Genomic DNA, 56,069 nt, shown 5'->3' on the forward strand with positions numbered 1-56,069 from the left:
TTTAATATAAGGTAGAGGTAATTTTGCTGTTTCAGTAAATTGTTTTATTTTATTAGAATTGTGATTTTTGTTAGATATCAAATTACTGCTAGCAGTTTCCAGTCCATTTGATTCCAAATTTGTTTGTTCAATATTTTCAAAAGTTTTTAATAATTCAAGTTTAATTTGTTCTTGATTTTCTTCATGTACTTCATCAATTAAAGATATCTGTTCTTGATTTTCTTCATGTACTTCATCAATTAAAGATATCTGTTCTTGATTTTCTTCATGTACTTCATCAATTAAAGATATCTGTTCTTGATTTTCTTCATGTACTTCATCAATTAAAGATATCTGTTCTTGATTTTCTTCTTGAGGCTGATTTTCTTTTTGTAGTGAACTATGGATTAATAAATCATTTAGTGAATCAATCCCAAATCTATGTACCCACTTAAGAACAAGATTATCTTTAAGCAAAGAATTATTTTCTAGAGAGGCTTGTTTAAAAACTTCTATTAAATGATTTTTTAAAAGCATAAAATTTCTAATTTAACTTTCTATTTAACAGAGGCCTTATAATAATCAAGGATAAAACTGTTAAAGAAAATAAAATTGAGATACAACTCTTACAAGTTAAATCACCATATGGGGCATGTAAAGCCACTAATTCTAAATCCATAGTTTGTGTATAGGCAGTCCTAATTGGTTCAATAGCAAAAGTTAATGGATTTAATGAGGCTAACCATCCTAGCCAATTTGGCATAAAAGAGATTGGAGCTAAAGCAGTACTCGCAAAGAGAAGGGGTAAATTTATTACGAATATAAGAGCGATTAATTCAATATGTCCCGGTAAAACAAACGCTAAACATAAACTTATTGATGTCACAAAAAGAACTAATAAAATTAGTGTTGTAAACACAATTCCTAAACCATATAAGTTGGGCCATCCATAACCCAAAATGTATGAAACAACCATTATTACAATACTCTGAACAAAGCTTAAGATTGTTATGTAAAAAAAAGAAGATAAAACTATGGATAATCTACTGGTTAAAGGAGCCACAAGTAATCTATTAAGAAATCCAAACTCTCTATCAAACATCAAAGGAAGACCAGAGTTTAGGGCTCCGCTAAAAGCAGTAAAAACAATAAGTCCTGCTCCTAAAAAATTCCCATAAGAATCAACTCCTGGTAAAAAACCTTCAGGAGCTTTTGAGAATAATGCGCCAAATAAGAAAAGCCAAATTATGGGTTGTAGTATTCCTGCCAAAAGAGTTGATGGTCTTCTTTTTAGTTGGATAAATAATCTTTTTGTTAAGGCAAATGTTTCTTGATATAAAAAAAATAAATTATACTGTTTTAATTCCATAATTAGCAGCAATTAGTATTCATTATAGTTAGATAACTAAAAGTTTTTTTATCGCATGGATTGCTTTGATTCTTTTTTTAGGTCTCTTTTCCCTGCCATAGAAATTTCAGCATCCATTAAAGTTTTCCCGGTTGCCTGAAGATATACATCATCCAAGCTTGGCTGACTTTGGGTAAGTGAAAAAATTTCAAACTTTGAGAAAGCCAATTCCACTTTTAGCTTCGTAAGTAAATCTTTTTTCTTATCTGCTACAAAATTTATCGAGAAACCTTGAGCTTCATTTATGATAATCTGACTAATTCCATCTATTGAAGATAAAATTTGACATATGTTTTTTGCTTCTTCCTGATTACTAAATTCTCTTACTTTCAAAGTTACTCTATCTCCGCCTAATTTATTTTTGAGCTCTACAGGAGTCCCTTGTGCTATGACTCTTCCATCATCAATTATCACTAATCTATCTGCCAATTTATCTATTTCATCAAGATAGTGACTGCTTAAAATAATGGTCATTCCATTATTTCTCAAATCTTTCAAAAGTTTCCATATAATATTTCTACTTTCAATATCTAAACCAACTGTAGGTTCATCCAAAATTAATACTTGGGGCAAATGTAAAAGTCCAGCCGCCAGATCTATTCTTCTTTTCATTCCCCCTGAATAAGTTCCGCACTTACGATCAATCCAATCGTTCATATCTAATTGATCTATTAATTTCTTTATCCTTTCAAATTTTTTGTTTTTGTTAATGTGATATAAATCTGATTGAAAATCCAAAAGTTCTCGTCCAGTTAATATTTTATCAAGTGCAATGTCTTGGGCAACATAACCAATTAATTCTCTAATTTTCCTCGAATTATTTATCAGATTAATATTATTTATAAAAACTTCTCCATTATCAGGCTCTATTAAAGTAGCGAGTATTTTTATTAGTGTTGATTTGCCAGCACCATTTGGTCCTAGTATTCCAAATAATGTGCCAGCTTCAATTTCCATCGATAAATTTTTTAAAGCATTAATATCTGAATAAGATTTTGAGAGCCCTTTAACTTTTATATAATTCATCAAACTTTCAATTTACTTAAAAAACATTTTACATCTAATTTAATTACTAAGTAGGGATACTATAGATAAGAATATTTGAATAGATTGCTGCTCAAATTCTACAGATAGTTGGGTTCTGGAAATTAATAACAAAAGACAGATGCCAAACATATAGAGAATAGACCACCTAAAAAGAGACTTTGCTCTTGAAAGATCATCAGGAGATTTCCTTAATTCATTTATTAATTGCAAAAGTCTTCCATTAAACGGCATTAACATAATTCCGTATAAGAGACCCCCTTCAGGTAAAGCGAAGACTCCCATAATACTCATAAAAACAGTTGCCCATCCGTAACGAGAAATCGCTTTAGCAGTAAAAACAGATCCTTTAACAGAAGGGAGCATTGGAATGCCAACAGATGCGTAATCATCCTTCAACAAAATTGCAAGTGCCCAAAAATGAGCTGGGGTCCATAACATTACCAATCCAAACAACCACCAACCACTAAGACCTACATGCCCTGTGGCAGCAGATGCTCCGACTAAGGGTGGTATAGCACCAGCAACTCCTCCAAAAACAATGTTTTTTGTTGTACGAGGTTTCAAAATAACTGTATATAAAATTACGTAGCTAAATAAACCAAGAAGAGTTAAACCCGCAGCCAAATAATTTACACCACTTACTAAAAGCATCGAAGCTGCCAAAGTACATGATACGGCAGCTAAAAATACAGTCTCAGATGATAACTTACCTGCTGGCAAGGCTCTTTTGCTAGTTCTTGTCATCCTTTTATCTAATTCCATTTCCCACAAGCAATTAAGAGCTCCTGCTGCTGCTGCTGCCAAAGCGCCTCCTCCTAAAGTACAGATAAGTTTCGGCGAAGACAAAGGCCATTCTTCTGTTAAAGCCATTCCTCCCAAAGTTGTTGCCAATAAAAGTGGGATTAATCTAGGTTTTGCTACTTCAAGCCAAGGTGGCAATGTTAATCTTTTTCTTGAAGGTACAACTTCATCTCTAATTGGAGATTTATAGTTCAAGTTATCTAAGTTACTACTGTTCATGAATTGATACCAACCATTTGAGAATTTAGGGAGTGGTCTAGGCTTTTTTTGGTAAAAGGATTTCTAAAAATTAATGTTGTTAATATCGCAATAAATAAAGAGGCGTTAAGTTGATGACCGATAATAAAAATAGGTTCATTCAGATTTGTTTTAAGACTTAAAACACCCAAAGCAATTTGAGAAAACAAGAGAAAAATAAGTGTTGAGAGATATTTCCAATTTTCATTAAGCAAACTTCTCTTAAAAATTGCAGTAGCAATAATCAAGAGAATTGAAAAAGCAATTGGGAAAGCAAATAATTTATGAATATTTAGAATTAGACATTGTTTATTAAAAGATAAGCAAATATGTGATGACCAGGTTGATGAGAGCCTTACTCCAATAAAAGATTGAATTAGAGTAAGTAAAAGAGGAACAAACAATAATATTCTCCACCAAATTAATGGCTCTTCTATTTGGTCATTTTCTAAATTTTGATTTATTGAAATTGTTGTAATTAGAAGTAGAAAAGCTATTAAAAGATGGCCAGTAACAGTATATGAATCAAGAAGGTTTATTACTGTTAAAGCTCCAAAAGATCCTTGAACAATAATTAGAAAAAGTAATAATGAATAAGTTTTAGGTAACCAATTTGGAATTTCATTTCTCCAAATAATTGAAAGGGCAAATTTAAAAAGAATTAATATTCCAACTAGAAAAGCATCTAGACGATGAAACCACTCTAGAAATACTCTTAGGCTCATATGATTAAAAGGCAAAAAAGATCCATAACATAATGGCCAATCTGGACAGGCAAGGCCCGCCTCCATGACTCTCGTAGCACCTCCAATTACGATTAGTGCGATGAGTGCGAGTACACTATGACTTCCCAACCTTTTAAAAATTGTCAGATATTTTGATTTATATAATTGGTTATTAATCAAATGGATAAAACCTATTATTTTGCATAATAAATTAGATTTAAAAACCAAACATTAATTAAAAATTAATATGTTTAATTTAAAAATAATTTACTAATTTAATCTTTTTTCCCTGACAATTAACTCTAAAAAGTTATTAATAATACGCCTTTTATTTCATAAATCTTAAGAAGTTGTGAATTTAAATGTTTTTCTTTTAACAAAGGATGCAGGATTAAAAAAATTGAATATCTTGAGGATATAAATACAAATTTTAAGGAATCAATTGTTAAATAAAAACGTTTATTTAATACTAATTATTTCACTCGTTTTTGCTTTATCTTTTTGGATTGGTTTAAATGTAAATTTGCTCCCAGCTGAAGCAAGTATTAATGCACCAATCTACGATGAACTTTTTAAAATTCTTTTCATCATTGGATTAATTATTTTTATAGGAATGACAATAGCTGTTATTTACAGCTTATTCAAGTTTAGGAAAAGAAATGATCAGATAGGCGATGGCATAGCTTTAGAGGGAAATTTAAGCTTAGAAATTGTGTGGACAATTATACCTTCAATAATTGTTTTATTTATAGGGCTATATAGCTACAACATTTACGATCGAATGGGAGGGATGAAAGAACTAAATCATAACCACGAAATGATGAGTTCTAACACTGAAAAAATATGGGCTGGAATAAGTCAAACTTCTGATAGTGAAATAGCAATAAATAATTTATCAATTGAAGTTTCAGCTATGCAATTTGCATTTCTATTCAATTATCCCAAGGGCAATTTCATTTCAGGAGAACTACACGTTCCTGTTAATCAAAAAGTATCAATGAAAATGGAATCCAAAGATGTAATACATGCTTTTTGGGTACCAGAGTTCAGAATTAAACAGGATATTATTCCTGGACAACCAACTATTCTAAATTTCACTCCTACAAAAGCAGGAAAATATCCGATAATTTGCGCTGAATTATGTGGCCCATATCATGGAGGAATGAGAGCCTCCATAATTGTTGAAGAAGAATCTGATTACAACGAATGGTTTAACAAAAATAAAAAACCAGAGTTAAATTTATGACAATATCAATTGATCCGCAAAAAACTAGTAATGAAAGTCTTCAACCTAAAGGATGGCTTAGATACTTTAGTTTTAGCCTTGATCATAAAGTAATTGGGATACAATACTTAGTCTGCGGTTTTCTTTTCTATTTAATAGGAGGAACCTTGGCGAGCGCTATAAGAATTGAACTAGCTAGTCCAATGTCAGATTTTATGCCAAGAGATGTTTATAACCAAGTTTTAACCCTGCATGGAACAATAATGATATTCCTTTGGATAGTGCCTGTAGTAAACGGTGCTTTTGGAAATTATTTAATTCCATTTTATGTAGGCGCGAGAGATATGGCATTCCCACGATTAAATGCCGTGGCTTTTTGGTTAATTCCTCCTTCAGGTTTGATGTTGGTAGCTAGCTATTTTGTTGAGGGTGCTGCTCAGGCTGGATGGACGGCTTATCCTCCTTTGAGCATAACTACTCCTCAATCGGGACAAATTATTTGGATTCTTAGCGTTCTATTACTTGGAGGCAGTTCTATATTTGGTGGAATAAACTTTATCGCAACCATTATCAAATTAAGAAGGCCAGGATTAAAACTTATGCAATTGCCAATGTATTGTTGGGCAATGCTTGGTACTAGTCTATTAGTTGTATTGTCAACTCCTGTTTTAGCAGGCACTTTAATTCTACTTAGCTTCGATATCATCGCTCATACAGGTTTTTTCAATCCTGTTTTAGGTGGCAATGTCGTAGTTTATCAGCATTTATTTTGGTTTTATTCTCATCCAGCTGTATACATTATGGTACTTCCTGCTTTTGGGTTAGTAAGTGAAATACTTCCAGTACATGCTAGAAAACCACTTTTTGGATATACAACAATGGTTTTTTCAATAATGGGGATAGTTGTTTTAGGTTTAGTTGTTTGGGCTCATCACATGTTTACTAGTGGAACACCCCCTTGGATGAGATTGTTCTTTACTATCGCAACAGCATTTATTGCTGTTCCCACAGGGATAAAATTTTTTAATTGGGTTGCAACATTATGGGGAGGTAAAATTTCAATTAATAGTGCAATGTTATTCTCTTGCGGATTTATTATAAATTTTGTTTTTGGAGGTATTACAGGAGTTGCTTTAGCACAGGTCCCTTTTGATATTCACGTGCATGATACCTATTTCGTTGTAGCCCATTTTCATTACATAGTTTATGGCGGTACTGTTTTTATTATTTTCTCATCGATATATCATTGGTTCCCCAAAGTAACTGGAAAAATGCTAAATGAAAAATTAGGAATTTTACATTTTTTCATTACTTTTATTGGATTTAACTTGTGCTTTGCTCCTCAACATTGGCTCGGTTTAAATGGAATGCCGAGAAGAGTCGCTGAATATGATCCTCAATTCCAGTTGGTTAATCAAATTAGTAGCCTTGGGGCTCTTTTGATGGCTATAAGCACAATTCCTTTTTTAATTAATGTTTTCCTTAGTGTGAGAAATGGGAAAGATGCTGGAGATAATCCTTGGAATGCTCTTACACCTGAATGGTTAACATCTTCTCCACCTCCAGTTGAAAATTGGGAAGGAGAAGCTCCATTAGTTGAAGAACCTTATGGTTATGGTAAAGAAATTTCTGAACAAAAATAAAAACATATGACAACTCTAGATAGCTCAAAAGAAATTCAGAAAAATAATTCTGAAGTCAATGAAACTCATGAAGACTTCAGAATGTTTGGTCTTATAACTTTCCTAATTGCGGACGGAATGACTTTTGCTGGATTCTTTGCTGCTTATTTAACTTATAAAGCAGTAAATCCATTACCTGATGGTGCTATTTACGAATTAGAACTGCCAATACCTACACTTAATACAATTTTATTACTTGTTAGTAGTGCAACTTTCCATAGAGCAGGCAAAGCACTTTTAAAAGATAAAAACTCTGATTCCCAAAAATGGTTGTTTTTTACTGCTTTTCTTGGAATTATATTTTTAATATGTCAATTATTTGAATATTTTCATTTACCTTTTGGATTAACCGATAATTTATTTGCAAGTACTTTTTATGCTCTTACTGGTTTTCATGGATTACATGTCACTTTAGGCACTTTAATGATTTTAATTATTGCTTGGCAATCGAGAATCAATGGTGGAAGATTAACTAGTCAAAATATGTTCCCATTGGAAGCTGTTGAATTGTACTGGCATTTTGTAGATGGAATATGGGTTATTTTATTTATTATTTTGTATCTTTTATAAAAACTAAATTTAATAAAATAAATATATTTTTTATTAATTTATATTGCCACAGTTCTCCTTTTTAGTAAGAATATATAGTTAGAAATTTGTTAGATAATGCTAGAAGGGAAAGAACTTCTTGAAAAAGCAAAATTATTAAGTAAAAAATCTGAAGATGAGATAGCGAAAGGTTGTGGTTACGTAGGTCCTAGCGGAAGAATCTTAAGAAAAAGTTTTTACAAGGCCCTTATCGAAGCTAAAGGTTACAAAATAGGAAATGGTCGTCAGGGGAGAAATGGTAATAGAGCTTCAAGAGGCAGGCAGACAGAATTCAAAACTAAAGTTCATGGCAATGGGAACCTATTAATTGGTCATGCCTACACCAAAAAATTAGGTCTAGAACCTGGTCAGGAATTTAAAATCGATCTTAAAAAAGAGTCAAAAACAATTTATCTGATTCCATTAAATTAAAAAAATATATTTTACCAACCGTTTTCTTTAAGCCACTCCGAAGAAATATAATTTGAAGATAAATCTTGATTATTATTTTTATTAAATAAAAGTAATTTCTCTACGTATTTAATTAATGCATCTGCCTCAAGGTTTACTCTGTCACCAACATTTAATTTATTCAGATTTGTATTATGCCAAGTATGAGGAATTATCGCAATAGTAAATATTTCTCCTTCCTGCTCATATTTTGCGATCGTAAGACTTATACCATTTACACAAATACTCCCTTTATTAACTACATATTTTGAAAAATTATTATTTTTCCACTTTATTGTTAAGAGCCAAGATTTCTCTAATTTTTCTATATTCTCAACTGTTCCAAGCCCATCAACATGTCCGCTGACTATATGCCCTCCTAAACGGTCAGACACCCTAAGAGCGGGCTCCAAATTAACAATCTGATTCAGGTTTAACTTTACTCCTAAAGTTGTTTTTTTTAATGTCTCCTCACTAACATCAACAGTAAATTTATTTTGAAAAATCTCTTTAACTGTCAAACAAATTCCATCAACAGCTATGCTGTCGCCAATTGCCATATCAAATAAATTATCTAGAACTTCAATTTCTAAAATGTTTTTTTCTTGTTTTAGTTTTCCAATTGATTGAATTATTCCTGTGAACATAGATTTAAGAAAAAATATTTTTGCAAAATTTTATATTTACTTTAATTAATTTTAAATGATTTTCAACTATAAATAAATTAAAGAATAAATAAAAAGAAATTGATCATATTTAGATGATTATTAATTCACAAAAAAGATCATTTGGTAGAGGGGAGAAAGTGAGCTTATTCACTTTAGGAACAATGCGAGCAACTGAAAGTATCGAAAAAATGTATAGCATAATAAAAAATGCATATTATGTAGGAATTAACCATTTAGAAACAGCACCATCTTATGGTGATGCTGAATCACTTATTGGGAATTCAATCAAAAAACTAGCAATAGAAGAGAATATAAAAGAAAAAAATTGGGTGATTACTTCCAAAGTTTTACCAAAGGGTGATTTTGACTTTTTAAAAAATAATTTTAAAAAGTCTCTTAAGAATTTAAATCGCGAGAAAATTAATAATCTTGCAATTCATGGACTCAACTTAAAACAACATCTAGATTGGGTTCTTGATGGAGAGGGTAAGAAATTCATATCATGGATACTTGAAAGTGAACTAGTTGATCAAGTTGGTTTTAGTTCTCACGGAAGTTATTCACTAATTAAAGATGCAATTAACTGTGAAGTTTTTACTTTTTGTAGTCTTCATTTACATTATTTAGATCAATCTAAGATTGCTTTAGCAGAGAAAGCTATTAAAAAAGGTATGGGAGTTTTAGCAATATCACCTGCTGATAAAGGCGGTAGATTATATTCTCCAAGCGATATTTTATTAGAGGCCTCTAAGCCTTTTCATCCATTAGAATTAGCGTATCGATTTCTGCTGGCAAAAGGCATTACAACATTGTCCTTGGGGGCCGCAAACATAAAAGATTTTGAGTTTGCGTATAAACTCAGAAACTCATTCGAGAAGCTTACAAAACTTGAAAAATGCGCCCTGGATAAAATTGAGGAAGTTGCCAATGAAAGATTAAATTCAACCAAATGTGAACAATGTAGATCTTGTCTTCCATGTCCGAATGAAGTACCTATTCCAGAAATACTTCGTTTAAGAAATATATCTATTGGTTATGGCCAGTTAGAATTTTCTAAAGAAAGGTACAATTTAATAGGAAAAGCTGGCCACTGGTGGGAAGAAAAAAATTCCTCATTTTGTCAAGAATGTAATATATGTGTTCCTAAATGTCCTAATAAATTAGATATACCAAATTTATTAAAGGAAACTCATAACTTATTAATTGAAAATCCTACAAAAAGATTATGGGGATAAGGACTCACTCCAAAAATTTTTAAGAATAATTTTTTGTTCATTTGTTAGTACAGGGAAAGACCAACTATTTTCCCAACATTTCTCAGAGGGACCTGAGATCGGGAACATTTCAGATTTATATTTACTTTGCAAGTAATCACTATTGAATGGTAGATACCAACCCTCGCTTACTAATTTATCTACAATTGATTTATTTTCTAAAGATTTAATCCATTTAATTAATATTATATTATTTAGATTTGATCGACTAAGAAGAAAATGCCACATCAAAGGTACGCCTTGGCTTGGAAAAACTAAAGAAAGCCTTGGATCTATTTTTAAATATTTTGAGCAAAGACTATAAGGAACTATTGCGACACTAGCATCAGAATTAATCAACCAATTGAGCATATTTTTATCATCAAATAGCATTGCTTGGCTTTTGAGTTTTTTTAAAGAATTAGATGAATTAATTTTTTGAGCAATTGACAATATTATTCTGGGACTTTGTGGAAAAATAATTTTCCCAGTTAATTTTTTAGAAAGAAGAAAATCCCAAGAAGTTCTGGCTGAATTTATTAATTCTTTATTATTTTTAATGATAATTGTATAGGGTACTACGCCAATAGGAAATAATTTACTTCTCTGATTTTGATTAAAACTTGCCAAAAAATCTATCGATCTCTTATCCAAATTTTCAGACAGTATAAATTCATTTATTTTTTCAAATTCTGCAAAATCTATACTAGAAATCCATCCATCATTTATTAAAGTAAAGTCAGAATTGAAAATTGTGTTTCTATTTTTTTGTAGCCGAATATTTTCAAAATTGATTTTTTCCTGCTTCCAATCTTTTGGAATCGTATCTTTAAAAGATTCTGGATAAAAAGAATTTTGTAATGCAATTTTTACTTTATTAGGAAAATTACTGCAAGAGTTTAAGAGAAATAAAAGCGAAAGCTTACCACAATTCAAAAATTCTCTTCTGGTTGCAAATTTTGAAAACATTCAGCAATCCTTCTCTAAAGAAATTTGACCTAGGCCCTTCATCATTTCCAGATTTTGTTGACACAATGAAACTATTTCTTCATTTTTAAATCCATCTAAGAAAGCAAGCAATGATATTCCCCCAGCACCTACACCTTCTTTTACATGACCTAATTCATAATCCCTCAATTCTTTACATTTTGAAGATTTGAAATTTAAAGGACTTGCTAAACCTAATATTTTGACATCATATTTTTCATTAATTAGATTTACTAAATCATTTAGAGAATTATCTTTCACAAGCCACCCAGTTGTTGCAATAAAAACATCTTCAATAAATTCATCTTTATTTTTTTCATCTAAAAATTCTAATACAAGCAAAATGACCGCCAACATCTGACTTCCACCAGACAATATTACAGGTTGTTTTGCTAACCTGGCACCAGTTAATAGTCCCATAGAGAAAGCTTGGAAAGGATCACCTACCGCCGCGACAACATCAAAAGAGTCGAAATCAGCCTTAAAATTTGCATTATAAAGTCCTCTTTTAACAACTTGTCTTCTTAGTTCTCTTGGAGCTTTAAATAAACTACTTCCTACTAAATTTGCCACCTGCAAACCAAAAGCTTCCATTACTGCCTGAGCAGTTGTGGTACCCCCAGGTACAGATTCAGAAATTAAAACTGGTTGTTTTAAGGATTTTCCTATCGAAAGTCCTTTTTCATAGAGATTTAAAACTCTCTCTTTAGTCATCGATTTACCAGTAGTAAGACAATTTGATGGGCCCAAATTCCTATCTTCTACAACCAAATGATTAAAATAAGGTTTTGCTCCAATTCCCAGAGGAACAATAACTGGATAAATATTTATAAGCTTTGAACAAACATGACTGATTAGGGCAGGAGTTACTCCTGCATTGAGAAGGGGCAATTTATATTTATGATCTTTTGAAGCACCCTCAAGCAAAAATTCGGCATCTGCGAGCGCAGTTATTCTTCTTGATTTTGCATTAATACCTGCTGCCGAAATTCCTGGAATTTGAGATGTATTAGTACCTGCAATTATGAGAAATATTTTTAAATTATTAATATTCTTTTTCAGTATTTCTATCTTATTAAGTTTTCTTTTTTTATTGGATTCATTACCAAAAAAATTTATCCCTAATTCTTTACTATACATTCTTACTTTTTTTAATTTTTAAAATCAACTAAGCTATTTAATAATCTTGGAGGATCTGGGATGGTTAATTTAAATCTAGGAAACAGAGAATAAGCAACTACATGTACAGTTAAAACATAAACTATTTCTTGAAAAATTATTAATAAAATCGCACCTAATTGTATACTCAAAATTGAGGGATATAAAGGTAAATTAAATAATCCAATGAACTTGTCTATTAGACCATAACTCGCTCTAGTAATTAATACCCAAAGATTATCTCCAACCAGAGTAGATAATGCTATTACTCTTAGTAAAAAGCCGAGGGTTCCAATAAGAACTCCCACAGTTAAACTTAGTTTCCAACTCTTTTCTTTAAACCAACACCACCCTAACCAAAAAGCCAAGATCCCATAAGGGAATAAAAATAAAGTTCCTCTGACAGGACCCATAATTATAAATAAAAGTAGAAATTGTATTAAAAGTCCTTCCAATGCAATTTTAGTTCCTCTTCTCAAGTGCAACAAGATCATTGGGAGGGGTAAAATCAACCTTAATAAAGCTCCCCCAATTGGCAAATAATATAATGCAACCCATAATAAAGACGAGAGAGATGCTAAATAAGAGGTCTCGACAATATTTAATGCTTCAGTTTTCGTTGTTATTCTCATTTTTTGTTGAATATTTTTAATTAATTTTTATTCATACTTTTATTTTCTGAATCTAAGATACGTTCAATCTTTTCTATTTCAAAATTTACCTCAGAATTACTTAATATGGAACTTAACTCTTCCGTGGGATCTTTTGGATCTACATCTTTTAAAATTAATATTATTTTGTAAGTTTGAAGCTCAATTTTTCTTTTTTTTGAAAGATTATTAATTTTTTTATTTTTTTTATCATCAAATTTTTTTTTCTCTTTTTCTAAATTTATATCTTTTTTATTTTCTGGAACATTTTTTGGCTTTTCTACTTCTTTAATTTTTTTATTTTTTTTATTATCAAATTTTTTGTTCTCTTTTTCTAAATTTATATTTTTTTTATTATCAAATTTTTTGTTCTCTTTTTCTAAATTTATATCTTTTTTATTTAATAAATTATTTTGTAAATCTTTATTTTTGTTTGTTTTTTCTAAATCATTAAAACTACTTTCAAGAAAATTTCCAATCCTTCCTCCAGAGCATGATTGCAAGAAAATTAAAAAAATTAATAAAAAAAATTCTTTTTTTTTAAAAATCATATTTTTTCTAACTTTTCTTTTTCCTTTTAGTTTTTTTATTGCTAATTTTTGTTTTTTTTAAAATTGAGCCTTTTTTATCTTTTAGTTTTTCTTCTAAAAGAGATACTGCGTCATCTATCGTAATTTTTTCAATGTCAGTATCTTTGGAAATCGAAACATTAGTTTTACCACATTTTAAATAGACGCCATATCTTCCATTTAATATTTGAATTTTTTCTTTAAATTCTTTCGGTTTTCCAAAGTCTTTAAGTACCTCTTGACCTCCTCTACCCATTTTTGGCATCGCAAGAATTTCTAATGCTCGTTCTATATCAACTGTAAAAACATCATCCTCTTTCTTTAGGGATCTATTTTCAGATTCATTTTCATTTTTAATCCACTTGATATAAGGGCCAAATCTTCCTCTATCAGCCTCAACAACTCCTCCTTCAGGATGAACTCCTAACAATCTAGGCAAACTTAAAAGTACAAGAGCCTCATCTAGAGTTAGATCATCAGTTTTCAACTCTTTGGGTAATGAAGCTCTTCTTGGTTTAGCTTTATCTTGATCATTATTTCCCAATTGTACATAAGGTCCGTAAGGGCCAAATCTTAAAAAGACTTTTTCCCCAGTTTTTGGATCAGTTCCAAGATCCGATGGGCCACTTAAGATTTGATCAACTTGCTTTATGTCTAAATCTCCAGGAGTAATGTCCATTGGAAGATTACCTTTCGCCTGAATTTCATTACCAGATTCATCAATTTTTGTACCCTCTAGCCAAGGTCCGTTAGAGCCTATTCTGACAACGCAAGGAAGGTCTTCGAAATCAACTTGTCTATAAGCTTTACCATCAATATCACCCTCTGTTTTCTGAACCTTTACCTCCAAACCATTTTTACCTTTATAGAAAGTTTCGAGGTATGGTAGCCACTCAAGATTGCCTGAAGATATTTCATCCAATGAAGACTCCATTTTTGCAGTAAAAGTAGTATCAACCAGATCAGGAAAATGTTCTTCTAATAGAGCGGTAACAGCAAAAGCTGTAAACGTTGGAGCCAAAGTATTTGAAGATATATTTGCATAACCTCTATCCACAATTGTCCCAATAATGCTTGCATACGTAGAAGGTCTTCCAATCCCTTCCTTTTCAAGAACTTTTACTAAAGCAGCCTCTGTATATCTTGCCGGCGGTTTGGTTTCATGAAAAGTAGATTCTCTATGCGTAACTTCAAGACTTGTTCCAGTTGTTAGGTTTGGGAGAATAATTTCTTGTTGTTCAAGGGATGAACTTGGGTCATCACTTCCCTCGACATAAGCTCTGAAGAATCCTGCGAAATCAATACTTTTCCCGCTCGATTTAAATAATCCATCCCCCACGCTAATTTCAGCATTAATCATTGTTAACCTAGCTTCAGCCATTTGACTAGCTACAGTTCTTTTCCAAATTAAATCGTAAAGAGATAGGTCTCTACCAGTCAGATTAGTTTCCTTTGGTGTTTTAAATACCTCACCTGCTGGCCTAATAGCTTCATGTGCTTCTTGAGCATTTCTTGCAGTTGAATTAAATTGTCTTGGTGAATTAGATAGGTATTCTTTTCCATACATAGAACTGACACATTCTCTAGCCGCTCTTGTAGCTTGTTCTGAAAGATGAACTGAATCAGTCCTCATATATGTTATGAAACCTCTCTCATACAACCCTTGTGCACATCTCATTGTTTCTCTTGCGGACAAGCGTAGCTTTCTATTTGATTCCTGTTGCAATGTACTCGTTGTAAATGGAGGCACTGGCTTACGAGTGGATGGTTTTTTTTCGATATTTGAGACTATCCAATCCTCGGAGGAAAAATTCTTCAATAAATCATTTACTTTATCCTCTCCAATTATTAAAGATTTATTTCCTTGTTTTAATTTGCCGGTCTGTTCATCGAAATCGGAACCATTAGAGATTCTCTGACCCTTTAAACTAAATAATTTAGTTTCGAAAGTAACATTATCTTTTACCAGGGAAGCTTTAATCCCCCAGTAACTAGCTTTTTTAAAAGATCTTCTTTCTCTCTCTCTCCTAACAAGAAGTCTTACAGAAACTGATTGAACACGACCAGCAGATAATCTGGGGGCTACCTTCTTCCAAAGTAAAGGAGATAATTCATATCCAAAAAGCCTATCCAAAATTCTTCTGGTTTCTTGAGCCTGAACAAGCTCCATATCAATTTCTCTTGTTTGATCTAAAGCTTTATTAATTGCCTTTTTTGTAATTTCATGAAAAACCATTCTTTTAGTTGGTATTTTAGGCTTCAGTATTTGCAGAAGATGCCAGCTAATACTCTCTCCTTCTCTATCTTCATCAGTTGCCAGTAATAGTTGGGTAGCGCCTTTCAAAGCATCTTTCAGCTCCTTAACAACCTTTTTCTTATCTTTTGGAACTATATAAAGTGGTTCAAAATCTTCCGTTGTATTTACTCCTATCCTTGACCATTTTTCCTTTTTAACTGCAGCAGGGATTTCAGCCGCCCCTTTTGGAAGATCTCTTACATGTCCCATTGAAGCAAGAACTTCATAATTTGAAGGCAAAAACTTTCTTATAGTTTTTGCTTTGGTGGGACTTTCAACAATAACAAGTGTGTGATCCAAGGTTTATTTCAAAAAATTGGTGTTTTTGTTCAGTTAGGGCATATTATGATTATTTGAAACTTTTTCAAGCAATTTCTCTTGAAAATTTCAAAAGTCATACCCACAAATTATAATCAAGTTAAGATTAACTCTTTGACCGTTACAATCAATCATCTAATTTAATTCTATTTATTAAAGTGCCCAACGAAATCTTTACAATTAATTTAAATGCACAAGCAATTATTCCAGAGGCTTTTATCTTACTAGGTATTGTTGGTACTCTTCTTGTAGATTTAGCAGGAGAAAAAACTGCATCAAAATGGGCTCCAATAATTTGCTATTTTTCAATTGGCAGCTCTCTTTTAAGTTTAGCCTTGCAATGGACTAACCCAGTAAATAGTTCATTTCTTGGATCCTTTAATTCAGATAATTTAGCAATCGCATTTAGAGCAATAATAGCTTTATCAACATTAATTTCTTTACTCATAAGCTGGCGTTACACAGAACAAAGTGGCAGCCCTATTGGCGAATTTGCAGCGATTATTCTTTCGGCAACTCTTGGGGCAATGCTTTTGTGTGGATCTACTGACCTTATTAGTGTATTCATATCTCTTGAAACTTTATCAGTAGCGAGCTATTTACTTTCTGGTTATCTCAAGAGAGATCCAAGAAGTTCAGAAGCTGCTCTAAAATACTTGCTTGTTGGGTCAGCTGCTGCTGCAGTCTATTTGTATGGCTCCTCTTTTCTTTATGGATTAAGTGGTTCAACAAACTTAACAACAATTGGTTTAGAAATTATAAATAAACCCTCCTTTATTACTTCTCTAGCTCTTGTATTTGTCTTATCAACTGTCGCTTTTAAAATTGCAGCAGTTCCCTTCCATCAATGGACTCCTGATGTCTATGAAGGATCACCTACACCTGTAGTTGCTTTTTTATCTGTTGGCTCAAAGACAGCAGGATTTGCATTCGCGATAAGAATATTAAGCACTTCTTTCTCTTCGTTCGATGAGGAATGGAAACTTTTATTCACTATTTTGGCCATCCTGAGTATGGCTCTAGGAAATGTTGTAGCTTTAGCTCAAACCTCAATGAAAAGGATGCTAGCTTACAGTTCTATTGGACAAGCAGGATTTGTAATGATTGGAATAGTATCTGGGACACAAGATGGTTTATCAGCTGCTGTTTTATATTTGGCTGCATATTTATTTATGAATCTGGGAGCATTTTCATGTGTAATACTTTTCTCACTTAGAACTGGTTCTGACAAAATTCTTGATTACTCAGGACTTTACCAAAAAGACCCTCTGATTACATTAGGATTAAGCCTTTGTCTTCTATCTCTTGGAGGTTTACCTCCAATGTTGGGATTTTTTGGAAAGATCTACTTGTTCTTTGCAGGGTGGGCAAATCATCAATATCTATTAGTAATCGTTGGATTAGTAACTTCAGTTATATCTATTTATTACTACATCTCAGTTATAAAAATGATGGTAGTTAAAGAACCAAAGGAAGCTTCTGAAATAGTTAAATCATATCCTGAAATTAATTGGGGAATCGTAGGATTACCTCCCTTGAGAATTGCACTTTACACTTGCGTTGCGGTTACTGCTCTTGGAGGCATTCTATCTAATCCTTTTTTTAAATTAGCCAACACAGCAGTTTCAGAAACTCCTTTCTTACAAGATATTATTGCTATAGCAAACAATATTTCCTAGAAGTATTTTTAATAAATGTCCAAGAAAGTCGCAAGTTTAGAAAATATATCTAAAACATATGGGAAAGAGGATCTAACTGTTAAAGCCCTAGACAGCATAAATTTAGAAATTTATAAAGGCGATTATTTAGCTGTAATGGGAGCTAGTGGCTCAGGAAAAAGTACTGCTATGAATATTATTGGATGTCTAGATAGACCCTCTGGAGGTGTTTATAAATTAAATGGTATCCCTGTTGAGAATTTATCTGATGATGAGCTAGCGGAAATACGTAACCAAAAATTAGGCTTCGTTTTTCAACAATTTCATCTTCTTTCAGACGCAACAGCTCTTGAGAACGTAATTTTACCGATGATTTATGCTGGTATTGAGCCTGAACAAAGATTAGAGCGAGGTAAGAATGCCTTAGAAAAAGTTGGTCTTTCTGAAAGAATGAATAATCGTCCCAACCAATTATCCGGTGGTCAACAACAACGAGTTGCTATTGCGAGGGCTATTATCAATAATCCTGCAATTTTGTTAGCAGACGAACCCACTGGAGCACTAGATTCAAAAACAACTGAAGATGTACTAGATCTTTTTGACAAACTACATGCATCCGGAATAACTATAGTTTTAGTTACGCACGAAGATGAAGTTGCAAATCGCGCAAAAAAAATAGCCAAATTTAAGGATGGAAGAATAGTTGAATTAAAAGTTAATTAAATTCAGAACCTTCTAAGTACCTTCAGCTGAGATTCATTTTCAATCCTTAAATTCCCATTTTTATCAATATCTTTAATTTTCCATGTATGAGGACAAACACCGCTAGGTAAAAATCTTTTGGTTAGGAACTTATTTGCCGATTTGATCACATATTCCTTTTCATTATTACATTCGATTGAATCATGAAAAGCTTTAAGAACTTTGGCTGTCCAATAATGTTGATCAATATTATTAGTTTGAAGTACTTTTGATAATGAAATACCCTCTGATGGAGTGTAATTTAAGACATTCATGCCAAGACCTATTCTTACATAGATAATTTCTTTGCCTCTTGTTATCACTCTTGGTAAAAATCCAATCAACTTTTTTGAACCAAAAAAAATATCATTTGGCCATTTCAAGCAAACATTTATATTCTCTTGTCTAAGCATTTCACATATTTTAATACCTAAAGATAAATTAAATATTTGACTTGCAAATTCACTTGAAAATATTGGATAAGCTGCACTTAACCAAATCCCGCCTTTAGGAGAAACCCAAGTTTTTAAGTTTTGGCCTACCCCTGAGAACTGTTCTCTTGCGATTATCGCTACTGGCTGGTTTTTCTTTATTTCAGAATATCCAAGCAAGTTTGTTAGCTCATTTTCGGTACTTTTACATTTTATTTTGTAAAGAAGTCTCCAGCTTGGATATTGACCCTGAATTTTTTTTAAATAAAAAACTGTTTTAGCTGCTGATCCTATAACTTTCACAAATTCTTTATTAAAACAACGGGCATCTTTTAGGAGATTAGATTAACTTTAGTCTTAATAAGTAAATTTTACAAATTGGAAAAAAAGTATTTGCCAATAGTGAACAGAAGGAATCCACAGCCATTAAAAAATTGTCTTGATAATTTCAAAAAATCCTGGGGAGACTTAGATAAACTTTCTAAAATTAACGAAAACTGGAAGAACTTAATCGGTTTGGAACTGTTTCAAGAATGCAAACCATTAAATATTGAAAAAAAAACACTTACTATTGCAGTAAATCATCCACAGTGGCGGCAAGCTTTAATCTATAACAAGCATAAATTAAAAGAGAGAATCGAGAAAATTGGAATAACTTTGAATGAAATAAAAATAATACAAAATTACGAAATGAATAATATAAATATTAAAGATACTAATCCAAATATAGTTTGGGCAAAGCACCCAAGTAGAATCCATCAAAATAATATGTGCATTTGTACTCTCTGCAATTCACCGACTCCAAAGGGCGAAATCAATAGATGGGGAAAGTGTTCTTTTTGTTGGAGAAAAAAAAATAACTAAATTCTTTGTTTAATTAGAATTAATATTCCCATCTGCCCTCCTAAAATAGTCCTATATTCAGCTTTTTCAAATCCAACTTCCTTAGCAATATTTATAAGCTCATTTCTCTTTGGAAAATTTCTTATGCTTTTTTCAATGTATTCGTACTCTGGACCTAAATTAAAAATCCGCGAAATGGTTACTACAATGAATCTCAAATAAATTTTCTGAAAAATATTAGATAAAGAATTTTTTGTTGAATGATTAAAATCCAAAAATCCTGCCCTTCCTTTGTCCTTCAAAAGATAAAAAACTTTTTTTATTCCTTCTTCAACATTGTTCAAATTTCTTAGTCCATATGACATGCAAATTCCATCGAAGTTTTTTGAATAATCATTCATTTCTAATACATCTTTCATTTCCCACTTAATAAATTTATTTTTTTTTAGCTTAGATTTTTTCATTGCAATATTTAAGATTTCCTCTGCACTGTCAATCCCAGTAATTGAACCACTTGGACTAACTCTCTCAGAAATTAAAAATGCTAAATCTCCAGTTCCGCAGCACAAATCTGCCCAATCTTCACCATTTAAGGGTTTTAATAAATTAACTAATTTCCTTTTCCATAATTTATGTAGTCCAAAACTTAATAGATTATTCAAAAAATCATATTTATAGGAAATTTTATTAAAAATGTTTTTGACTTCGATAGATTTTGTGAATTTCATCTTTAAATTTTAAAATTATTTCTTTTTGGTATTAAATTTATTTTTTTATTCATATGGTCTTATTAGAAGTTTTTTTTCGAGTAGGAAAGTTTTTATTTCTTGTAAAGTAAGTTTCTTATCATGAAGTAATGACGCTAAAAGTGCTGCTGATGCCCTTCCTTCTTTGAAAACATCATAGATATCTTCAAGAGAACCTGCTCCTCCAGAAGCAATTACTGGGATATCAACAACATTTGCAACAGATTTTGTCAAATGCAAATCATATCCATTTTGCGTTCCATCACCATCCATTGAAGTTAGCAATATTTCCCCCGCGCCTAATTCTTCAACTTTCTTTGCCCAACTGAATACATCTATTCCAGTATTTTCTCTCCCCCCTTTTACATATACCTCCCATTCACCAAGCTTATTAACTTTTCTTCTAGCATCAATTGCTATCACGATGCATTGAGTACCAAATTCTCTAGAACTTTCATAAATCAAATCAGGATTTCTTACAGCTGAGGAATTCAAACTAACTTTATCCGCTCCTGCTCTTAAAAGATCATTAATAGAAGAAACAGAATCTATGCCTCCCCCTACAGTAAAGGGGATTTTTACTGATTTTGCTGTCCTAGAAACAAGGTCAATTAATGTATTTCGATTTTCCACACTTGCTCTAATATCTAAAAATACCAATTCATCTGCACCTTCATCAGAATATCTACAAGCCAACTCAACAGGATCACCTGAGTCTCTCAAGTTAACAAAATTTACACCTTTAACGACTCTGCCATTGGCGACATCTAAACAAGGAATTAAACGAAGAGCAACCATTTTAATAAAAATTGTCCAAATGCTGTTAATCTTGCATAATAGCTTCCATTTTACCTCTTATGGCTGAAACAAAATTATTACCAAAAATTGGTAGTAAAATCAAAATTAACATTAACAAAGTAAAGGATAGACTACCAGCAAAATTAGTTGATCAAATATCCTCTAATCCTAAAGCCGTAATAACAGGCTATAAAATGACAGATGGCAGGAGTATTGGAATCACCGCAAAATTTCAGAATGGTGAGCAAAATTGGTTTTTTCCAGAAGAAATTGAGAAAGGTTAAAGAGTAAAGTGAATGATCCAAAACAACTACTAGGAATTAAGGGTGCCTCTGAAACTTCAAGTATATGGAAACTTCGTATACAGTTAATGAAGCCAATTACGTGGATCCCTTTGATATGGGGTGTTATCTGTGGAGCAGCTGCGAGTGGAAATTTTGAATGGACATTTAGCAATGTTTTAGCTTCATTAGCATGCATGTTAATGAGTGGGCCACTTCTGGCAGGTTATACGCAAACGATAAATGATTTTTTTGATAAAGAAATTGATGCAATTAACGAACCCAATAGACCAATTCCTTCTGGGAAAATTTCAATTAAAGATGTAAAAATTCAAATCTGGGTATTACTTATCGCAGGCCTATTAGTTGCTTTTCTATTAGATTTATATGCTAAACATAACTTTCCCTCCGTCTTACTTTTAGCATTAGGTGGATCGTTTGTTAGTTATATATATTCTGCTCCACCTCTTAAATTAAAGCAAAATGGTTGGCTTGGAAATTATGCATTAGGCGCATCATATATAGCTTTACCTTGGTGGGCAGGACAAGCCTTGTTTGGGAAATTAACTGTTGTGACAGCATTACTAACACTTGCTTATAGCCTCTCCGGACTTGGTATTGCTGTTATTAATGATTTCAAAAGCGTTGAAGGAGATTCAAAGTTAGGCTTGAACTCTTTACCAGTAGTATTTGGAATTAAAAATGCAAGCAGAATAAGTGCAGGACTGATTGATATTTTTCAATTGGCAATGGTTTTAGTATTAGTTATTATTGGTCAACATTTAGCCTCTGTAATATTGGTTTTATTGATAGTTCCACAAATTACATTTCAAGATATGTGGTTATTAAGAGATCCTCTAAAATTTGATGTCAAATATCAAGCGAGTGCCCAACCATTTCTTATAACTGGAATGTTAGTTACGGCTTTAGCAATAGGACATAGTTTTTTAGTTGCTTAAGTTGCAAAAGATTAAATCCAAATCTTTTGTTTTAATCATTCCAATATTTATTTTTTTTGGAATATCTTTTTATGTTTATAACCTAATATTTACTACATTAAAATTTGACATATCTAAAAATAAAACCTCTCGGGCAACTAAATATTCTTATGTAATATCATCTTCTGATAATGCGATACTAAGCAAATTAAGCCGCAAATTTGAAATAGATAATAGTCAACATAAAATTCCATTTTTTCTTGCAAATTCTTTTATATCTTCAGAAGATAAAAGATTTTATAAACATAATGGAATTGATTTAAAAAGTATTTCACGTGCACTTTTTCAAAATATTAGAAGTGGTTATGTTAAGGAAGGAGGAAGTACGATTACTCAACAAGTTTCTAGATTACTTTTTCTAAATAATGATTTGAGTTTTCAAAGAAAAATCAAAGAAATATTTATATCACTTATACTTGAATTGAGATATGACAAAAATCAAATTTTAAAATTATATTTAAATAATATTTATTTAGGATCAGGAGCATACGGGGTTAACGAGGCTTCTCAAGTTTATTTCGGAAAACTTATAGATGAATTGACTTTATCAGAAATCGCATTAATTGCAGGATTAGCTCCAGCTCCATCAATTTATTCACCTTATAAAAATTTGGAACTAGCTATTAAAAATAGAAATAAAGTTCTTGAATCAATGTATATTGATGGGTATATTTCTCTCGAAAATAAGAATAAGGCTATTAGAGAGAAAATAAACTTAAATTATCAAACAACTGATAATTTTTTAGATGATCAATTACTAATAAAGTTTATTCTTGAGGAAGCAGATAAAAGAATTAAAAATAAAAAGAATTTTAAGTTTTTAAGGATTAAATCTTCAATCAATAAAGATTGGCAAGAAAAAGCCCAAAAAATCTCAAATTATGCGGGTCCTAAAGAAATTGAGTTTGCCTTATTATCAATAGAATCAAACACAGGACTAATCAGAACAATGGTAACAAGCAAAAATCCATCAATAAATCAATATAATCGGGTAATTTCATCTGTAAGACCTTTAGGTTCTACTTTTAAAATAATTCCTTATGCTGCTGCTTTAAAAGAAGGTATAAAATTAAGCGATAAATTTGAGGACTCTCCAAGATGCTGGGAAAGTTATTGTCCAAAAAATTTTTCAGAAGAGTATAAAGGTTTAGTATCTTTGATTGAATCATTTAAAAGTTCATCCAACATAGTTCCAATATCAATAACAAAAAAAATCGGCTTAAAAAAAACTATTAATCTAGCCAATTCATTTGGTCTAGGCTATAAGCAAGAGTTTAAGGAATTCCCGTCATTAGCTATTGGTTCTTTTGGAGATAATCTTTTAAACATTACAAATGCATATTCTGCAATAAATAATAATGGGAAGATTCAAATCCCTAGTATCATTGAAAAAATAGAATCATTTAATAATAAATCTATTTGGGAAAACAAATCTATTTCCAAGAAAATATTAGATTTAAAAGTAAACAGAAAAATAAATAAACTTCTTGAAAAATCTGTAAAAGAAGGAACTTCAAAAGCAGCCTCTATTAAAGGAAAGAAAATTTATGGAAAAACAGGAACATCTGATGGGAATAAAGATCTCTGGTTTATTGGTTCCATTTATAATCTTACAACAGGGATCTGGATAGGTTACGACGATAACAGAGAATCTGAATTATCTAGTGGAAATGCAGCAAATTTATGGAAGCAGTTTATAGCTGAAATTTATAAAATCCCAATTAAAAAATAAATTATATTTTTAAGATTTATAAGAAATTATTGCAGAATAAAATCCATCCCCAGGATAATCTAAGCTAGGTAAAATTTGCTTTTGGCTAACCAATTTAAAAGCTTTGTTTTTTTCAATAAATCTTTCAATTAAAAGATTATTTTCATCGGGACAAATAGTACAAGTTGAATAAACTAAAGTTCCATCTTTTTTCAAAAGAGGAAAAATACTCTCCAATAGTTTTTCCTGTAATAAGGTTAAAGATTTTATTTTTTCTTTACTTAAAGACCATCTAGAATCTGGATTCCTGGATAGAGTTCCAATGCCAGAACAGGGGGCATCTAATAAAATTTTATCAAAATAAGATATAAACTTAGGATTCAATTCAATCAAACTCGTAGCGTCAGCCTTAAGAGTATTAACAGATTTCAAATTTAACCTTTCCAAATTTGATTGCAGTATTTTCAATCTTTTTGCTGATCTATCTACAGCAAGGATTTCAGCACTATCATTTGTTAATTCTGCTAGGTGGGTAGACTTACTTCCTGGAGCTGCACAAGCATCTAAAATCTTTTCACCTTCTTTTGGATTTAAGAGAGGTGCTATCCACTGAGAAGATCTATCTTGAATTGTCCAAAGTCCATCACTATATCCTGGTAAATTTTTTATAGATCTTGGATTAGATTTTAAAGTAATTCCATTATGTAAATCCTTAATAATTTCAGCATCAATTTTATTTTCATGAAGTACTTTCAAAAATTCATATAAATTAGTTTTTAATTGGTTAATTCTCAAATCAATTGAAGGTTTTTTATTAAATGACTTAACGATATTTTCACCCTCGTTATTACCGACCCATTTATAAAGATCCTTCACAAGCCATAATGGAAATGATTCAAGATATGAAATTCTTTCTTTTTTATCAGAAGATAATTTCGGAAAAATTTTTTGTTCTAATTTTCTTGATGCATTTCTCAATATCGCATTTACAGTCCCAGCTAAACCATTTAAATCTGTTTTTTTAGCAACTTCTACAGTAGTAGAAATAGCTGCAGAAAATGGAATTTTATCCATTTTCAATAGTTGATATAAACCTATATGTAGAAGCCATCTTAATTTTGGAGGCTGCTTTTTATGAGTAATTTTTGATGTATGATCCATCCAAAGATCAAGAAATTTCCTATACCTTATGCATCCAAAAGATAATTCTGTAATAAAAGCTATATCGAGAGAATTAAATTGATAATTTCTTAAAACCTTTTCATGGGCATGATCAGAAAAATCGCCAGAACTAACTTTTAATAAAATTTCCCAAGCTGCTTTTCTTTGTAAAAATCCTATGCTCAAAATATAATTTATTTCTAAAGTTAACTTTAATATACAAAAAATTGAAAAATTTAAACTAATTTTTCAATTGCAGAATTGAACCAAATAAAACCTAAGAAAGAAATCAGTGATAGATTAAATCCTAAAAAAAGAAAGATATTTAAAGAATGAATTCTTTCCGAAATTTTTTTTTTCTTGATACTTCATTAGTAAAATAAAAACTTAATCAGGAATTCAAATGGCAACCAATATTGATTGATCCAGCATCAAGCATTCTTCCTAACTTAATTGCTATAGATTCCTCCAATCTTGTAAAATTCGATTGATGGGTAGTTATCCAATCTAATTCAGAAAAAGTGATAATACCAGTTAAATTACTTTTTAAAAAAGTGTTCCAATTTTCATTAGATAAATTTTATTTTATAAATTAACATCACTCTGTAATATTTCGTAATAATATAATATTCTTTTAATTTTTCAAAACCAACTTAGTTTATTACTTTTAATTTATTGAATATTTCTTAAAAATTTATCGGCCGTTTTTAAGTGATTATTTAATTTTTCGTCTGACATTTTATCGAGATTTCTCGTTAACATTGCCAGACGATATTGCTTTCTAAAAAAGCTTTCATTATCTTTAATAAATTTCCAAAATAAGCCATCCCATATTTCACACCATGGACCACTTTTAAAATTAGACATTTTTTTTACATAATTAGAACTTGATATATATGGTTTTGTTGAAAAGATACCTCCATCACTGAACTGACTCATTCCGTAAACATTTGGGACCATGACCCAATCATAGGAATCAATAAACATTTCCATAAACCATTTATAAACTTGATTAGGGTGGATTCTACATAGAAGCATGAAGTTACCAATAATCATTAACCTCTCAATATGGTGACAATAACCATATTTAATAATATTTTTTATAACAACGTCTACTGGTTCAATTCCTGTATTTCCCTGATAAAAAGATTCTGGAATTGGCTTATCTTCAAAATCCCAAAAATTACTTTTTCGCATCTTTGTTCCATACTTTTTATAGACGAGACAAATAAATTCTCTCCATCCAATAATTTGACGAATAAAACCTTCTAAAGAGTTAATAGGAACATTATTATTTTTTGCAAAAAGTAATGCTTTATTTACTACCACATCTGGAGTTAATAAGCCGCTATTTAAAAGAGGAGAAAGTAAACTATGCCATAAAAAAGAATTTTCTCTAGAAATAGCATCCTCATAATCTCCAAATAAGAAAAATCTATGTTTAAAAAAATCATTTAACCATTCATCTGCCTCATCAAAATTAGTTGGATATAAAAAGTTATCACTTTCTCCAATAAACTTAATATCAAAATTGGCTAACGATCTTTCTGCATTAACTACAAATTTATTTTTTTGTAATTTAGGTGTATTGGGTATGTTTATTTCTTTTGGTAATTTTTTTCTGTTCATTTCATCGAAACTCCATTTACCACCTTCAGGTGTATCATCAGTATTAACTAATATCTTTTGGCTCTTTCTTTGATTCTCATAAAATCTCCCCATAAGAGGTTTTTTTGCATTTGATGCAAATAAATCTTTTATATCTTCACTGCTCATAAACATAGGAGAAGGCAAAATATTTAAAGCTAAATTATTACTTTCAACAAAATTATTAATCCTCTTCATTATTAAAAAATCATGAGGGTCAATGAGATTTATTTTCTGATATTTATTTTTAATAAATTCCGATAAGTAATCAATTGTAGAAACATTATTCTTGTTTTCGATATATAAAACTTTAAAGCCAGATTTTTCTAAATAATTTTTATAAGCGAGCATAGATGCTCTATGAAAAACTAACTTATTTTTATGGTTAATTAATTTATGAAATTTATCATTTCCAAAAAATAATGAGTCTTCCAAAATCAAAACTTCACAATTTATTTTTAAGATTGGGCTTTCTCTAAAAAGTTGATTCGGGAAAATGATTGATACTTGTTTCATCTTTGCGACTTCCTGTTACTACATCTTTTTGAACAGTAGATAACATCATCCCAACAGTTTTTCCATTTTTTACGCCACTCAAACGGCCTATTGCAAACAGGACAAGTTTTAGTAGAAAGATTTTTCAAAATTTATAATTTTCTTTTATGAGTAGATTTAAATCTAGTTGAATCTTTAAGGGCCATATGTTTTGTATTTCTTCCTGAAACTCTCTTTCTCCAGACTTTGAAAGATTTGGGTTTAAGATTTTGACGCATAATTTTTATCGCATCTTCCTCTTTTAAACCAAATTGATACTCGATAGCTTCAAAGGGTGTTCTATCTTCCCAACACATTTCTATTATTCTGTCTATATCGATACTTTCCATATTTATTGTTCACATTGTGAGGTACAAAGTTTTTCAATATGGGATCTACCTGTAATTTGAAGTCTATATTTTGCCCAATATCTGTAAACTAATCTCAACAATGGAGATAAGAGCTTAATCTTCAAGGGATAATAAACCCAACCTAAACCAACTAATTCATAAGCATATGCAAGTACATCTAGTCCCCTAATAATTTCACCATTTTCAATAATCCCATGCAGGTTTGACATAGCTTCTAAATATGAGATGTCATTAAAAAGACTTTTATCATAATCCTTACTATTAATATCTATAAATAAAATTTGATTTAAGGTATCTCTTTTTTTAAGAAAATTTGTTTCTCTCAAGCAAAGTGGACAACCACCATCGAATAAAAAAGTTAATTTATTTTTCATATTTTTATTCAAATATAGAAATTAAATAACTTTTTTGTGGAATAAATATTTTTTTTTCGAGTACAAGCTTTATAAAGCCTTAATAATTGCCAGTTCTAATTTAGTGAAATTATATTATCTTATTAAATAATAAGCCATTGATTAAGGGATACATCAATGGTTTAAAACTATTTATGATCAGTCATCGAGAAGATGAACTCCTTCTCCTACATCAGGAGTAAATTTACAATATTTTTCAAAAATAAGTCCAACACCTCTCATTTTTTCTCCTAATTCATCGTTAAATTTATTCCATTCTTCCGATTCACGATCAGGTAAATCCCACCCTTGTTTTTCTACCATACTTGTTATTACTGTATAGTCCCATTCTATGTATGCCATTGAGTTAATTTAAACTACCTAAATATTATAAACCAAGAGATTTAATAGGTAATCAACATTTTTTGAATATAATTTAAAAGTGTGAAAAATTATAAATGTCAATTTTGCCAAGAAGATTTAAAAGAATCAAAAGTGTTTTAGATTGCAGAATGAAAAACTTGACTGTTTTAGTTGAGGATGTCAATAAGCCACATAATTTATCTGCGATATTAAGGACATGTGATGCGGCAGGAGTTTTCGAAGCAAATTTTATTAGCAAAAAGAATGCCATTAAGACTTTTAATAGTACTGCTCAAGGAAGTCAAAAATGGGTAAAACTGAATAATCATGAAAATACTATCATGGCAATATCTGATTTAAAGAATAAGGGTTTTAAATTATATGGAACTACTCTTAATAGTGAATCAGTAGATTATAGAAATTTTGATTATTCTCAAAATACATGTTTTGTTTTAGGAGCAGAAAAATGGGGACTAAGTAATGAACTAATATCAATGGTTGATCAATCAATTTTTATACCTATGAGAGGTATGGTTCAATCTCTGAATGTTTCAGTTGCTGCTTCTATATTATTATTTGAAGCTGTTAGCCAAAGAAAAAATAAAGGTATATTGCCCTCTAATGGAGAAGGGTTAAATATGGATGAATATCAAAAAACACTTTTTGAATGGTGTTACCCAGAATTAGCTGCGGTGTATAAAAAATCAGCTAAAGAATATCCAAAGTTAAATGATCAAGGAGAACTTGATCCTATTACAGATAACTAAATTTATTCAGAATTTTGATTATCAAAAATTTCTTCAAGGTCTTCTCCTATAAAAGAAAGACCTAAAACTAAAAAAAACATTGCCAAACCTGGGAACAAAGCCGTCCACCAGATACCTGTAGGTAAAGCGGCAAGAGCAAGATTTAAATCACTTCCCCACTCTGGGACATCTGCAGGAACGCCAAGGCCTAAAAATCCTAAACTTCCTAATACCAAAACAGCATCTGCAGCATTTAGGGTAAGCAGAATAGGCAATGGTGTTATTACATTTGGGAGAATATATTTAAAAATAATTTTTTTAACATCAGCTCCTGCAACTTGAGCTGCCTCCACATAAGTTTCGGATTTAACCAATATTGTCTGATTTCTGATTAATCTAAAATATTGAGGAGAGTAAACAATACACAATGCCAAAGCCGCGTTAAGAATACCCTTACCCAATACAAAAGCCACAACAACTGAAAGCAAAATTACAGGTATTGAAAAAATAGTATCCATTATTAGTGATAAGCATTTATCAAAAAAACCACCAAAATATCCACTTAATAATCCCAATGGCAAACCCAAACTTAATGAAAAAAGAATAGCTAAGAATACAACTTCTATCGCTAATGATGATCCTTGCAAAGTTCTTAAGCAAACATCTCTTCCTAATCTATCTGTGCCACAAAAATGATTAAGAGAAGGAGGAGCAAAGATATCATTGCTTAACATTGAAAATGAATAGCCAAAAAAATTATTGGCCTCTAAAAATTTCATTATTAAAACAACAAGAAGATAAAAAAGTACAATTAAAAATCCAGCTTTTCTGATATTTGTGCCGACACGATTAAATGAGTTAATATCCAAAATCTTTTTTTTAAAGATATAAATGAAATATAACCAATTCTTTTAAAAATAAATAGCTATAAATTTTAAATTAAAAAAAATTACTGGTTTAATTTCAAGACTGCCATAAAAGCTTCTTGAGGGACTTCAACTTTACCCATTGCCTTCATCCTCTTTTTACCTTTGGCTTGTTTCTTTAAAAGTTTCTTTTTCCTAGAAATATCCCCTCCATAACATTTAGATAAAACATCTTTTCGCAAAGCACTTATGCTTTCACTTGCAATAATCCTGCTACCGATTGATGCTTGAATAGGTATTTTAAATTGTTGTTTTGGAATAAGTTCTTTTAATTTCTCAACTAAACTTCTGCCAATTCCATAAGCCTTATCTTTATGAACAATAGAAGTTAATGGATCTGCTCTTTCTGAATTTATTAGAACATCTAATCTAACAAGGTCATTTTTTCTATAGCCAATCAAATGATATTCCATTGATGCATAACCTTGGGTTCTACTTTTCATTTGATCAAAGAAATCTGTAACAACTTCTGCTAATGGAATTTCGTAAATCAAGGTAACTCGATCTGTTGTTATGTATTTCATATCTATAAATACTCCCCTTCTTTCCTGACATAAACCCATTAATGTTCCATTAAATTCATTGGGAGCATAAATTTCCATTTTCACATAAGGCTCTTCTATTGATTCTCTAAGTTGTGGATCAGGAATTGTAGAAGGATTATCAATAAAGATATGTTCCTGCTGATTTAAATTAACTTTATAAATAACTGATGGTGCCGTTACGATTAGATCCAAGTCATATTCTCTTTCTAATCTTTCTTGAACAATCTCCATATGAAGAAGTCCTAAGAATCCGCACCTAAATCCAAAGCCCATTGCGCTACTGGTTTCGGGCTCATATTTTAAAGCTGCATCAGATAATTGTAATTTTTCTAGTGATACTCTTAAATCTGGGAATTGATCAGCATCAGTCGGGAATAAGCCACAAAAAACCATAGGATTTGCTGTCTTATATCCTGGCAAAGGATCATTGGCAGGTGAATTTAAAAGAGTAATCGTATCTCCCACTCTCGCATCAGCAACTGATTTTATAGAAGCAGCTAAATAACCAACTTCTCCTGCATGTAATTCATCAACTTGCTGCTGATCAGGCGCCATTATTCCTATCTCATCCAGTTCATAATTTTTCTTACTTGCCATTAATAATATTTTTTCTCTCTTATTTAGAGACCCAGATATCACCCTGAAATAAACAATAACTCCCCTGTACGGATCATAATAAGAATCAAAAATCAGTGCCTTGGTAGGTAGTTTAATTTCATCTTGAGGAGGAGGTACTCTTCTTACGATTGCATCCAAAATATCTTTAATACCAACTCCAGTTTTTGCTGAACAATTTATTGCATTAGATGTATCAAGTCCAATAATTTCCTCTATTTCTTTTTTTATTTTTTCAGCATCAGCCCCTGGTAAATCAACTTTATTTAAAACAGGAATTATTTCAAGATTATTTTCTAATGCAAGATAAACATTAGCTAAGGTTTGAGCTTCCACTCCTTGACTTGCATCAACAACAAGTAAGGCGCCTTCACAAGCCTGAAGAGATCTACTAACCTCATAAGAGAAATCAACATGCCCTGGAGTATCTATTAAGTTCAAAACATATTCTTGGGAATCGTCAGCTTTATATTTCATCCTAGCGGCCTGTAACTTGATAGTAATTCCTCTCTCTCTTTCAAGATCCATATTGTCCAAAAATTGTTCTTGCATATCCCTTTGCTGCACAGTACCAGTATCTTGAAGCAACCTATCTGCAAGGGTAGATTTTCCATGGTCAATATGAGCAATTATGCAGAAATTTCTAATTTTTGAAACCGATATATCAGTCATATAGAAAGAAAAATTCTCCTCTTATTACATCTTGATCAATATTAGCTAATTAGAATTATGGATGGAAACCAAAAATGGAATTATTTCTTTTTTTAATTTCTTTTATGAAGGTACTGTAATTTTCGGAGACTGAAAGTTCTGGATAAATTAAGTCATTTATTTTTTTCTGAAGATTATGCTTATCGTTTAAAAATAAAACAGATTTTTCTAGAACCTCAACCATAATTGAAACCGCAGTACTTGCTCCCGGAGAGGCTCCCAACAAAGCAGATAATGATCCATCAGATGAATTTACAATCTCAGTTCCAAATTTCAAAGAACCACCACCTTCAGTTTTTTTAATTATTTGGACTCTTTGACCAGCATTCTTTAAATACCAATCAGAAGGATTAGCTGATGGCATCATATTCTTTAAATTCTCAACTCTTGAGTTATGGTTCTTTAATGATTGTGATATTAGATAATTAATTAAATCGTTATTCTTGAAACCAACGTCTAACATAGAAAAAATATTATTCTTTTTAATTGAACTAAATAAGTCAAAGTAAGAACTTTGTTTTAGAAATTTCGTTGTAAATCCAGCAAAAGGTCCATACAAAAGAAGTTTTTTATTATCAATCCATCTGGTGTCTAAATGAGGCACAGACATTGGAGGCGATCCAATATCGGCTTTACCATAAACTTTTGAGTTATGTTTTTCTGTTAAGTCTTTTTTCTCGCAAATAAGCCATTTCCCACTAACAGGAAATCCACCATAACTTTTTGCTTCTGGAATTTTTGATTTTTGTAAATAATTAATTGTTTTTCCACCAGCACCAAGAAAAACGTAGCCAGTTCTAATTGATTTTTTTCTACCATCAGAACTGATTTCTATTTCCCATTGTTTTTTATCAATTTTCTTTAAATCTACTAATTCTGTTTTGTATCTAATTTCAACATTTTTATTTAAGGAAACTAATGACAAATACTCTTTAGTTAAAGCCTCAAAATTAATATCAGTTCCCCTACCTATTCTGGTAGCAGCTATTTGAGTAGATGGATTTCTATCTTTTGTTATTAGAGGAGCCCATGATGAAATTTCATCAAAAGATGTAGAAAATTCCATATCGGTAAATTCAGGATTGTCGGTCATTTTCTGAAATCTTTTTTTTAAAAAAGAAATATTATCCTGACCAGACACAAAGCTAATATGAGGAATAAATTTTAGAAACTTCTTAGTATCAATTTTCCCTGCTTCATACAATGAGGCCCATAAAGACATGGATGTTTCAAAAGAACGATTTATTGAGAGCGCTTTATCTATTTTTAGATTTCCTTTTTGATCTAAAGGGGTATAGTTTAATTCGCAATTAGCCGCATGTCCTGTACCTGCATTATTAAAAGCGCCAGTACTTTCACTTCCGGGAGCATTTAATTTTTCTATAATAAGAAATTTTATATCTGGTAAAACTTCTGAAATTAAGAGAGCTAAAGTACTACTCATTATCCCTGCTCCTACTAAGACTGCATCAAAGTAGCTATTGTCATTAGTGGGATTTTTAGATGAAGTCACAACAGAAAATTATCTTTTTTGCAATTAATCAGATTTCTTTCTAGGCTTATTATAAAGTTAATCCAAAATTATGAGTACTGAAACACTCTCGCTGACAAACGAAAATGTAGAAAAAGTCCTTGACGAGCTAAGACCTTTTTTAATTTCTGATGGAGGTAATGTAGAGATTGCAGAAATAGATGGTCCAATTGTCAAAGTCAGACTTCAAGGAGCATGTGGTAGTTGCCCAAGTAGCACTATGACTCTCAAAATGGGTATTGAAAGAAAGTTAAAAGAAATGATTCCTGAAATAAGCGAAGTTGTCCAGGTTTTATAAAAATTTTTAACTGATATGTATATATTATTTAGTTTTTAATTCCTTCAACAAAGATGATTCCATATCAAGGCAATCAATTGGAAGTCCTTGACCAATAGCTATTAAAAGAGGTGCGAGAATTCCTAAAGTAAAAACTAAATTTGATTGGCTTACATCATATTTACTCAAAGTAAAAGTTATCAAATAAATAATTGAAAAATAAGCATGTAGTGAAAAAAATTCTTTTGGCTTTAACACTGGCCACCTTAAAGTATTTCCCAAGAAATATAAAAAACCTGTCATAAATAAATAGTTACATGAAGATTAAACCAAATATAAACATAAACCTTTTTAGAGACTATTTATAAAAAAGTTAACCTAAGATAATAATTAAAAAAACATTAAATCTTCGTTTCTATATGTAAAAGCTAGACATGCAGTTAAAAATACGCTTATAATAATTTGGTAGCATTTGCTACTTTTTCGTTCACCCTCATTTGAGGGCGCAGTTCGAGTCATACCATGGAACGGGGGATGGCCGTGTTGTCACATCGAAACATGACTACTTTAACTTACAGAGGTAAAAACTACGTTCAAAACAAAGAAGCTGCTAAAAAGCAACTTGTTGAACTTACCTACAGAAGAAACGTATACACCAACAGAATGGATGACGCTTCTTCAAGTAATGAAAAAGCAGAATTAAATTACAGAGGTGTTAATTACACTAAATAATTTAATTAAACAAATTAAAAGCCCCTTTTTCAGGGGCTTTTTTTTGGCTATATTTATCAAGAGTTCTTTAAAAAATATGTCAGAAAGTTGCTGTAATACAAACACATCGAATAAAGCAACTAATCAATTCGATCATAAAGATGCGATTCAAGAAAGATATGGCTCAGCCGCACAAGAAAAAGAAAGTTGTCTTTGTACACCAGTTGGGTTTAATCCCGTTTTACTTGAAGCAATTCCTCAAGAGGTTATAGAAAGAGACTATGGGTGTGGTGATCCAACAAAATATGTTCAAAAAAAAGATATAGTCTTAGATCTTGGAAGTGGTAGCGGCAAAAATGCTTTCATTTGTGCCCAAATTGTTGGGAAAGAAGGGAAGGTTATTGGAGTTGATCAGAATCCTGACATGCTTTCTTTATCTAGATCAGCCTCTAAAGAAGTTACAAAAAATATAGGTTTCAACAATACAGAATTTCTAGAAGGTTCAATTGAAAAACTTGATGAATTAGATAAAGATTTAAATCCATTAATAGCAGATAAATCAATTGATATTATTTTAAGTAATTGCGTTTTAAACTTGGTAAGTCCAGAATCTAGAAATAACCTTCTAAATAATATAAAAAGAGTTTTAAACGATAATGGAAGAATTGCAATTAGCGATATCGTCTCTAACAAAAAAGTTCCTTTAAGATTGCAAAATAATCATGATTTATGGACAGGATGTATTAGTGGAGCATGGTATGAGCCAGAGTTTATAAGTGATTTTAAAGAACTAGGATTTAAAAATTTAAAATTTGCAGAAAGGAGTGCTGAACCTTGGAAAGTAATTGAGGATATTGAATTTAGAACAGTAACTTTAGTGGGCAATATTTAAAAAAATTCAAGAGTTGAAAATATAATATAAATTTCCATGAGAAATAATCTAAGAGATCAAATAACCGCATTAAAAAATAAGTATTATTTCAACTATGGCGGTCAAGGACCATTACCAAAATCCTCTCTAGAAGCAATTGTTAAAACTTGGGAAATTATCCAAGATTTAGGACCATTTACCAATGATATGTGGCCTTTTATTAACAAAGAAATATTGACCACAAAAAGAATCATTGCGCAAAAATTAGGTGTCAATTCAAAGAATGTAGCTTTTACCGAAAACATCTCTTCCGGTATGATTTTGCCATTTTGGGGAATAAAAGTAGAAGAGGGAGAAGAGTTGTTAATAAGTGACTGTGAACATCCTGGTGTAGTGGCTGCAAGTCGAGAATTTTGCAGAAGAAATAAATTAATATTCAAAATTTTGCCAATCCAAAAAATTAAAAATCTAAACGACGAAAATATAATTTTAGAAATTTTGAAAAATCTAAATAGTAAGACTAAGATCCTAATTATTTCTCATATCTTGTGGAACTTTGGATATAAAATTCCTTTAAAACAAATTTCTATTGAATTAAAAAATAATCGAGAAGATTCTTATTTACTTGTTGATGGTGCTCAAACCTTTGGGCACATAAATATTGAAAAAGAAGTTTTTTATTCTGATTTATATTCAATAACTTCTCATAAATGGGCATGTGGACCAGAAGGACTTGGAGCCATTTATGTCTCAGATAGATTTATTCATGAAACAGATCCCACAATAATTGGTTGGAAATCATTAAAAAAAGAACTTGGCATTTATGAGCCTTCAGATAATCTTTTTCATGATGATGCAAGGAAATTTGAAATAGCTACCTCTTGTATTCCTTTACTTGCTGGGCTCCGGAATTCTTTAGATCTTTTGGATAAAGACTGCCATGAAAAAGAAAAAAGCAAAAACATCAAAAAATTAAGTGGAAAACTTTGGGATGAATTAAATCAATCAAAGGGAGTTGAATTAGTTTTAGAAAAAAAATATTTAAATGGGATTGTTAGTTTTAATATCGAAAATATTAAAGATAAGGATAAATTTGTAAAGAAACTTGGAGAAAAGAAAATTTGGATTAGGGTTTTAGAAGATCCAAAATGGTTTAGAGCATGCGTACATCAAATTACTACAGAAGCTGAGATTGATTTACTTGCTAGAGAAATAAAAAAAATATTAACTTAAAGATCTATTAATATAAAAAAAATTTAGTTTACCAAGGTATCTCCAAGTTGTCCCATGCAATAAATTTTCCTGTAGATTCTGGTGATTGATTTTTAATAATATTTATCAAGAATTGGGAGGATTTTTCTTTACTAAATAATTTATGTTCCGGAACAAATTTATGAAAAGGTCTAGATAAATCAGTATCTACTGTTCCTGGATGAAGCAATGTGATAGTAGCCTTTGGGAAACGTCTAGCCCATTCAATACTTAAAGATTTAAAAAACTGATTTTGCGCAGATTTTGCAGCTCTATATGAATACCAACCTCCAGTTTGATTATCTCCAATGCTACCAACTCTTGCACTTATACTTGCAAAATTAAAATTAAAATCTTTTGGTATAAATTCTTCAATCGCTTTAGCTAATAAAATAGGAGAAAAGGCATTTATTGAAAAACTTTCCATCATATTTTTTTTATTAAGATGTTGTAATCTTTTTTCTGGTTGAAGAGAATCACTATGAAGTCTGCCTGTAGCATTAATAACTAGCCTTAATTTTGAAGAATGATTTGATATTTTATTTTTCAACTGCAAAAGGGATTGAGAATCCTCTATATCTAATTCCCAAAAAGAATGAAAATCACTTTTTCTTCCACACAATACAACATCTAAATCTTTTTCACTTTCATTAAGATCTTTAGCTAGTTGTGTTCCAATTCCACCTGCGCCTACAACTAAGGCTAAGCCTTTCATTTTATTAAAAATAACTCTATTAATTCTAAGAAACTTTTCTTGTGATGTGCGAAAAGATCTTTCTTATTTGATTAGGAAATTTTATTGAGATTTATTTTTTTCTTTTAATAATTTATAAGCTATTTTTCTATCATCAAAATTAATGACTTTATCATTGAGAATTTGGTAGTCTTCATGTCCTTTTCCTGCAATTAAAACAATATCTTTTTTATTGGCAAATTTAATAGATTCATTTATTGCTTTAAATCTATCAATTTCTATTGTTATTTTTTCTCTTTTTTTTATACCCATTAAAATATCATTTACTATCTTTTGGGGTTCTTCTGATCTTGGATTATCTGAAGTTATAAAAAGTTGATCAGATAACTCTTCAGCTATTGATCCCATTAAAGGCCTTTTACTACGGTCTCTATCTCCGCCGCAGCCAAAAACAGTTATAAGTTTCCCTTCACAAAGTTTCTTAATTGATTGCAAAACTTTTTTTAATCCATCAGGAGTGTGGGCATAATCAACAATTACTGTTGGAAGTGATCTTAAAACAACATCATTATCAATTTGTATTTTCTCCATTCTCCCAGGAGCACCAGGGAAATATTGTATGAACTTTGATAGATCTTTTAAAGAAAAATCAAGTTTATACAAAATTGTTATTGCTTGAATCGCATTCATTAAATTAAATTCACCAACAAGTGGAACAAAAAGTTGAATTTTTTCCCTAGGTGTATGAAAAATACAAGTGGAGCCACTTTCAGTAAATTTTTTATCTGTTACGAAAAAAAAATCTTCGTTTTCAAATTCACTTTCAGTAACCTTTGTAGAGACTAATGAAGATTTTTTTTCAAGATCAGATGATAATTTAGATATCCAATGGTCATCATGATTTAATACACAAATCCTATCTTTTTCTTCTAAGTAGGGTGGGAAAAATAATTTTCTTTTTGTTTGAAAATATGATTCCATATCTGAGTGATAATCAAGATGATCTTGGGTTAAATTTGTAAAAATAGCCGCCTCGAATTCGCATCCTGATATCCTATTTTGAGCAATAGAATGAGAACTTACCTCTAAAATCGCGAATTCAGATTCTGCCTCAACAGCAGCATTTAATTTCTTTTGAAGTTTATCGGCGAAATCAGTTGTATGAGAAGCCACTTCTGAGAATCCAGGCCATCTATTGAGCAAGGTCCCAAATAATGCAGTCTTTTTCCCTAATTTTTTTAAAAGATATTCCAATAAAAAAGTAATTGTCGTTTTTCCATTTGTACCCGTAACACCAATAAGTTTAAGTTTTCTTGAAGGCCTATTCCAAAACTCAGCGACTATTTGACCAAAAATATAATCTAAATTATCCTCAATAACTAAAATCCTTTCTCGATCAATAGATCCAATTTTCTCTTTTGCAGAAGACCCAATAATGGCAGCCTCTGCACCATTTTCAATTGCCTCAATACAAAATTTTCCTCCATCAACATTTAAACCAGGCATACCTAAAAATAAAGTTCCTTTTTGAACTTCTTTAGAGTTAAAAGAAATATTATTGATTTCATGATCTTTTAACTCTAATGAAGGAATAATTCCTACCAAATTTAAAAGTTTATGTAATTTTAGAGATCTCATATAAAAAATTATTTCTCAAGAATGGTACTAATATTTTTTTGAAACCAATTCTTTAATTGATCATCTTTTAATCTTGGAGAAATGCGAGGCAATTCTATAATCTCCTCGGATCTAATTCTTTCAACAGCAATAACTGGTACTTCATAATCATATTTTTTATATTTATCTTTATATAAATCGAGCCTATCAATATCAATTTCTTTGAGCTCCTCTAGATTAGGGAATAATTCATTAAGATTTATTTTTGCAAGTTTATTTTTTAATGAATCGCAAAGGCAACATCCCTGCCTAACAAAAATAAATATTTTCATTCATTTAGTCAGGCACAGGGTCACATCCACAGGGAGTTAATGGATGACATCTGCTTAATCTTCTTAAAGTTAACCACCCTCCCTTCCAAGGTCCATGTCTAGTAATTGCCTCATATCCATAAGAGCTGCAACTTGGAATAAATCTGCATCTTGGTCCAAAAAAAGGTGAAAACCACTTTTGATAGAAAGAAATCATAAAAAGAAGTATAGAAGTAATTGATTTATTAATAGTTTTGAACACTTTAATGATGTAAAATAATATCTCCAGTAGTAATTAGTTTAATTGAATTTAATCAATTATCCAATTTATTGCAAATTTCTATTTAATTTAACATTATGTCAAGATACCGCGGTCCCAGATTAAGGGTTACGCGTCGCTTGGGAGAACTACCAGGTCTCACCAGGAAAGCTTCAAAGAAGTCTAATCCTCCAGGTCAGCACGGCCAAGCCCGTCGCAAGCGATCAGAATATGCAATTCGTCTAGAAGAAAAGCAGAAACTTAGGTTTAATTATGGAGTTTCTGAAAAACAACTAGTACGTTATGTAAAAAAAGCTAGAGCTCAAGAAGGATCTACAGGAACTAACCTACTAAGACTTTTAGAAAACAGACTTGATAATGTCTGTTTTAGATTAGGTTTTGGAGGTACTATTCCAGGTTCAAGACAATTAGTAAATCATGGTCATGTAACCGTTAATGGAAAAGTTCTCGATATTGCAGGTTATCAATGCAAATCAGGCGATGTAATCGGAATTAAAGAAAACAAAGCAAGCAAAAAACTTGTAGAAGGAAATATAGAATTTCCTGGTTTAGCAAATGTCCCACCTCATCTTGATTTAGACAAACCCAAATTAACGGGAAAAATAAATGGAAAATGTGATAGGGAATGGGTGGCTCTTGAAATAAACGAACTACTAGTTGTTGAATATTATTCAAGAAAAGTTTAATACTACTTTTCTTTGGATTATTAAATCTCTCTTTTAAAAAATGAGAGATTTAATTTGATTCTTATTCTTAAAAATAATGGGAAATAAGGAAAATAATATAAAAAAGCCAGGTTTTAAGACCTTATCTATTCACCATGGGGAGACTTTTGCAGAAGACACTGGATGCGTTATGCCTCCTATTTTTTCTTCATCTACTTTCAAACATGGAAATAAAGATAATTTCGACTACACCAGATCAGGCAATCCAAACTTTAGAATTCTAGAGAACATCCTTAAATCAATAGAAGATTCTAAATACTGTACAGTTTTTGGATCTGGAATTAGCGCGGTAACTGCTATTTCATCAACACTAAAATCAGGTGACAAGATACTCTGCGAGTCAAATCTCTATGGTTGTACAGTGAGGATGTTCGAAAAAGTTTTCAAGAAATTTGGATTAGAAATTTTATACACAGATTTTACAAACGAAAATAATATCAAAAAGATTTCATACTTCGAGCCAACCTTGATATGGCTAGAAAGTCCAACTAATCCACTTTTGAAGGTACTTGATATTAAGGCGATTTGTGATGAAGCGAATAAACTACAAATCCCAGTAGTAGTGGACAACACCTTTTCTACTGCACTTATTCAAAAGCCATTGGACCTTGGTGCAACGCTATCACTCGTAAGCACAACAAAATTCATTAATGGACATAGTGATGCACTTGGTGGAGCAGTACTGACAAATAATAAGGTATGGAATAGTAAGATGCTTTTTTCTCAAAAAGCTCTAGGACTTCAACCATCTCCTTTTGATAGTTGGCTAATTACGAGAGGAGTAAAAACTCTTCCTTTAAGAATCGAACAACAAACACAAAGTGCAAAATTAATTTCTGAAGAATTAGAGAATCATAAAATAATTAGTAAATTAATTTATCCTTTTAATCAAAAACATCCACAATTTAACTTAGCAAAATCACAAATGAGATCTGGAGGTTCGATGATCACCATAAAATTAAATCTTACAAAAGAGGATACTTTTAAATTTTGCAAATCTCTCAAATATTTCTCGCTAGCAGAAAGCCTTGGAGGAGTTGAAAGCTTAATTTGTCACCCCGCAACAATGACTCATGCTTCTGTTGATGACAAAACAAAAAATTTACTGGGGATAGATGATGCTCTTGTCAGATTATCTATTGGATGTGAAGAAACAAACGATTTAATCTCAGACATATTATTTGCTTTAAATAAATTCTGAAAATTGAGAGATTTACTTAAAAACCCTATATGGAAAAATTTAGAGTTGGGATATTCTATTCCTGATAGTATTCATGCTGTTTCTGTGGCATTACCAACTTGGAATGATGTAATAAATTACGAGGAAAAAAATCAAGAATGCATGAATTTATTGCAGTCCATTTACCCAAGATTCGGGCTAAACCCCATATTGAAAAGATTATGCGAAAAAGTAAAAAAGGAAAATTACTACAACAATAGAAGTATTTGGCCATATCCGAATGAAAGCACAGCTTTTAAAGCTAAAAAATACATTGATAAAAATACTTTTGAACAATTCTCATTAATAGAAAAAAGGGGTGATTTAGCTTTCTTAATAACTGAAAAAGAAGGAAGTATTTATGCAAAATCTTTTTGGCAACATACTGGTCTTGGTTTATCTTCAAGGGCTGCTGCTGTAGAACTAGGTCTTGAAGATTGCCATCCAAAATCTTACGTAAATGAATGTTCTCAAAGAATAAAAAATAGAATTTCTAAATCTATAAAAATTAACTCTAATGATATTCACTTAACTTCATCTGGAATGTCAGCATTGTATACATCATTAGAAATCATATATAAATTATTTCCAGCGAAACCTACACTTCAAATTGGTTTTCCATATGTAGATGTACTTAAATTACCAATGAATATCTTTCATGGAGCCAAGCTAATTACAGAAGAAAATTGCGATGATATTGAATTAGAAATCAAAAGAATAAAGCCATCAGCATTAATTATTGAACTACCGAGTAATCCAATGCTCAAATGTGTAAACATTAAAAAAATTTCAAAAATAGCAAAAAATTTAAATATTCCATTAATAGTTGACGATACAATTGGTTCAAATTTAAATATAAATTCCCTAGACCATGCCGATATAGTTTTTACTTCACTTACAAAAATTTTTTCAGGTAGTGGTGATATTCTTGCCGGATCATTAATACTAAATCCAAAAAGTAAATGGATTGATCAATTTAGAAACGCATTAAACGAGATTAATCTTCCAACACTTTCCGATGGAGATACAGTTTATTTAGAGAAAGTTAGTAGAGATGTAAATCAAAGAGTTTTTGAACAAAATAGAGCATGTTTAGAATTAAAAAAAAGATTAGAGACCCATAGCGAGATTAAAAATATTTTCCATCCTGAAAATTGTCCAAATTTTAATTCTTTACTTACTTCTGAGGGAGGATACGGCTGCCTATTATCATTTGAATTAAATGGAGGATTGAACAAAGCTAAAAAATTTTATGATTCTCTAAAAGTATCTAAAGGACCTAGTTTAGGTACAAAATTTACTCTAGTTTGTCCTTATGTTTTACTAGCTCATTATGACGAATTGGATTGGGCTGAAAGTTTTGGTATACCCTCGCACCTTATTAGAGTATCAGTTGGATTAGAAGACCAAGATCAATTGTGGAAAAGCTTTTCTGAAGCACTAAATGATTTCTAAATTCCTAGTATTTACCGTATAAAACTTATATACTCTTTTTCTGAATAATAGTTAGTATTAATATATATTTTCTTAATATATAAATGGCAAAAATTTATGAGGACAACAGTTTTGCTATTGGAAACACTCCATTAGTAAAATTAAAATCAGTTACTAAAAACGCGAAAGCTACAGTACTTGCAAAAATTGAAGGTAGAAACCCTGCTTACAGTGTCAAATGTAGAATTGGCGCAAACATGATCTGGGATGCAGAGAAAAGTGGGAAGCTTACAAAAGACAAAACTATTGTTGAGCCAACTTCTGGAAATACAGGAATTGCATTAGCTTTTACTGCTTCAGCAAGAGGTTATAAACTGATCCTTACAATGCCAGAATCCATGTCAATTGAAAGAAGAAGGGTTATGGCAGTGTTGGGTGCTGAAATTGTTTTAACAGAGGCATCTAAAGGTATGCCTGGAGCAATAGCTAAGGCTAAAGAAATTGCAGAAAGTAATCCTTCTAAATATTTCATGCCCGGTCAATTTGATAATCCAGCAAACCCTGAAATTCATTTCAAAACTACTGGACCAGAAATCTGGGATGATTGCGATGGTGAAATTGATGTCTTAGTTGCAGGGGTTGGAACTGGCGGCACAATTACAGGAGTTTCAAGATACATTAAGCAAGAGAAGGGTAAAAATATTATTTCTGTAGCTGTAGAACCGTCACATAGTCCTGTTATTACGCAGACAATGAATGGTGAAGAGGTTAAATCTGGACCACATAAAATTCAAGGAATTGGAGCAGGTTTTATTCCTAAGAACCTTGACTTATCAATTGTTGATAAGGTTGAACAGGTAACAAATGACGAGTCAATCGAAATGGCTCTTAGATTAGCAAAAGAAGAAGGTCTATTAGTCGGAATATCTTGTGGAGCTGCTGCGGCAGCGGCTGTTAGATTAGCTGAAAAAGATGAATATGCGGGGAAAACCATCGTAGTTGTTCTACCTGATTTAGCAGAGAGATATTTATCATCAATTATGTTTACTGAAGTTCCAAGCGGAATCATTCAAGAACCAGTAAAAGCCTAAATCTATTTTTTCTCCAGTAATGAATCTGGTGAAATATACATAGCATCGCCATAAGAGAAAAATCTAAATTTTTCTTTTATGGCTTTTTTATACAAATCTAATAATCTTTCTCTACCAATCATTGCACTTACTAAAAGTAATAATGAACTTTTAGGGAGATGAAAATTAGTTAATAATCCATCAACTACCTTAAATTTATAACCTGGCTTAATTACTAAATCCACATATTTCGCTATTGGAATAAAGTCATTAATTTCGTAAGAATAACAACTTTCAAGAGCTCTCACGCTAGTTGTCCCAATAGCAATTATTTTTCTATCTGTTTTCTTTATTCTCTTTATTTCCTCCACTACTTCATTATTAACACTTACCCATTCTTTATGAAGTTTTAAGTTACTTAGATCTTCTTGATCAATTGGTTTGAATGTTCCATAACCCACGTGCAAAGTTATCGGTAAGATTATTACTCCTTTTTTTTTTAGATTGGAAATAAGACTTTTGCTTAAGTGTAAACCAGCAGTTGGTGCGGCAACTGCCCCTGGATTAGTTGCATACTCAGTTTGATAACTGTTCTCATGAAAAGATTCCTCTTCGAAATTTTTTATATAAGGCGGGAGAGGGATTTCTCCGTATTTATCAAGAAGGTCATTCATTGAATTGAGATCAGTTATATTTTCAGGGAATTTAATAAATCTCCCTCCAGTTTCTTCATCAACCCCATCAACCATCAAGTAAATATCTTGTACAGAAGGAGATTTTAATTTTAGTTTTCTATTTATTTTTAACTTTTTCGCTGGCTTTGCCAAACATAACCAAACACACTCATGGGATCTTTCTAAGACTAATAATTCGACTAACGTATTATTTTCTAATTCAACCTTTAACCTTGCCTTCATTACTTTAGTATTATTTACAACCACAAGATCGCCTTTTCTAAATTCATCTAAAAGATTCTTGGTAAATTTATTAGTTAAGCAGTTCTCTTCTAAAACACTATTCCTAACTATCATCAATCTTGATTCATGCCTTATTGCAGAAGGTTTATTAGCAATTAATGAAGGATCAAGAAAGTAATCATAAGCCTCAAGCTTATAATCTAGTTCTGCATCATTAATTTGAGAAATCAATTAAATTTAAGAGACAAGTGTCTCTGGCTCATTTTCAATTAGGGAAGCCAAGTCTTTTAAGAATGAAGCGCCATCAGCTCCGTAGATCACTCTGTGATCAGCTGTTAGATTTACTTGCATTATTTTTTTAACAGATATTGAACCATCACTATTAGCAACAACAGATGGTTTCGATGATGCTATCGCTAAGATCGCACCAGTCCCTGGGGGTAGTATTGCGTCAAATCTATCGACACCAAACATACCAAGGTTAGATAGGGTAAATGTTCCCGTTGAGTATTCATCAGGTTCTAATTGTTTTGACCTTGATCTTTTCACAAGATCTTTCCATTCCCTAGACAATTCAAATAAATCGGTATTGCATGGTTCTTTTAATACTGGAGTTATTAGTCCACCATCTTCCATTGCAACGGCAATAGCAATATTTATATTTTCTGGATAAGAAATTCCACTTTCTGAAAAACTTGAGTTAACTTGAGGATGTTTCTTTAGTGTCTTTGCAACTGCCTTAACGAGTAAAGCAGTCATAGTAACGCCGTTCTGTTTAACTTTTTTGTAGAAATTATCTAATTTATCTGTGTTGATAGAGTATCCCACTCTAAAACATGGAACATCTAAACTAGATTCCATATTTTTATTTACCGCTTTTTGAAGAGTATTAAATTGAACTGTTTCTCCGGGATTACCAAAACTATTTCCTGATGTTTCTTGTTTATTTTCAACTCCCAAATTTGCACCAGGTATACTTGCAGGAGAACCACCTTCTCCTATCCATGGTATAGAGACTGGTTGGCCATTGGCTTTTAAAATATCATCAGCTTGAATCCTTCCGTGAGGCCCGGATCCATGAACCTTTGCTAAATCAACACCCATTTGAGAGGCCAGTTTTTTAGCTCTTGGAGATGCAATCACCCTCGAAGAAACATTACTCGTAGCAGCATTTATTTGATCACTATTAAAAGATGAGGCTGCCTTTTCACTCATTAATACGACTTCTTTTTCTTGTTTTTCAACAATTTCACTTTGAATAAAAGGTTTTTCTTCCGTTTTATTGCTTACCAATTCAAGTTGATCCGAACTAGAAACTTCGGGTTGTTTTCCTTTATTTTGTTCTTGAACAGAAGCTATCTCATCCTCATTTTCTACAATAAGACCGATAGTCTCTCCTACTGGTGCAGTGCTGCCAGCAGGCATTAAAACAGCTGCGAGATATCCATCTTGAAAAGATTCAACATCCATATCTGCCTTGTCAGATTCAACAACCAAGACAGATTCACCTCTTTCAACTTTATCTCCTGGATTTTTCAACCATTCCACAATCTTGCCCTCTGTCATAGTAGAACTCAAGGCAGGCATGAATATTTCGTGAGACATAAGAAAATTGTTATTGCATAAGTTTCAAGGGATTTCTACCAAACTTCCTAAAGTTTTTATGGTTAAGAACCCTTTAAACTCTTGTTCTAATTATACGAAATCATGTTCACAGTGGGAACTCTTAAAACTTAAGAAAGTAATAATTTAGATCGATTAGAATTTAAAACTTTTCGAAATTAAGATTTACTTACATTTTTCAAAAATACTAAATCTTCTCTTTAATTATTATCTATAGATTGAATAACTCCATCCTTAACCGTAATCGATACTTGCATTTTTTCAATAAGATTGTCTCCCACAGTGACATCACAGAAACTATCCACTTGCCCTTGATCAACAATTTCGTCCATTTTTAATTCGCGAACTTGACTCTGTTGTTGAAGAAGATTTCTTTTTTGTTCTTCAATTTCATTTCGTTTTGCTGCGACTTGTTGTTGTACCTGACTAACCTGTTCTTGAACTCTTGGATCTAAGGGATTAACCGATTGGGATCTAATATTATTTACTATTTGCTGCCCCTCTTGCTCCAGTTGCGATAATTGCTGATCAATGTTTGAAATTGCTTTACTTAATTCTTTTTCAGCATCTTCCTTCCAAGTTGGTGTAACTACAGCTTTAATAGCTATTGAGCGCTTTATAGATATTGAGTTTTTTGTTTCCATAAAAAATTAAATTACCTTTACAATATAGATAGGACAAATCAAATTTTCTTACTAAATTTGTTTTCATACATATTTTCTATTTGTAATGAATACTTTTTTTCTATTTCTTTTCTTTTTTGTTTAAGAGTTTGTGTTAATAAACCATTTTCTAGAGTAAAGGCATCAACAAAATAACAACCTAATATTTGTTCTTCTGATCTTGCTCCTAATCGACTTTTAAGCAAATTATTAATTTGTGATTTGAAAAATGTACCAATTTTCTTATTCAGGTTTAATTTTGAAAGGTCTTCTTCCAAAAACTTGCTTTTAACCAATTCGACATTAGGAACTACGAGAGCTGTTAAACATTTCTTATCTTGTCCTACTAATTGAATCTGATTAATAAATTCTGAACTAAGAATTTCAGTCTCTAGGGGATTCGGTTCTATATTTTCACCACTTGATAGCACTATTGTATCCTTGGCTCTTCCGGTTATAAAGAGAGAACCATTTGGTATTAGAAAACCTAAATCACCAGTATCAAACCAACCATCCTTGGATAAAACATCATTTGTAGCTATTTGATTATTAAGATAACCTTTCATTACTTGCGGCCCCTTAACAAGAATTTTCCCGACTTCTCTGAACTTCAGAATCTTTTTTTTATCATCATTCACTATTTTGATTTCAGTAAATGAGAGAGGCTGCCCAGATGATCCTCTAACATTTAATTCTCTTCTCCTACAAGTTAATACTGGACTAGTTTCTGTGAGTCCATATCCCACCAAAACATCTACACCTAAAGATTCAAAAAAAAGATCTACATGTTCTGGCAATGCACCTCCACCATTAATAGGAAATTTCAGTTTTTCACCACATAGTTGTCTAAGAATATTCGGCCATAAAAAAATAGTAGACAATTTATGTAAAGGGTATCGGCTAATCACAGAACCCAGTAAGGGGATTTTTGATTTAAAAGTTATTTGATTTATATCTATATTTCTTATCTTTCTAAGACTTCTTTTAAAAACCGAACTATTACTTATCAAAAACTTAATAAGTTTTTGCTTTTTGGAAGGCATTTTTTTCAAAGCCTGAAAAAAACCATCATGTATTGCTTCCCATAGTCTCGGTACAGTAGCCATGACAACAGGTTTTATTTGTGTAATATCATCTTTAAGAAATTTTGGAATTGTATAGTATTGAGAACAACCGCATGAAAAAAAGAAGTATTCAGCACTTCTCTCATAAGAATGCCAGATAGGCAAAACGCTTAATACAGAGGTCCCTGGTTCTGGATCAGCGATATAGGCTAAATTGATTATTTGATGTAAAAAATTTGCATGAGTCAAAGGCACACCTTTAGGTTTTCCGGTCGTCCCAGAAGTGTAAAGAATAGTAGCGACGTCATCAATTTCTGGATTAAATTTTTCAAAATTATTATTTTGTGAATTTTCTTTTTCTACTGAACTTATGAATGTACTCCAACTTATTAAACTTTCAAATTGTTCATCTTCTAAATTGATTATAAATTTCAGTCTTTTTTTTAATTCTTCTTTGTTGTTTAACTTTAGCCAAATCTCCTTAGATTGAACTATTAGTCCTACTGAATTAGAGTGCCCAATAATATAGTCTAATTCTACTGAAGGAGAATTAATACCTCTCACTGCATTTATAGCTCCTAAACGCATTAAGCCTTGATCTACTGCTAGCCATCTTGGAGAATTTTCAGATATTACAGTAACTACATCCCCCTTTTTTAAACCATAATTTTCAAAAGAAGAAGAGACTTTTGTTATTAAATCAGCCAGCTCAGAATAAGAAAATTTTTCTTTGTATTTCCCTCTTAAATCGCAAACAGCTAAAGTATCACCACATTTAAATTTTAATTTTTCCCAAATTTGATCTATATGATCAAGGTTCTTAATAAATTCTCTATTTTTGGCAAATGTATTTTTTTTAGAAAGAGGTTTGGCTGCAGGCCAATACGCTAAATCACCCATATTAAATTGATTTTGAAATTTTAATTTCTATTTTGATATAAAATCAAAATTAAATTCTTCCTCGATGGTTTTTTTAACAATTCTCTTGACTTCTTGAATATTTAAATTTTTGTTGTAATCAATCATATTTGCCATAAGACAATTTTCTATTCCGCAAGGAACAATCTTATTAAAGTTTTCTAATTCGCAGTCAATATTGATTGAAAATCCATTAATCGTAATCCATCTTTTACACCCAATTCCAATTGATGCAATTTTCTTATTTCCTATCCAAACACCAGTAAACCCTTTTCTAGAGTGACAATTTATATTAAAAGCTCCAAGGATTTTTATAATAATTTCTTCAATTTTTCTTAAGTACCAATTTAAATCTTTATTAAAATTTTTCAAATCCAAAACCAAATACGTTACTAATTGTCCTGGCATATGACAAGTTACCTCACCACCTCTATCAATCTTAAAAACATCATATTTAGCATCATTTAGAGAAAATAATAAATTATCGTAATTAGATCCTCTCCCCAATGTATAGCAGAGTTGATGCTCCCCTATCCAAATAAAATCAGGGTTAGAATTATCTAAAATCAATGCCTCCTGATATTCTTTTTGTAATTTATAAACATCATTAAAAGAAGAAATATTATCAGGTTGCTTAATTATTGCTGTTCTATTATCCATATTTAAGTAGATTTAGATAGTAAGTAAATATTTTTAGATTTGTTATGAAAATTTTAATCCATGGAAAGAATCTTGAGCTCACTGGAGCATTAAAAGAATATACTGAGGCAAAGATAGAAAAAGCAACACATCACTATAAGGATATCGTTAAAGAAGCTGACATACACCTTTCAATTGAAAAGAATCCAAGAGTCTCGTTCCAAACTGCAGAAGTTACTATTTTTGCAAATGGTACCGTAATTAGAGCTGAAGAAAAAACTGAAAATCTATACTCAAGCATTGATTTAGTTTCAAATAAACTTTGTAGAAAATTACGCAAATATAAAGAAAGAAACAATAAAACAATTCATAATAAACAATTTAAAAATAAAGATTCTTTTCCAATTGAAAGTATGGAATCAAATTTTTTAAATAAAGCTTTTTTTAAAGAAGGAACTGAAGCAAGTCTGCCTGAGCCATCTATAAAAAATAAATACTTTGAAATGACTCCAATTTCATCAGACGAGGCAAGAAAACAATTAGATCTAATTGATCATGATTTTTATGTTTTTCGAAACAAGAAAAATAATGAACTTCAAGTTATATATAAAAGGAATCATGGAGGTTATGGATTGATTCAATCTAAATAAGTTTTAAATGCCCAATATTGAATATGAATTAAACGAGAAAATTCATGCGATTATTATTAACCCCTATTTATCATGGGAAGATTTCTGTGTGAATTGCGATTTAATAAGAAAATACAATATCAAAAATATTTCTACTTCACTAAATTATTTAACTGATCTTAAAAACTGTTTGGGTAATTACAGTGCGGATATAAACGCACTTATTTCTTACCCTTTAGCAGATTTACCAGTTTCATTTATTGAAGAATTAGTTTGTTTTGCAAAAGATAAGGGTGCAAAAGGAATTGAATATATCCCAAACTTTATCAATTTATCCAAAAGAAATTTAGAAAATTTCGCTGCTGAAATTGAGCAAGTTAAATTATCTGGATTACCAGTTTCAATAATCATAAATAAATCAAAACTACAAGAAGAAGTTTTTATTAATGCGATAGAAATATGTTTGGAATTAGGAATAAAAAATTTTCAATTCGGGGACGGGTTTGGATCTCCTCTTAAATCTAATGATGTCGCTGAAATACTAAAAATAACAGGCTCTCAAAATCAAATAAAAGTTGTAGGTGGTATAAAAAAACTGACACAAGTTATTGATTTGTTTGATAATGGAATTAGTTGCGTTGGAACTTCTAATTTTTGTGAGATTTTCCAAGAAGTAAATTTTTAAATGTCTGGTTCTGGTGAGTGCAGACTAGAGGGTCTCTGTATTAAAGCTTCTCCATTAGGCGAGAATGATAGATTAATAACTATTCTTACTGATGAGCAGGGGATTGTTCGATTAGCGGTACCTGGGGCTAGACGTCCTAAAAGTAGTCTTGCCGCAGCTACTCCATTAACATACTTAAGTCTGCAAATTTTTGGGAAAAGAAATCTTAAATCTGTACGTCAAATTAAAATATTAAAAAGCTATTCTGGTCTAGGGAAAAATATTGAATGTCTTGCAGCCGCGCAAGCAATAACTGAATTAACTTTTTTATTAGTAGGTAATAATGATAAGCAACAAAACTATTTAACTTGTGTTCTTGAACATCTAGATAGGATTTATTTGTATGAAGAATCTAAAGAAGAAGATATTAAAATGCTCTCAATGAGTATTCAATCTTTAATCCATCTATTAGCCATTGGAGGTATAAATTTACCAATTCATCATTGCTGTAAAACGGGAGAACCCATTATTCCGCCTTTAGGAAATTGGGAATGGAGTTGTTATTATTTGCCAAGTGAAGGGTTTTCGTCAATTGAAGATCCTCAAAGTAATCTAAAAATAAATGCATCTGAAGTTGCTCTATTACAAAGACTTCTTTTTCCCGAATTACCAATAAAATCCAATGGCGAGTTGTTGGGTCCCAAAAAAGTCTGGCTTAAAATATTATTTATTATTGAAACTTGGATCTGTACTCAATTAGAGAAGGAGCTATCTTCACTAAAAATGTTGAGAGAAATATATAGTTAGCATCTTCATGAAGCATTAAAAAATTTAAAAAATAGGATCATGGCTCCTTTGCCTGTTAACTTAATAAATAGATAATTTAATTAATGTGGTTCATATTGCCTGGTTGGGTAAGAAATCCCCTTTTTGTGGAAATGTAACTTACGGTAATTTAACTACTAAGGAATTAAAGGCAAGAGGTCATAAAATTAGTTTTATTCATTTCGACAATCCCTCTAGTTCAAATTCATCAAACCCATTATTTCTTGCAAATGATCCTGATGTAAGTCTCCCATATTTAATTAAGTCTCAAGTTTATACAATACCCTCGCCAAGGGCAGAAAAAGAGCTAAGGCTATCATTGGAAAGATTAAAACCTGACATAGTACATGCAAGCCTAACTTTATCTCCTTTAGACTTTAGACTTCCAGAGCTTTGTAATGAAATTAATGTTCCTCTTATAGGAACATTTCATCCACCATTTGATGCAAAAAATAGAAATCTAACTGCGAGCACTCAACAATTAACATATCAACTTTATGCACCCTCTTTAGCAAAGTTCGATAAAATAATTATTTTTTCTGAACCTCAAAAAAATGTTCTTGAGAAATTAGGAGTACCTACAGAAAAACAAATAGTGATTCCAAACGGCGTTGATGAAAATATTTGGAAACCTTTTTGCGAAAAAAGTAAAAAATATGATCAGGTAAAAAACAAACTTGGAAATGAAAGAATCTTTTTATATATGGGAAGGATTGCAAATGAGAAAAATATCGAAGCACTTTTACGTTCTTGGCGCCAAATAAAAACTCAAAATTGCAAATTAGTTATTGTTGGGGATGGACCAATGAAGCCAACACTTGAAAATAGTTTTTCTAACCTTGGTAATGAGAAATTAATTTGGTGGGGTGCCGAATTAGATTTAGAAACTAGGATAGCAATAATGCAAATAGCAGAAGTTTTTTTCTTACCAAGCTTAGTAGAAGGTTTATCATTATCACTTTTAGAGGCAATGTCTGCTGGTACTGCTTGTGTAGCTACAGATGCCGGAGCTGACGGTGAAGTTTTAGATAACGGAGCAGGAATAGTAATTTCAACTGATAATGTGGCTGCACAATTAAAAACTATAATCCCAATTCTTGTAGAACACCCTTCATTTACAAAAGATCTTGGAGAGAAAGCTAGAGAACGTATACTTCAGAGATACACAATTACTAAAAATATAAATTCACTTGAAAAAGTTTATATGAACTTAAAAGATAATTCAAAAACCTAACGAAACTCCTTACTTCTATTTCTAGCTGAAACTATTGATTCAATTAATGCTGATCTTACACTCTTTTTTTCTAAAACTCTTAAAGCAGAGATAGTTGTTCCACCTGGAGAGGTTACTAAATTTTTAAGCTCAGAAGTAGTAAGTTTATTTTCCTTTATTAGAAAAATAGTCCCTAGTATCATTTCCATAACAAGTTCCTCTGAAATTATTTTTGGTAATCCCCCACTTAATCCTCCATCACTTAATGCTTCTATAATTAAAGCAATAATTGCAGGACCTGATGAAGTTAAAGCTAAAAATATATCAAGGTAATCTTCATTAAATTCATAAATTTTACTAGTATTTTCAAATAATTTTTTTGTGAATTGTTTCTGATCTTCTGTAATTTCTTCTCCCCAAGAAATCCCTGTTAAACCTTTTCCAATAGTTATTGGAATATTTGTAACCACTCTCACACATTTATGATTAGGAAACTTTTGAGCAAGTCTATTTATTGAAACTCCGGCAAGAATAGAAACTATTAAATTGTCCTTATTTTTTATGTGATGGGCCTCACTTATGTCATTTAATTGTTGGGGTTTTATCGAAAGAAGTTTATATTGACAATCCCAAATTATTTTTGACTCTTCAGAACCTGATTTATAAACGTTTATATTATGTTTATAATTATTTTTTATTTTTTCTAAACTTTTTTCTGTATTTACAACACAAAAAACATTCTCTGGCTGAATTAATTTGTTATCTAATAGAGGTGTAACTATAGCACTTGCAATATTTCCAAAACCAATTACAGCAATTTTATCTGTCACAGATTAATCATGAATAAGCACTTAATTTAGAATTACCCCATGCTGGTTCAGGAGTAGTATTTTTGCCCAAACTATATTGTGGTATTTTTTCTGTAGGAACAGAAGAAGGAGACGCTTCTTCTGGTGAAGAGCTAGTTACATTTACACAACTTGGCGCAAAAAGAAAAATACTTTCACCGACTCTCTCTTGATGTCCATCAATTGCATATGTACCCCCAGCAATAAAATCAACCGCTCTTTGAGCTTGATCAGGATCCATCATAGTTAAATTAAGAATTACGGTTTTTCTCTCTCTTAATGCTTGTATCGCTTGAGGCATCTCATCAAAACTTCTTGGTTCCATTAAGCTTACTTCTGAGGATGAATTTGAAATTCCAGGCATACCAACCACTTTTGATGATCTGTTGTTATTCATAAAATCGAATGGATTTGAATTTGCAAGAGCATTTGAATTTCTTGGATTTTGTTTGAAATCATTAATATCATTTAATTCATCATCTGATGCATAGTCCAGATCATCAAAATCATCATCGAGATACTCATCCCCTGCAACAACGGCCTTTAATCTAGAAATAAGTGACACCTTTTAAATCCTCTTGAAATTGATTACCAAGGTTTAAGAACCTTGGGTAATATATTCATTTTTAAATGAATAAACTACCTATACTTAAATAACGTTAGTTGTACTTTACCGCAAGTTAATAGATAGAATTTTTATAAAAAAAACTAATTAGAACCTTCCTCCAAAAATCAATGACCCTAATCTTAACCAAGTTGATCCAGCGTCAATTGCTTCCTTCCAGTCCCCTGACATACCCATGGAGCAATCTGGGAGTTGAAGTGAATCAGCAAGGGCACGACATTTTTTAAACAATTCTGAATTTTCTTTGGAGCTAAGTCCTTTAGGATTGATAGTCATCAAACCGGTTAATTTGATATTTTTCAACTCTTGAATCTCTCCCCATTTCAATTTTAAGAATTTAGGATCAAAGCCCCCTTTAGTGGGGTCATCACTCAACTTAACCTGTAACAGTATTAATGGATTTTTCTCCTCTTCATGCGAAATATTAGAAATCTTTTGCAACTTTTCAAATGAATCTACTGAATGAATATATTTGAAATTTTGTACTATTTTTCTTATTTTATTACTTTGTATACGTCCAATAAAGTGCCAATTTATTTGTTTAAGGTCTTTTAGGATTTGTTGTTTTTCAAACGCCTCTTGAAACTTACTCTCACCAAAATCATTTTGGCCTAGATTTTGAATAGTCTTGATTTCTTGACTTTTAAATCCTTTACTTACAGCGAGAATATTTACATTTGATGGGATTTTATTTTTTATTTCTAAATAATTTGCAGGTTTCACCTTTTATAAGAAAGTTTGTGTAAATAAATTCTCCCATTTAGATAGTTCTTCAGATCTTTGTCTTCTAGCTTTTTGAAGATTTAATTCGGCCTGATTACGGGCATCTAAATATGGTATAACTTCAAAAAAAACTTCTCTCAGTCTAACTTCAACTAAAAAAAACATTTTTTGAGCATATAAAGTGGCATAAATATCCCTTCCATCATTACCTGGAGAGACTTGGTACAACATACCAAATGTTGGATGGTTTAAATAACGCTCAGAAGTCAAACTTAAATATTGTGTTATTTATAATGCACCATACAGTTTTCTAAGAAAAATTGCTATGCAAATAAAACAAATCGATAATGTATTAACAATTACATTGAGAGGTTTCGAAGAATTAAAAGTTCTAAATCTATTTGTTTTTATAATAATTTCTTTCTTTGAGAGCAATGATTCTGCTCCTTGATCAATTCTCAGAAATATA

Annotated in this window: 61 protein-coding genes and 1 pseudogene; 24 read left to right on the top strand and 38 right to left on the bottom strand. The window is 31.2% G+C overall.

Annotation, left to right across the window (positions count from 1 at the left end; genetic code table 11):
• The 5 genes from EU95_RS0108630 to EU95_RS08600 all read right to left on the bottom strand — a co-directional run.
• On the bottom strand, positions 1–516 hold a 516-nt coding region (locus EU95_RS0108630), incomplete at its 3' end, for a hypothetical protein (RefSeq protein WP_032521280.1).
• Positions 517–523: 7 nt separating this feature from the next.
• On the bottom strand, positions 524–1,348 hold the full coding sequence (locus EU95_RS08615; RefSeq protein WP_032521281.1) for an ABC transporter permease: 825 nt from the start codon (positions 1,346–1,348) through the stop codon (positions 524–526).
• A gap of 48 nt (positions 1,349–1,396) precedes the next feature.
• A complete protein-coding gene (locus EU95_RS08610) occupies positions 1,397–2,413 on the bottom strand; it encodes an ABC transporter ATP-binding protein (RefSeq protein ID WP_032521282.1) in 1,017 nt (338 codons plus the stop codon).
• Between the two features lie 39 nt (positions 2,414–2,452).
• Positions 2,453–3,454 (bottom strand): heme o synthase, encoded by a 1,002-nt coding sequence (locus EU95_RS08605; RefSeq protein ID WP_032521283.1) that lies wholly within the window; start codon positions 3,452–3,454, stop codon positions 2,453–2,455.
• A complete protein-coding gene (locus EU95_RS08600) occupies positions 3,451–4,377 on the bottom strand; it encodes a COX15/CtaA family protein (RefSeq protein ID WP_032521326.1) in 927 nt (308 codons plus the stop codon). Before EU95_RS08600 ends, EU95_RS08605 begins: the two co-directional genes overlap by 4 nt.
• Positions 4,378–4,639: 262 nt before the next feature.
• Here EU95_RS08600 and coxB point away from each other — a divergent pair, with 262 nt between their 5' ends.
• From coxB to EU95_RS08580, 4 genes are all read left to right on the top strand, one after another.
• Positions 4,640–5,443: a cytochrome c oxidase subunit II gene (coxB, locus tag EU95_RS08595; protein ID WP_032521284.1), complete on the top strand. Its 804-nt coding sequence runs from the start codon at positions 4,640–4,642 to the stop codon at positions 5,441–5,443.
• Positions 5,440–7,065: a cytochrome c oxidase subunit I gene (ctaD, locus tag EU95_RS08590; RefSeq protein ID WP_032521285.1), complete on the top strand. Its 1,626-nt coding sequence runs from the start codon at positions 5,440–5,442 to the stop codon at positions 7,063–7,065. Before coxB ends, ctaD begins: the two co-directional genes overlap by 4 nt.
• A gap of 6 nt (positions 7,066–7,071) precedes the next feature.
• Positions 7,072–7,674, top strand: coding sequence for a cytochrome c oxidase subunit 3 (locus EU95_RS08585; RefSeq protein ID WP_032521286.1), 603 nt, complete (start codon positions 7,072–7,074; stop codon positions 7,672–7,674).
• A gap of 96 nt (positions 7,675–7,770) precedes the next feature.
• The gene (locus tag EU95_RS08580; protein ID WP_032521287.1) at positions 7,771–8,124 is read left to right on the top strand and encodes an AbrB family transcriptional regulator; all 354 of its coding nucleotides are present in this window, start codon (positions 7,771–7,773) and stop codon (positions 8,122–8,124) included.
• A gap of 11 nt (positions 8,125–8,135) precedes the next feature.
• On the opposite strand, the gene EU95_RS08575 is transcribed toward EU95_RS08580, so the two are convergent.
• Complete coding sequence (locus tag EU95_RS08575; protein WP_032521288.1) at positions 8,136–8,789, bottom strand: riboflavin synthase; 654 nt, start codon at positions 8,787–8,789, stop codon at positions 8,136–8,138.
• A gap of 113 nt (positions 8,790–8,902) precedes the next feature.
• Here EU95_RS08575 and EU95_RS08570 point away from each other — a divergent pair, with 113 nt between their 5' ends.
• Complete coding sequence (locus EU95_RS08570) at positions 8,903–10,045, top strand: aldo/keto reductase (RefSeq protein ID WP_032521289.1); 1,143 nt, start codon at positions 8,903–8,905, stop codon at positions 10,043–10,045.
• Here EU95_RS08570 and EU95_RS08565 read toward each other — a convergent pair.
• The 5 genes from EU95_RS08565 to topA are packed head-to-tail and all read right to left on the bottom strand — an operon-like array spanning position 10,034 to position 16,023.
• Complete coding sequence (locus EU95_RS08565) at positions 10,034–11,032, bottom strand: hypothetical protein (protein ID WP_032521290.1); 999 nt, start codon at positions 11,030–11,032, stop codon at positions 10,034–10,036. The genes EU95_RS08570 and EU95_RS08565 overlap by 12 nt on opposite strands.
• A complete protein-coding gene (locus EU95_RS08560) occupies positions 11,033–12,190 on the bottom strand; it encodes a nicotinate-nucleotide--dimethylbenzimidazole phosphoribosyltransferase (protein ID WP_032521291.1) in 1,158 nt (385 codons plus the stop codon). It lies immediately after the preceding gene.
• Between the two features lie 11 nt (positions 12,191–12,201).
• Positions 12,202–12,840, bottom strand: a complete 639-nt coding sequence (locus EU95_RS08555) for a DUF2232 domain-containing protein (RefSeq protein WP_032521292.1) — start codon at positions 12,838–12,840, stop codon at positions 12,202–12,204.
• Positions 12,841–12,860: 20 nt separating this feature from the next.
• On the bottom strand, positions 12,861–13,409 hold the full coding sequence (locus EU95_RS08550; protein ID WP_032521293.1) for a hypothetical protein: 549 nt from the start codon (positions 13,407–13,409) through the stop codon (positions 12,861–12,863).
• 7 nt (positions 13,410–13,416) lie between these two features.
• Positions 13,417–16,023 (bottom strand): type I DNA topoisomerase, encoded by a 2,607-nt coding sequence (gene topA, locus EU95_RS08545; RefSeq protein ID WP_032521294.1) that lies wholly within the window; start codon positions 16,021–16,023, stop codon positions 13,417–13,419.
• Positions 16,024–16,199: 176 nt separating this feature from the next.
• Here topA and EU95_RS08540 point away from each other — a divergent pair, with 176 nt between their 5' ends.
• Together EU95_RS08540 and EU95_RS08535 are read left to right on the top strand one after the other, a co-directional pair.
• Positions 16,200–17,720 carry an NAD(P)H-quinone oxidoreductase subunit N gene (locus tag EU95_RS08540; RefSeq protein WP_032521295.1) on the top strand — a complete coding sequence of 507 codons (1,521 nt, stop codon included), beginning with the start codon at positions 16,200–16,202 and terminating at the stop codon, positions 17,718–17,720.
• A gap of 15 nt (positions 17,721–17,735) precedes the next feature.
• Complete coding sequence (locus EU95_RS08535) at positions 17,736–18,422, top strand: ABC transporter ATP-binding protein (protein ID WP_032521296.1); 687 nt, start codon at positions 17,736–17,738, stop codon at positions 18,420–18,422.
• Positions 18,423–18,424: 2 nt separating this feature from the next.
• Here EU95_RS08535 and EU95_RS08530 read toward each other — a convergent pair whose 3' ends face one another.
• Positions 18,425–19,174: a biotin--[acetyl-CoA-carboxylase] ligase gene (locus EU95_RS08530; RefSeq protein WP_032521297.1), complete on the bottom strand. Its 750-nt coding sequence runs from the start codon at positions 19,172–19,174 to the stop codon at positions 18,425–18,427.
• 99 nt (positions 19,175–19,273) lie between these two features.
• On the opposite strand from EU95_RS08530, the gene EU95_RS08525 reads away from it, so the two are divergent.
• Positions 19,274–19,735: a DUF721 domain-containing protein gene (locus EU95_RS08525; RefSeq protein ID WP_032521327.1), complete on the top strand. Its 462-nt coding sequence runs from the start codon at positions 19,274–19,276 to the stop codon at positions 19,733–19,735.
• On the opposite strand, the gene ubiE is transcribed toward EU95_RS08525, so the two are convergent.
• The gene (gene ubiE / locus EU95_RS08520; RefSeq protein ID WP_032521298.1) at positions 19,732–20,442 is read right to left on the bottom strand and encodes a bifunctional demethylmenaquinone methyltransferase/2-methoxy-6-polyprenyl-1,4-benzoquinol methylase UbiE; all 711 of its coding nucleotides are present in this window, start codon (positions 20,440–20,442) and stop codon (positions 19,732–19,734) included. The genes EU95_RS08525 and ubiE overlap by 4 nt on opposite strands.
• Before the next feature lie 45 nt (positions 20,443–20,487).
• Positions 20,488–21,258, bottom strand: a complete 771-nt coding sequence (hisF, locus tag EU95_RS08515) for an imidazole glycerol phosphate synthase subunit HisF (protein ID WP_032521299.1) — start codon at positions 21,256–21,258, stop codon at positions 20,488–20,490.
• A gap of 59 nt (positions 21,259–21,317) precedes the next feature.
• Here hisF and petP point away from each other — a divergent pair, with 59 nt between their 5' ends.
• From petP to EU95_RS08500, 3 genes are read left to right on the top strand one after another with little or no spacing between them, the layout of a single operon-like run.
• Positions 21,318–21,542, top strand: a complete 225-nt coding sequence (gene petP / locus EU95_RS08510) for a cytochrome b6f subunit PetP (protein WP_032521300.1) — start codon at positions 21,318–21,320, stop codon at positions 21,540–21,542.
• Between the two features lie 8 nt (positions 21,543–21,550).
• Positions 21,551–22,498, top strand: a complete 948-nt coding sequence (gene chlG / locus EU95_RS08505; RefSeq protein WP_032521301.1) for a chlorophyll synthase ChlG — start codon at positions 21,551–21,553, stop codon at positions 22,496–22,498.
• A gap of 1 nt (position 22,499) precedes the next feature.
• The gene (locus EU95_RS08500) at positions 22,500–24,269 is read left to right on the top strand and encodes a transglycosylase domain-containing protein (RefSeq protein ID WP_032521328.1); all 1,770 of its coding nucleotides are present in this window, start codon (positions 22,500–22,502) and stop codon (positions 24,267–24,269) included.
• Between the two features lie 9 nt (positions 24,270–24,278).
• On the opposite strand, the gene EU95_RS08495 is transcribed toward EU95_RS08500, so the two are convergent.
• From EU95_RS08495 to EU95_RS08475, 6 genes are all read right to left on the bottom strand, one after another.
• Positions 24,279–25,595, bottom strand: a complete 1,317-nt coding sequence (locus tag EU95_RS08495; RefSeq protein ID WP_032521302.1) for a 16S rRNA (cytosine(967)-C(5))-methyltransferase — start codon at positions 25,593–25,595, stop codon at positions 24,279–24,281.
• 486 nt (positions 25,596–26,081) lie between these two features.
• Positions 26,082–27,572 (bottom strand): cryptochrome/photolyase family protein, encoded by a 1,491-nt coding sequence (locus tag EU95_RS08490; RefSeq protein WP_032521303.1) that lies wholly within the window; start codon positions 27,570–27,572, stop codon positions 26,082–26,084.
• On the bottom strand, positions 27,569–27,700 hold the full coding sequence (locus tag EU95_RS09355) for a DUF2256 domain-containing protein (RefSeq protein ID WP_071813202.1): 132 nt from the start codon (positions 27,698–27,700) through the stop codon (positions 27,569–27,571). The genes EU95_RS08490 and EU95_RS09355 overlap by 4 nt, the downstream gene beginning before the upstream one ends.
• A 3-nt stretch (positions 27,701–27,703) precedes the next feature.
• Positions 27,704–27,940, bottom strand: coding sequence for a TIGR03643 family protein (locus EU95_RS08485; RefSeq protein ID WP_002806923.1), 237 nt, complete (start codon positions 27,938–27,940; stop codon positions 27,704–27,706).
• A 2-nt stretch (positions 27,941–27,942) separates the two neighbouring features.
• The gene (locus EU95_RS08480; RefSeq protein WP_032521304.1) at positions 27,943–28,335 is read right to left on the bottom strand and encodes a thiol-disulfide oxidoreductase DCC family protein; all 393 of its coding nucleotides are present in this window, start codon (positions 28,333–28,335) and stop codon (positions 27,943–27,945) included.
• 177 nt (positions 28,336–28,512) lie between these two features.
• The gene (locus EU95_RS08475) at positions 28,513–28,716 is read right to left on the bottom strand and encodes a hypothetical protein (protein ID WP_011817930.1); all 204 of its coding nucleotides are present in this window, start codon (positions 28,714–28,716) and stop codon (positions 28,513–28,515) included.
• Positions 28,717–28,811: 95 nt separating this feature from the next.
• Here EU95_RS08475 and trmH point away from each other — a divergent pair, with 95 nt between their 5' ends.
• Positions 28,812–29,483, top strand: coding sequence for a tRNA (guanosine(18)-2'-O)-methyltransferase TrmH (gene trmH, locus EU95_RS08470; RefSeq protein ID WP_032521305.1), 672 nt, complete (start codon positions 28,812–28,814; stop codon positions 29,481–29,483).
• Between the two features lie 2 nt (positions 29,484–29,485).
• Here the strand turns inward: trmH and EU95_RS08465 are convergent, their stop codons facing one another.
• The 3 genes from EU95_RS08465 to EU95_RS08455 all read right to left on the bottom strand — a co-directional run bounded on the left by EU95_RS08465 (position 29,486) and on the right by EU95_RS08455 (position 33,772).
• The gene (locus EU95_RS08465; protein ID WP_025887576.1) at positions 29,486–30,241 is read right to left on the bottom strand and encodes an ABC transporter permease; all 756 of its coding nucleotides are present in this window, start codon (positions 30,239–30,241) and stop codon (positions 29,486–29,488) included.
• A gap of 170 nt (positions 30,242–30,411) precedes the next feature.
• Complete coding sequence (gene lepA, locus EU95_RS08460) at positions 30,412–32,220, bottom strand: translation elongation factor 4 (RefSeq protein WP_032521306.1); 1,809 nt, start codon at positions 32,218–32,220, stop codon at positions 30,412–30,414.
• Positions 32,221–32,275: 55 nt separating this feature from the next.
• On the bottom strand, positions 32,276–33,772 hold the full coding sequence (locus EU95_RS08455; protein ID WP_032521307.1) for a malate:quinone oxidoreductase: 1,497 nt from the start codon (positions 33,770–33,772) through the stop codon (positions 32,276–32,278).
• A gap of 70 nt (positions 33,773–33,842) precedes the next feature.
• Here EU95_RS08455 and EU95_RS08450 point away from each other — a divergent pair, with 70 nt between their 5' ends.
• Positions 33,843–34,088 carry a NifU family protein gene (locus EU95_RS08450; protein ID WP_002805305.1) on the top strand — a complete coding sequence of 82 codons (246 nt, stop codon included), beginning with the start codon at positions 33,843–33,845 and terminating at the stop codon, positions 34,086–34,088.
• 24 nt (positions 34,089–34,112) lie between these two features.
• Here the strand turns inward: EU95_RS08450 and EU95_RS08445 are convergent, their stop codons facing one another.
• Complete coding sequence (locus tag EU95_RS08445; RefSeq protein WP_011375974.1) at positions 34,113–34,370, bottom strand: hypothetical protein; 258 nt, start codon at positions 34,368–34,370, stop codon at positions 34,113–34,115.
• 255 nt (positions 34,371–34,625) lie between these two features.
• Between EU95_RS08445 and EU95_RS09360 the strand changes: the two genes are divergently transcribed.
• The 3 genes from EU95_RS09360 to EU95_RS08435 all read left to right on the top strand — a co-directional run bounded on the left by EU95_RS09360 (position 34,626) and on the right by EU95_RS08435 (position 36,882).
• The gene (locus EU95_RS09360; protein ID WP_071813219.1) at positions 34,626–34,799 is read left to right on the top strand and encodes a DUF4278 domain-containing protein; all 174 of its coding nucleotides are present in this window, start codon (positions 34,626–34,628) and stop codon (positions 34,797–34,799) included.
• Between the two features lie 76 nt (positions 34,800–34,875).
• The gene (locus tag EU95_RS08440; protein ID WP_032521329.1) at positions 34,876–35,670 is read left to right on the top strand and encodes a methyltransferase domain-containing protein; all 795 of its coding nucleotides are present in this window, start codon (positions 34,876–34,878) and stop codon (positions 35,668–35,670) included.
• A gap of 36 nt (positions 35,671–35,706) precedes the next feature.
• Positions 35,707–36,882, top strand: a complete 1,176-nt coding sequence (locus EU95_RS08435; protein WP_032521308.1) for an aminotransferase class V-fold PLP-dependent enzyme — start codon at positions 35,707–35,709, stop codon at positions 36,880–36,882.
• Between the two features lie 28 nt (positions 36,883–36,910).
• On the opposite strand, the gene EU95_RS08430 is transcribed toward EU95_RS08435, so the two are convergent.
• The 4 genes from EU95_RS08430 to yidD all read right to left on the bottom strand — a co-directional run bounded on the left by EU95_RS08430 (position 36,911) and on the right by yidD (position 39,784).
• Positions 36,911–37,615 carry an SDR family NAD(P)-dependent oxidoreductase gene (locus tag EU95_RS08430; protein WP_032521309.1) on the bottom strand — a complete coding sequence of 235 codons (705 nt, stop codon included), beginning with the start codon at positions 37,613–37,615 and terminating at the stop codon, positions 36,911–36,913.
• A gap of 81 nt (positions 37,616–37,696) precedes the next feature.
• A complete protein-coding gene (locus tag EU95_RS08425) occupies positions 37,697–39,232 on the bottom strand; it encodes a UDP-N-acetylmuramoyl-L-alanyl-D-glutamate--2,6-diaminopimelate ligase (protein WP_032521310.1) in 1,536 nt (511 codons plus the stop codon).
• Between the two features lie 8 nt (positions 39,233–39,240).
• Entirely contained in the window at positions 39,241–39,543 is a 303-nt protein-coding gene (locus tag EU95_RS08420; RefSeq protein WP_032521311.1) for a glutaredoxin family protein, read from the bottom strand.
• A 4-nt stretch (positions 39,544–39,547) separates the two neighbouring features.
• Positions 39,548–39,784 carry a membrane protein insertion efficiency factor YidD gene (yidD, locus tag EU95_RS08415; protein WP_025928090.1) on the bottom strand — a complete coding sequence of 79 codons (237 nt, stop codon included), beginning with the start codon at positions 39,782–39,784 and terminating at the stop codon, positions 39,548–39,550.
• 95 nt (positions 39,785–39,879) lie between these two features.
• Between yidD and rpsD the strand changes: the two genes are divergently transcribed.
• The 4 genes from rpsD (at position 39,880) to cysK (ending at position 44,271) form a co-directional block, all read left to right on the top strand.
• On the top strand, positions 39,880–40,488 hold the full coding sequence (rpsD, locus tag EU95_RS08410) for a 30S ribosomal protein S4 (RefSeq protein ID WP_011817920.1): 609 nt from the start codon (positions 39,880–39,882) through the stop codon (positions 40,486–40,488).
• A gap of 76 nt (positions 40,489–40,564) precedes the next feature.
• Positions 40,565–41,728, top strand: a complete 1,164-nt coding sequence (locus EU95_RS08405) for a trans-sulfuration enzyme family protein (RefSeq protein ID WP_032521312.1) — start codon at positions 40,565–40,567, stop codon at positions 41,726–41,728.
• Positions 41,729–41,731: 3 nt separating this feature from the next.
• Positions 41,732–43,201 carry a PLP-dependent transferase gene (locus tag EU95_RS08400; protein WP_032521313.1) on the top strand — a complete coding sequence of 490 codons (1,470 nt, stop codon included), beginning with the start codon at positions 41,732–41,734 and terminating at the stop codon, positions 43,199–43,201.
• Between the two features lie 83 nt (positions 43,202–43,284).
• A complete protein-coding gene (gene cysK / locus EU95_RS08395; RefSeq protein WP_032521314.1) occupies positions 43,285–44,271 on the top strand; it encodes a cysteine synthase A in 987 nt (328 codons plus the stop codon).
• 2 nt (positions 44,272–44,273) lie between these two features.
• Here cysK and queA read toward each other — a convergent pair whose 3' ends face one another.
• The 5 genes from queA to lipB form a co-directional block, all read right to left on the bottom strand.
• Positions 44,274–45,398, bottom strand: a complete 1,125-nt coding sequence (queA, locus tag EU95_RS08390; RefSeq protein ID WP_032521315.1) for a tRNA preQ1(34) S-adenosylmethionine ribosyltransferase-isomerase QueA — start codon at positions 45,396–45,398, stop codon at positions 44,274–44,276.
• 6 nt (positions 45,399–45,404) lie between these two features.
• Positions 45,405–46,772, bottom strand: coding sequence for a dihydrolipoamide acetyltransferase family protein (locus EU95_RS08385; RefSeq protein WP_032521316.1), 1,368 nt, complete (start codon positions 46,770–46,772; stop codon positions 45,405–45,407).
• A 218-nt stretch (positions 46,773–46,990) separates the two neighbouring features.
• The gene (locus EU95_RS08380; RefSeq protein ID WP_025880659.1) at positions 46,991–47,434 is read right to left on the bottom strand and encodes a YlqD family protein; all 444 of its coding nucleotides are present in this window, start codon (positions 47,432–47,434) and stop codon (positions 46,991–46,993) included.
• Positions 47,435–47,472: 38 nt separating this feature from the next.
• The gene (locus tag EU95_RS08375) at positions 47,473–49,416 is read right to left on the bottom strand and encodes an AMP-binding protein (protein WP_032521317.1); all 1,944 of its coding nucleotides are present in this window, start codon (positions 49,414–49,416) and stop codon (positions 47,473–47,475) included.
• 27 nt (positions 49,417–49,443) lie between these two features.
• Positions 49,444–50,094 (bottom strand): lipoyl(octanoyl) transferase LipB, encoded by a 651-nt coding sequence (lipB, locus tag EU95_RS08370; protein ID WP_025945702.1) that lies wholly within the window; start codon positions 50,092–50,094, stop codon positions 49,444–49,446.
• 44 nt (positions 50,095–50,138) lie between these two features.
• Here lipB and hpf point away from each other — a divergent pair, with 44 nt between their 5' ends.
• The 4 genes from hpf (at position 50,139) to EU95_RS08350 (ending at position 53,425) form a co-directional block, all read left to right on the top strand.
• On the top strand, positions 50,139–50,723 hold the full coding sequence (hpf, locus tag EU95_RS08365) for a ribosome hibernation-promoting factor, HPF/YfiA family (protein ID WP_032521318.1): 585 nt from the start codon (positions 50,139–50,141) through the stop codon (positions 50,721–50,723).
• A 7-nt stretch (positions 50,724–50,730) separates the two neighbouring features.
• Positions 50,731–51,387, top strand: coding sequence for a deoxyribose-phosphate aldolase (locus EU95_RS08360; RefSeq protein ID WP_032521319.1), 657 nt, complete (start codon positions 50,731–50,733; stop codon positions 51,385–51,387).
• Positions 51,388–52,173, top strand: coding sequence for a DNA repair protein RecO (gene recO / locus EU95_RS08355; protein ID WP_032521320.1), 786 nt, complete (start codon positions 51,388–51,390; stop codon positions 52,171–52,173). It begins immediately after the preceding gene.
• Positions 52,174–52,258: 85 nt separating this feature from the next.
• The gene (locus EU95_RS08350; RefSeq protein WP_032521321.1) at positions 52,259–53,425 is read left to right on the top strand and encodes a glycosyltransferase family 4 protein; all 1,167 of its coding nucleotides are present in this window, start codon (positions 52,259–52,261) and stop codon (positions 53,423–53,425) included.
• On the opposite strand, the gene proC is transcribed toward EU95_RS08350, so the two are convergent.
• From proC to EU95_RS10045, 5 genes and pseudogenes are all read right to left on the bottom strand, one after another.
• The gene (gene proC, locus EU95_RS08345; RefSeq protein ID WP_032521322.1) at positions 53,422–54,234 is read right to left on the bottom strand and encodes a pyrroline-5-carboxylate reductase; all 813 of its coding nucleotides are present in this window, start codon (positions 54,232–54,234) and stop codon (positions 53,422–53,424) included. The two genes, EU95_RS08350 and proC, sit on opposite strands and share 4 nt — an antisense overlap.
• A gap of 7 nt (positions 54,235–54,241) precedes the next feature.
• The gene (locus EU95_RS08340; RefSeq protein ID WP_032521323.1) at positions 54,242–54,817 is read right to left on the bottom strand and encodes a cell division protein SepF; all 576 of its coding nucleotides are present in this window, start codon (positions 54,815–54,817) and stop codon (positions 54,242–54,244) included.
• Positions 54,818–54,964: 147 nt separating this feature from the next.
• The gene (locus tag EU95_RS08335; RefSeq protein WP_032521324.1) at positions 54,965–55,600 is read right to left on the bottom strand and encodes a YggS family pyridoxal phosphate-dependent enzyme; all 636 of its coding nucleotides are present in this window, start codon (positions 55,598–55,600) and stop codon (positions 54,965–54,967) included.
• Between the two features lie 3 nt (positions 55,601–55,603).
• The gene (locus EU95_RS08330) at positions 55,604–55,870 is read right to left on the bottom strand and encodes a PII-interacting protein PipX family protein (protein ID WP_032521325.1); all 267 of its coding nucleotides are present in this window, start codon (positions 55,868–55,870) and stop codon (positions 55,604–55,606) included.
• 18 nt (positions 55,871–55,888) lie between these two features.
• Positions 55,889–56,069: pseudogene (locus EU95_RS10045) on the bottom strand (energy-coupling factor transporter transmembrane protein EcfT); the annotation flags it as partial.

Source organism: Prochlorococcus marinus str. MIT 9201 (genome assembly GCF_000759955.1).
GTDB lineage: Bacteria > Cyanobacteriota > Cyanobacteriia > PCC-6307 > Cyanobiaceae > Prochlorococcus_A > Prochlorococcus_A marinus_G.

Coding starts and splice junctions, on each gene's coding strand:
- EU95_RS08615 (WP_032521281.1), bottom strand. CDS start 1,348: ATGGAATTAAAACAGTATAATTTATTTTTTTTATATCAAGAAACATTT.
- EU95_RS08610 (WP_032521282.1), bottom strand. CDS start 2,413: ATGAATTATATAAAAGTTAAAGGGCTCTCAAAATCTTATTCAGATATT.
- EU95_RS08605 (WP_032521283.1), bottom strand. CDS start 3,454: ATGAACAGTAGTAACTTAGATAACTTGAACTATAAATCTCCAATTAGA.
- ctaD (WP_032521285.1), top strand. CDS start 5,440: ATGACAATATCAATTGATCCGCAAAAAACTAGTAATGAAAGTCTTCAA.
- EU95_RS08585 (WP_032521286.1), top strand. CDS start 7,072: ATGACAACTCTAGATAGCTCAAAAGAAATTCAGAAAAATAATTCTGAA.
- EU95_RS08580 (WP_032521287.1), top strand. CDS start 7,771: ATGCTAGAAGGGAAAGAACTTCTTGAAAAAGCAAAATTATTAAGTAAA.
- EU95_RS08575 (WP_032521288.1), bottom strand. CDS start 8,789: ATGTTCACAGGAATAATTCAATCAATTGGAAAACTAAAACAAGAAAAA.
- EU95_RS08570 (WP_032521289.1), top strand. CDS start 8,903: ATGATTATTAATTCACAAAAAAGATCATTTGGTAGAGGGGAGAAAGTG.
- EU95_RS08565 (WP_032521290.1), bottom strand. CDS start 11,032: ATGTTTTCAAAATTTGCAACCAGAAGAGAATTTTTGAATTGTGGTAAG.
- EU95_RS08560 (WP_032521291.1), bottom strand. CDS start 12,190: ATGTATAGTAAAGAATTAGGGATAAATTTTTTTGGTAATGAATCCAAT.
- EU95_RS08555 (WP_032521292.1), bottom strand. CDS start 12,840: ATGAGAATAACAACGAAAACTGAAGCATTAAATATTGTCGAGACCTCT.
- EU95_RS08550 (WP_032521293.1), bottom strand. CDS start 13,409: ATGATTTTTAAAAAAAAAGAATTTTTTTTATTAATTTTTTTAATTTTC.
- EU95_RS08535 (WP_032521296.1), top strand. CDS start 17,736: ATGTCCAAGAAAGTCGCAAGTTTAGAAAATATATCTAAAACATATGGG.
- ubiE (WP_032521298.1), bottom strand. CDS start 20,442: ATGAAATTCACAAAATCTATCGAAGTCAAAAACATTTTTAATAAAATT.
- hisF (WP_032521299.1), bottom strand. CDS start 21,258: ATGGTTGCTCTTCGTTTAATTCCTTGTTTAGATGTCGCCAATGGCAGA.
- petP (WP_032521300.1), top strand. CDS start 21,318: ATGGCTGAAACAAAATTATTACCAAAAATTGGTAGTAAAATCAAAATT.
- EU95_RS08490 (WP_032521303.1), bottom strand. CDS start 27,572: ATGAAACAAGTATCAATCATTTTCCCGAATCAACTTTTTAGAGAAAGC.
- EU95_RS08485 (WP_002806923.1), bottom strand. CDS start 27,940: ATGGAAAGTATCGATATAGACAGAATAATAGAAATGTGTTGGGAAGAT.
- EU95_RS08480 (WP_032521304.1), bottom strand. CDS start 28,335: ATGAAAAATAAATTAACTTTTTTATTCGATGGTGGTTGTCCACTTTGC.
- EU95_RS08475 (WP_011817930.1), bottom strand. CDS start 28,716: ATGGCATACATAGAATGGGACTATACAGTAATAACAAGTATGGTAGAA.
- trmH (WP_032521305.1), top strand. CDS start 28,812: ATGTCAATTTTGCCAAGAAGATTTAAAAGAATCAAAAGTGTTTTAGAT.
- EU95_RS08465 (WP_025887576.1), bottom strand. CDS start 30,241: ATGAAATTTTTAGAGGCCAATAATTTTTTTGGCTATTCATTTTCAATG.
- lepA (WP_032521306.1), bottom strand. CDS start 32,220: ATGACTGATATATCGGTTTCAAAAATTAGAAATTTCTGCATAATTGCT.
- EU95_RS08450 (WP_002805305.1), top strand. CDS start 33,843: ATGAGTACTGAAACACTCTCGCTGACAAACGAAAATGTAGAAAAAGTC.
- EU95_RS08445 (WP_011375974.1), bottom strand. CDS start 34,370: ATGACAGGTTTTTTATATTTCTTGGGAAATACTTTAAGGTGGCCAGTG.
- EU95_RS09360 (WP_071813219.1), top strand. CDS start 34,626: ATGACTACTTTAACTTACAGAGGTAAAAACTACGTTCAAAACAAAGAA.
- EU95_RS08440 (WP_032521329.1), top strand. CDS start 34,876: ATGTCAGAAAGTTGCTGTAATACAAACACATCGAATAAAGCAACTAAT.
- EU95_RS08435 (WP_032521308.1), top strand. CDS start 35,707: ATGAGAAATAATCTAAGAGATCAAATAACCGCATTAAAAAATAAGTAT.
- EU95_RS08430 (WP_032521309.1), bottom strand. CDS start 37,615: ATGAAAGGCTTAGCCTTAGTTGTAGGCGCAGGTGGAATTGGAACACAA.
- EU95_RS08425 (WP_032521310.1), bottom strand. CDS start 39,232: ATGAGATCTCTAAAATTACATAAACTTTTAAATTTGGTAGGAATTATT.
- EU95_RS08420 (WP_032521311.1), bottom strand. CDS start 39,543: ATGAAAATATTTATTTTTGTTAGGCAGGGATGTTGCCTTTGCGATTCA.
- rpsD (WP_011817920.1), top strand. CDS start 39,880: ATGTCAAGATACCGCGGTCCCAGATTAAGGGTTACGCGTCGCTTGGGA.
- EU95_RS08405 (WP_032521312.1), top strand. CDS start 40,565: ATGGGAAATAAGGAAAATAATATAAAAAAGCCAGGTTTTAAGACCTTA.
- cysK (WP_032521314.1), top strand. CDS start 43,285: ATGGCAAAAATTTATGAGGACAACAGTTTTGCTATTGGAAACACTCCA.
- EU95_RS08385 (WP_032521316.1), bottom strand. CDS start 46,772: ATGTCTCACGAAATATTCATGCCTGCCTTGAGTTCTACTATGACAGAG.
- EU95_RS08380 (WP_025880659.1), bottom strand. CDS start 47,434: ATGGAAACAAAAAACTCAATATCTATAAAGCGCTCAATAGCTATTAAA.
- EU95_RS08375 (WP_032521317.1), bottom strand. CDS start 49,416: ATGGGTGATTTAGCGTATTGGCCTGCAGCCAAACCTCTTTCTAAAAAA.
- lipB (WP_025945702.1), bottom strand. CDS start 50,094: ATGGATAATAGAACAGCAATAATTAAGCAACCTGATAATATTTCTTCT.
- hpf (WP_032521318.1), top strand. CDS start 50,139: ATGAAAATTTTAATCCATGGAAAGAATCTTGAGCTCACTGGAGCATTA.
- EU95_RS08360 (WP_032521319.1), top strand. CDS start 50,731: ATGCCCAATATTGAATATGAATTAAACGAGAAAATTCATGCGATTATT.
- recO (WP_032521320.1), top strand. CDS start 51,388: ATGTCTGGTTCTGGTGAGTGCAGACTAGAGGGTCTCTGTATTAAAGCT.